This window comes from Tolumonas lignilytica (assembly GCF_000527035.1).
Lineage (GTDB): Bacteria > Pseudomonadota > Gammaproteobacteria > Enterobacterales > Aeromonadaceae > Tolumonas > Tolumonas lignilytica.
On record NZ_AZUK01000001.1, the window covers coordinates 288,358 to 346,028 of the forward strand.

General features: G+C 46.4%; 54 protein-coding genes, 3 tRNA genes, 1 pseudogene and 1 other annotated feature (2 of these 59 only partly in view). Of the genes and pseudogenes, 39 read left to right on the forward strand and 19 right to left on the reverse strand.

Annotation, left to right across the window (positions count from 1 at the left end):
- Positions 1-1,286, reverse strand: partial view of an aminopeptidase N gene (pepN, locus tag H027_RS0101310; RefSeq protein WP_420804651.1) — the 5' end (the start) only. The gene continues 1,333 nt to the left of window position 1, outside the view; only the first 1,286 of its 2,619 coding nucleotides appear in the window; the start codon lies at positions 1,284-1,286; its stop codon lies beyond the left edge, outside the window.
- Between the two features lie 180 nt (positions 1,287-1,466).
- On the opposite strand from pepN, the gene uvrY reads away from it, so the two are divergent.
- From uvrY to H027_RS0101355, 8 genes are all read left to right on the forward strand, one after another.
- Positions 1,467-2,114 (forward strand): UvrY/SirA/GacA family response regulator transcription factor, encoded by a 648-nt coding sequence (uvrY, locus tag H027_RS0101315; protein WP_024870733.1) that lies wholly within the window; start codon positions 1,467-1,469, stop codon positions 2,112-2,114.
- Between the two features lie 30 nt (positions 2,115-2,144).
- On the forward strand, positions 2,145-3,977 hold the full coding sequence (uvrC, locus tag H027_RS0101320) for an excinuclease ABC subunit UvrC (protein WP_024870734.1): 1,833 nt from the start codon (positions 2,145-2,147) through the stop codon (positions 3,975-3,977).
- Between the two features lie 21 nt (positions 3,978-3,998).
- Complete coding sequence (gene pgsA / locus H027_RS0101325) at positions 3,999-4,550, forward strand: CDP-diacylglycerol--glycerol-3-phosphate 3-phosphatidyltransferase (RefSeq protein ID WP_024870735.1); 552 nt, start codon at positions 3,999-4,001, stop codon at positions 4,548-4,550.
- 91 nt (positions 4,551-4,641) lie between these two features.
- A tRNA-Gly gene (locus tag H027_RS0101330) sits at positions 4,642-4,717 on the forward strand.
- A gap of 4 nt (positions 4,718-4,721) precedes the next feature.
- Positions 4,722-4,795 (forward strand) — tRNA-Cys (locus tag H027_RS0101335).
- A gap of 5 nt (positions 4,796-4,800) precedes the next feature.
- Positions 4,801-4,887: transfer RNA gene (locus H027_RS0101340), tRNA-Leu, on the forward strand.
- 435 nt (positions 4,888-5,322) lie between these two features.
- Positions 5,323-5,964 carry a LysE family translocator gene (locus H027_RS0101350; RefSeq protein ID WP_024870736.1) on the forward strand — a complete coding sequence of 214 codons (642 nt, stop codon included), beginning with the start codon at positions 5,323-5,325 and terminating at the stop codon, positions 5,962-5,964.
- A gap of 192 nt (positions 5,965-6,156) precedes the next feature.
- Positions 6,157-7,305, forward strand: a complete 1,149-nt coding sequence (locus H027_RS0101355) for a GGDEF domain-containing protein (protein ID WP_024870737.1) — start codon at positions 6,157-6,159, stop codon at positions 7,303-7,305.
- A gap of 292 nt (positions 7,306-7,597) precedes the next feature.
- Here the strand turns inward: H027_RS0101355 and H027_RS19345 are convergent, their stop codons facing one another.
- The gene (locus H027_RS19345; RefSeq protein WP_081741334.1) at positions 7,598-7,873 is read right to left on the reverse strand and encodes a nitrogenase-stabilizing/protective protein NifW; all 276 of its coding nucleotides are present in this window, start codon (positions 7,871-7,873) and stop codon (positions 7,598-7,600) included.
- Between the two features lie 89 nt (positions 7,874-7,962).
- Here H027_RS19345 and H027_RS0101360 point away from each other — a divergent pair, with 89 nt between their 5' ends.
- The 12 genes and pseudogenes from H027_RS0101360 to H027_RS0101415 all read left to right on the forward strand — a co-directional run bounded on the left by H027_RS0101360 (position 7,963) and on the right by H027_RS0101415 (position 18,500).
- Positions 7,963-8,211: a hypothetical protein gene (locus H027_RS0101360; protein ID WP_024870738.1), complete on the forward strand. Its 249-nt coding sequence runs from the start codon at positions 7,963-7,965 to the stop codon at positions 8,209-8,211.
- Positions 8,212-8,498: 287 nt separating this feature from the next.
- Positions 8,499-8,681: pseudogene (locus tag H027_RS19090) on the forward strand (IS3 family transposase); the annotation flags it as partial.
- A gap of 396 nt (positions 8,682-9,077) precedes the next feature.
- Entirely contained in the window at positions 9,078-9,377 is a 300-nt protein-coding gene (locus H027_RS17360) for a VOC family protein (RefSeq protein WP_202593429.1), read from the forward strand.
- Between the two features lie 167 nt (positions 9,378-9,544).
- Positions 9,545-10,018: a cupin domain-containing protein gene (locus H027_RS0101375; RefSeq protein WP_024870739.1), complete on the forward strand. Its 474-nt coding sequence runs from the start codon at positions 9,545-9,547 to the stop codon at positions 10,016-10,018.
- 241 nt (positions 10,019-10,259) lie between these two features.
- Positions 10,260-11,513, forward strand: a complete 1,254-nt coding sequence (locus tag H027_RS0101380) for an MgtC/SapB family protein (protein ID WP_024870740.1) — start codon at positions 10,260-10,262, stop codon at positions 11,511-11,513.
- A 132-nt stretch (positions 11,514-11,645) separates the two neighbouring features.
- On the forward strand, positions 11,646-12,167 hold the full coding sequence (dsbB, locus tag H027_RS0101385) for a disulfide bond formation protein DsbB (RefSeq protein ID WP_024870741.1): 522 nt from the start codon (positions 11,646-11,648) through the stop codon (positions 12,165-12,167).
- A 52-nt stretch (positions 12,168-12,219) separates the two neighbouring features.
- Positions 12,220-13,161 (forward strand): AAA family ATPase, encoded by a 942-nt coding sequence (locus tag H027_RS0101390; RefSeq protein ID WP_038149346.1) that lies wholly within the window; start codon positions 12,220-12,222, stop codon positions 13,159-13,161.
- Complete coding sequence (locus H027_RS17365) at positions 13,158-14,036, forward strand: DUF58 domain-containing protein (protein ID WP_024870743.1); 879 nt, start codon at positions 13,158-13,160, stop codon at positions 14,034-14,036. Before H027_RS0101390 ends, H027_RS17365 begins: the two co-directional genes overlap by 4 nt.
- Positions 14,037-14,501: a DUF4381 domain-containing protein gene (locus H027_RS0101400; protein WP_024870744.1), complete on the forward strand. Its 465-nt coding sequence runs from the start codon at positions 14,037-14,039 to the stop codon at positions 14,499-14,501.
- Positions 14,498-15,442 carry a VWA domain-containing protein gene (locus tag H027_RS0101405; protein WP_024870745.1) on the forward strand — a complete coding sequence of 315 codons (945 nt, stop codon included), beginning with the start codon at positions 14,498-14,500 and terminating at the stop codon, positions 15,440-15,442. The genes H027_RS0101400 and H027_RS0101405 overlap by 4 nt, the downstream gene beginning before the upstream one ends.
- Positions 15,435-16,883 (forward strand): VWA domain-containing protein, encoded by a 1,449-nt coding sequence (locus tag H027_RS0101410; protein WP_024870746.1) that lies wholly within the window; start codon positions 15,435-15,437, stop codon positions 16,881-16,883. The genes H027_RS0101405 and H027_RS0101410 overlap by 8 nt, the downstream gene beginning before the upstream one ends.
- A 9-nt stretch (positions 16,884-16,892) precedes the next feature.
- Complete coding sequence (locus tag H027_RS0101415) at positions 16,893-18,500, forward strand: BatD family protein (protein WP_081741336.1); 1,608 nt, start codon at positions 16,893-16,895, stop codon at positions 18,498-18,500.
- Between the two features lie 80 nt (positions 18,501-18,580).
- Here H027_RS0101415 and ihfA read toward each other — a convergent pair whose 3' ends face one another.
- The 12 genes from ihfA to H027_RS0101475 form a co-directional block, all read right to left on the reverse strand.
- Positions 18,581-18,898 (reverse strand): integration host factor subunit alpha, encoded by a 318-nt coding sequence (ihfA, locus tag H027_RS0101420; RefSeq protein WP_024870748.1) that lies wholly within the window; start codon positions 18,896-18,898, stop codon positions 18,581-18,583.
- A gap of 2 nt (positions 18,899-18,900) precedes the next feature.
- Positions 18,901-21,291, reverse strand: a complete 2,391-nt coding sequence (pheT, locus tag H027_RS0101425; protein WP_024870749.1) for a phenylalanine--tRNA ligase subunit beta — start codon at positions 21,289-21,291, stop codon at positions 18,901-18,903.
- 12 nt (positions 21,292-21,303) lie between these two features.
- Complete coding sequence (pheS, locus tag H027_RS0101430) at positions 21,304-22,287, reverse strand: phenylalanine--tRNA ligase subunit alpha (protein WP_024870750.1); 984 nt, start codon at positions 22,285-22,287, stop codon at positions 21,304-21,306.
- A gap of 270 nt (positions 22,288-22,557) precedes the next feature.
- Positions 22,558-22,914 carry a 50S ribosomal protein L20 gene (gene rplT, locus H027_RS0101435; protein ID WP_024870751.1) on the reverse strand — a complete coding sequence of 119 codons (357 nt, stop codon included), beginning with the start codon at positions 22,912-22,914 and terminating at the stop codon, positions 22,558-22,560.
- A gap of 15 nt (positions 22,915-22,929) precedes the next feature.
- On the reverse strand, positions 22,930-23,127 hold the full coding sequence (gene rpmI, locus H027_RS0101440) for a 50S ribosomal protein L35 (RefSeq protein ID WP_024870752.1): 198 nt from the start codon (positions 23,125-23,127) through the stop codon (positions 22,930-22,932).
- A gap of 92 nt (positions 23,128-23,219) precedes the next feature.
- On the reverse strand, positions 23,220-23,759 hold the full coding sequence (gene infC, locus H027_RS0101445; protein ID WP_081741337.1) for a translation initiation factor IF-3: 540 nt from the start codon (positions 23,757-23,759) through the stop codon (positions 23,220-23,222).
- 3 nt (positions 23,760-23,762) lie between these two features.
- On the reverse strand, positions 23,763-25,691 hold the full coding sequence (gene thrS / locus H027_RS0101450; RefSeq protein WP_024870754.1) for a threonine--tRNA ligase: 1,929 nt from the start codon (positions 25,689-25,691) through the stop codon (positions 23,763-23,765).
- Positions 25,692-25,886: 195 nt separating this feature from the next.
- Positions 25,887-26,174 (reverse strand): 50S ribosomal protein L25, encoded by a 288-nt coding sequence (rplY, locus tag H027_RS0101455; RefSeq protein ID WP_024870755.1) that lies wholly within the window; start codon positions 26,172-26,174, stop codon positions 25,887-25,889.
- A 112-nt stretch (positions 26,175-26,286) separates the two neighbouring features.
- Positions 26,287-26,610, reverse strand: coding sequence for a diacylglycerol kinase (locus tag H027_RS0101460; protein ID WP_051449011.1), 324 nt, complete (start codon positions 26,608-26,610; stop codon positions 26,287-26,289).
- A 55-nt stretch (positions 26,611-26,665) separates the two neighbouring features.
- Positions 26,666-27,448: an ATP-binding cassette domain-containing protein gene (locus tag H027_RS0101465; RefSeq protein WP_024870757.1), complete on the reverse strand. Its 783-nt coding sequence runs from the start codon at positions 27,446-27,448 to the stop codon at positions 26,666-26,668.
- On the reverse strand, positions 27,432-28,448 hold the full coding sequence (gene btuC / locus H027_RS0101470) for a vitamin B12 ABC transporter permease BtuC (RefSeq protein ID WP_024870758.1): 1,017 nt from the start codon (positions 28,446-28,448) through the stop codon (positions 27,432-27,434). Before btuC ends, H027_RS0101465 begins: the two co-directional genes overlap by 17 nt.
- A gap of 78 nt (positions 28,449-28,526) precedes the next feature.
- On the reverse strand, positions 28,527-28,799 hold the full coding sequence (locus H027_RS0101475; RefSeq protein WP_024870759.1) for a hypothetical protein: 273 nt from the start codon (positions 28,797-28,799) through the stop codon (positions 28,527-28,529).
- 263 nt (positions 28,800-29,062) lie between these two features.
- Positions 29,063-29,191: a sequence feature (His leader region), on the forward strand.
- Positions 29,192-29,207: 16 nt separating this feature from the next.
- Here H027_RS0101475 and hisG point away from each other — a divergent pair.
- The 9 genes from hisG to H027_RS0101520 all read left to right on the forward strand — a co-directional run bounded on the left by hisG (position 29,208) and on the right by H027_RS0101520 (position 37,700).
- Positions 29,208-30,104, forward strand: coding sequence for an ATP phosphoribosyltransferase (gene hisG, locus H027_RS0101480; protein ID WP_024870760.1), 897 nt, complete (start codon positions 29,208-29,210; stop codon positions 30,102-30,104).
- Between the two features lie 12 nt (positions 30,105-30,116).
- Entirely contained in the window at positions 30,117-31,418 is a 1,302-nt protein-coding gene (gene hisD / locus H027_RS0101485; RefSeq protein WP_024870761.1) for a histidinol dehydrogenase, read from the forward strand.
- Positions 31,418-32,476 carry a histidinol-phosphate transaminase gene (hisC, locus tag H027_RS0101490; protein ID WP_024870762.1) on the forward strand — a complete coding sequence of 353 codons (1,059 nt, stop codon included), beginning with the start codon at positions 31,418-31,420 and terminating at the stop codon, positions 32,474-32,476. Before hisD ends, hisC begins: the two co-directional genes overlap by 1 nt.
- 13 nt (positions 32,477-32,489) lie before the next feature.
- Entirely contained in the window at positions 32,490-33,563 is a 1,074-nt protein-coding gene (gene hisB, locus H027_RS0101495; RefSeq protein WP_024870763.1) for a bifunctional histidinol-phosphatase/imidazoleglycerol-phosphate dehydratase HisB, read from the forward strand.
- A 10-nt stretch (positions 33,564-33,573) separates the two neighbouring features.
- Positions 33,574-34,176 carry an imidazole glycerol phosphate synthase subunit HisH gene (hisH, locus tag H027_RS0101500; RefSeq protein ID WP_024870764.1) on the forward strand — a complete coding sequence of 201 codons (603 nt, stop codon included), beginning with the start codon at positions 33,574-33,576 and terminating at the stop codon, positions 34,174-34,176.
- The gene (gene hisA, locus H027_RS0101505) at positions 34,176-34,913 is read left to right on the forward strand and encodes a 1-(5-phosphoribosyl)-5-[(5-phosphoribosylamino)methylideneamino]imidazole-4-carboxamide isomerase (RefSeq protein WP_024870765.1); all 738 of its coding nucleotides are present in this window, start codon (positions 34,176-34,178) and stop codon (positions 34,911-34,913) included. The genes hisH and hisA overlap by 1 nt, the downstream gene beginning before the upstream one ends.
- A complete protein-coding gene (gene hisF / locus H027_RS0101510; RefSeq protein ID WP_024870766.1) occupies positions 34,895-35,668 on the forward strand; it encodes an imidazole glycerol phosphate synthase subunit HisF in 774 nt (257 codons plus the stop codon). Before hisA ends, hisF begins: the two co-directional genes overlap by 19 nt.
- 1 nt (position 35,669) lies before the next feature.
- Positions 35,670-36,281: a bifunctional phosphoribosyl-AMP cyclohydrolase/phosphoribosyl-ATP diphosphatase HisIE gene (gene hisIE, locus H027_RS0101515; RefSeq protein WP_024870767.1), complete on the forward strand. Its 612-nt coding sequence runs from the start codon at positions 35,670-35,672 to the stop codon at positions 36,279-36,281.
- Between the two features lie 174 nt (positions 36,282-36,455).
- A complete protein-coding gene (locus H027_RS0101520; RefSeq protein ID WP_024870768.1) occupies positions 36,456-37,700 on the forward strand; it encodes a diguanylate cyclase in 1,245 nt (414 codons plus the stop codon).
- Positions 37,701-37,703: 3 nt separating this feature from the next.
- On the opposite strand, the gene gpmA is transcribed toward H027_RS0101520, so the two are convergent.
- On the reverse strand, positions 37,704-38,456 hold the full coding sequence (gpmA, locus tag H027_RS0101525) for a 2,3-diphosphoglycerate-dependent phosphoglycerate mutase (protein WP_024870769.1): 753 nt from the start codon (positions 38,454-38,456) through the stop codon (positions 37,704-37,706).
- 186 nt (positions 38,457-38,642) lie between these two features.
- Positions 38,643-39,548, reverse strand: a complete 906-nt coding sequence (locus tag H027_RS0101530) for a DMT family transporter (protein WP_024870770.1) — start codon at positions 39,546-39,548, stop codon at positions 38,643-38,645.
- Between the two features lie 145 nt (positions 39,549-39,693).
- On the opposite strand from H027_RS0101530, the gene H027_RS0101535 reads away from it, so the two are divergent.
- From H027_RS0101535 to H027_RS0101560, 6 genes are all read left to right on the forward strand, one after another.
- Positions 39,694-40,614, forward strand: a complete 921-nt coding sequence (locus H027_RS0101535) for an AraC family transcriptional regulator (protein WP_024870771.1) — start codon at positions 39,694-39,696, stop codon at positions 40,612-40,614.
- Positions 40,615-40,703: 89 nt separating this feature from the next.
- Complete coding sequence (locus tag H027_RS0101540; RefSeq protein ID WP_024870772.1) at positions 40,704-41,207, forward strand: MarR family winged helix-turn-helix transcriptional regulator; 504 nt, start codon at positions 40,704-40,706, stop codon at positions 41,205-41,207.
- Between the two features lie 3 nt (positions 41,208-41,210).
- Positions 41,211-42,659, forward strand: coding sequence for an efflux transporter outer membrane subunit (locus H027_RS0101545; protein WP_024870773.1), 1,449 nt, complete (start codon positions 41,211-41,213; stop codon positions 42,657-42,659).
- Between the two features lie 15 nt (positions 42,660-42,674).
- Positions 42,675-43,865: an HlyD/EmrA/EmrK family protein gene (locus tag H027_RS0101550; RefSeq protein WP_024870774.1), complete on the forward strand. Its 1,191-nt coding sequence runs from the start codon at positions 42,675-42,677 to the stop codon at positions 43,863-43,865.
- Between the two features lie 12 nt (positions 43,866-43,877).
- Positions 43,878-45,395: a DHA2 family efflux MFS transporter permease subunit gene (locus tag H027_RS0101555; protein WP_024870775.1), complete on the forward strand. Its 1,518-nt coding sequence runs from the start codon at positions 43,878-43,880 to the stop codon at positions 45,393-45,395.
- A gap of 181 nt (positions 45,396-45,576) precedes the next feature.
- The gene (locus H027_RS0101560) at positions 45,577-46,863 is read left to right on the forward strand and encodes an Nramp family divalent metal transporter (protein WP_024870776.1); all 1,287 of its coding nucleotides are present in this window, start codon (positions 45,577-45,579) and stop codon (positions 46,861-46,863) included.
- Positions 46,864-46,899: 36 nt separating this feature from the next.
- On the opposite strand, the gene cadR is transcribed toward H027_RS0101560, so the two are convergent.
- On the reverse strand, positions 46,900-47,334 hold the full coding sequence (cadR, locus tag H027_RS0101565) for a Cd(II)/Pb(II)-responsive transcriptional regulator (RefSeq protein WP_024870777.1): 435 nt from the start codon (positions 47,332-47,334) through the stop codon (positions 46,900-46,902).
- A gap of 100 nt (positions 47,335-47,434) precedes the next feature.
- On the opposite strand from cadR, the gene H027_RS0101570 reads away from it, so the two are divergent.
- A complete protein-coding gene (locus H027_RS0101570; protein WP_024870778.1) occupies positions 47,435-49,570 on the forward strand; it encodes a heavy metal translocating P-type ATPase in 2,136 nt (711 codons plus the stop codon).
- A gap of 14 nt (positions 49,571-49,584) precedes the next feature.
- On the forward strand, positions 49,585-49,998 hold the full coding sequence (locus H027_RS0101575; protein WP_024870779.1) for a GNAT family N-acetyltransferase: 414 nt from the start codon (positions 49,585-49,587) through the stop codon (positions 49,996-49,998).
- Between the two features lie 51 nt (positions 49,999-50,049).
- Here the strand turns inward: H027_RS0101575 and fumA are convergent, their stop codons facing one another.
- On the reverse strand, positions 50,050-51,699 hold the full coding sequence (gene fumA / locus H027_RS0101580; RefSeq protein WP_024870780.1) for a class I fumarate hydratase FumA: 1,650 nt from the start codon (positions 51,697-51,699) through the stop codon (positions 50,050-50,052).
- Between the two features lie 116 nt (positions 51,700-51,815).
- Positions 51,816-53,336: an anion permease gene (locus H027_RS0101585; RefSeq protein WP_237657915.1), complete on the reverse strand. Its 1,521-nt coding sequence runs from the start codon at positions 53,334-53,336 to the stop codon at positions 51,816-51,818.
- A gap of 816 nt (positions 53,337-54,152) precedes the next feature.
- On the opposite strand from H027_RS0101585, the gene H027_RS0101590 reads away from it, so the two are divergent.
- Positions 54,153-56,930, forward strand: a complete 2,778-nt coding sequence (locus tag H027_RS0101590; protein ID WP_024870782.1) for a flavocytochrome c — start codon at positions 54,153-54,155, stop codon at positions 56,928-56,930.
- Positions 56,931-57,033: 103 nt separating this feature from the next.
- Positions 57,034-57,671, forward strand: partial view of an FAD:protein FMN transferase gene (locus H027_RS0101595; protein WP_338064796.1) — the 5' portion only. It continues 292 nt past the right edge of the window; the window shows 638 of its 930 coding nt (coding positions 1-638); its start codon is at positions 57,034-57,036; the stop codon falls past the right edge of the window.

Genomic DNA, 57,671 nt, shown 5'->3' on the forward strand with positions numbered 1-57,671 from the left:
TGCACAAAATCATCACAGGTCACTGCCTGACCATCATGGCGGGACACATAAAGCGCCATACCTTTCTGGAATAAGGTTTCGCCCAATATGGTATGCAGCATGCGGATCACTTCCGAGCCTTTTTCATATACCGTTAATGTATAGAAATTATTCATTTCCATGACAACATCCGGTCGGATCGGATGCGACATCGGACCAGAATCTTCCGCAAATTGAGGGCCACGAATAATTTTTACATTTCGTATGCGATTGATCGTTCTTGAACCTAAATCGGAAGAAAATTCCTGATCCCGGAATACTGTTAACCCTTCTTTTAGACTAAGTTGGAACCAGTCACGACAAGTAATACGATTTCCAGTCCAGTTGTGGAAATATTCATGACCGATCACCCGTTCAATATCAAAATAATCGGTATCGGTGGCTGATTCAGGATTGGCGAGCACAAATTTGGAATTGAAAACATTTAATCCTTTATTTTCCATAGCCCCCATGTTGAAAAAATCAACGGCGACAACCATGTAAATATCAAGGTCATATTCCAGTCCGAACCGTTGTTCGTCCCATGCCATCGATTTTTTCAAACTGTTCATTGCATGCTGACTACGGTTTAGATTGCCTTTATCAACAAACAACTCCAGCGAAACTGTACGTCCGCTTTTCGTGGTGAACGTATCCTTTAATACATCAAAATCACCGGCAACTAGCGCAAACAAATAGCAAGGTTTCGGATACGGATCACTCCACATAACCCAGTGAGAACCATCTAAATTATCGCCAGATGCAACGCGATTACCATTTGATAAGAGAATGGGATATGCCGCTTTATTGGCAGTGATCTTGGTGGTAAACCGGGCCAATACATCTGGCCGGTCCAAGTAATACGTAATACGTCTGAAGCCTTCTGCTTCGCATTGGGTGCAGAAAGCGGCTCCTGACTTATAGAGCCCTTCCAAAGCGCTGTTAGCTGCCGGGTTGATTTCAGTTTCAATTGTTAATTCAAACGAATCAGGCACATTATCAATATGCAGTTGATTATTTTCCAGCCGATATGTGGCTTCTTTTTTATCCACTCGAACTGAAAGCAAAATTAATTCTTCACCATCAAGCACCAGAGAATTCTTATGATTACCTTCTCTGCGAACCTGGCTGACTGCGATCACCTTAGTGTGGTTTTCATCCAGCAATATATCTAAATCAATCTGTGTGATGACAAAATCGGGCGTTTGATAGGCTAAACGATGTTTTTCTTTCGCTATAATGGTCATTGCATCACCTCTGGCAGAAATCTATTCCACGTCATGAAATCATTATTTACTTCAATAGCAAAGCAATTCCTCTTCACTTTTTCACAATCAGCCAGCATACTGAAGACGGCAGGAAGCATGTTTTATATACATATGTAAGTGTGTATCCGATGTTTACTTTTTTGTTAAGCATCCTTCTTAGTCATAAGCGGAGCAACTCGATTGATTAGTGTATTTCTGGTGGATGATCATGAGCTGGTACGCACAGGCATTCGCCGCATACTTGAAGATGTTCGGGGTCTGAAAGTAGTTGGTGAGGCAGTGAGTGGGGAACAAGCAGTTCAATGGTTGAGAGAAAACCGCGCTGATGTTGTCCTGATGGACATGAACATGCCTGGTATTGGTGGCCTAGAAGCAACAAAAAAAATATTACGCTTTAATCCCGACATAAAAATTATTGTATTAACTGTACAAACAGAAACTCCCTTCCCTCTTAAAGTTATGCAAGCGGGTGCCGTTGGTTATTTAACCAAATGTTCAGCACCGGACGAAATGATCCAGGCAATTCGCTCCGTCAATTCGGGACAACGTTACATATCTCCGGAAATTGCACAGCAAATAGCCTTGAGCCAAGTCTGCACACCGACGACGGACAATCCATTTAAAACCCTTTCTGATCGCGAAATGCAAATTACCATGATGATCACCAAGGGGAATAAAGTTCAGGACATTGCAGAACGTCTCAATTTAAGCCCTAAAACAGTCAACAGCTACCGATATCGTCTTTTTGAAAAGCTGAACATTAATGGTGATGTTGAGTTAACCAGAATGGCAATCCGTTATGGAATTTTGGACGCGGAAACCTTGTAAGCATCCAAAGGATCAGCATTGAAAGAGACTATATTATCTGAGTTTGATTATCGTAGATTTCTCAAAGTCGTGACCGAACAGCCTGGTGTCTACCGTATGTTAGACAACACAGGCTGTATTATTTATGTTGGGAAAGCCAAAAATCTTAAGAAGAGACTCTCTTCTTATTTTCGAACCAATGTAGATAGTGCTAAAACCAGAGCGTTAGTCAGCAACATTGCTGATATTCAGGTTACGGTGACGCTGACCGAAACAGAAGCACTCATTCTTGAACACAATCTGATTAAACAGCATCGTCCCAAATACAATATTCTTCTGCGCGACGATAAATCCTACCCATATATATTTTTATCATCACACACACATCCTCGACTCAGTTTGCACCGAGGCACCCGAAAACTTAAAGGTGAATATTTCGGCCCCTATCCCAGTGGTTACGCCGTCAAAGAAAGCCTGCATGCCATACAAAAAATCTTTCCGATCAGACAGTGCGAAGATTCTTTTTATGCAAACCGGTCCCGACCTTGTTTGCTTTATCAATTAAAGCGTTGTAGTGGTCCGTGCGTGCCGGGTTTGGTGAGCGATGAACAATATGCTGAGTACGTCAATCTGGCTCGCATGTTTCTGCAAGGAAAAGACCAACAAGTCATTACCTTGCTCGTGGATAAAATGGAAAAAGCCAGCAATGAACTGCGTTTTGAAGATGCCGCTAAATTACGAGATCAAATCTCAAACATGCGGAAAATTCAGGAGCAGCAGTCAGTCAGTGGCAACATATTTGACGACTTGGATATTATTGGAACTGCGATCAGAAATGGCGTAGCCAGTGTGCATGTTCTGTTTATTCGGCAAGGTAAGGTTTTAGGAAGCCGAAATTACTTTCCATCGATCCCCACCGATAGCGATCTATCTGAATTACTCTATGCTTTTGTACAACAATTCTACTTGGCTGACATCTCAGGAAAACAATTACCCAAAGAGATCATCCTTGATCATAAATTAGATGATGAAGATGGTTTATCTGACATGCTTAGCCAAATTGCGGGCGTTAAGGTAAGAATTACCAGCCGGACAAGAACAGAGCGCGCCAGATACAGCCAATTGGCAACGACCAACGCAGAAACCGCACTAACCAGTAAATTGGCACACAAAACGACGGTTGAACAACGATTCCGACAATTGCAGGAAGTATTAACACTTACTTCGCCGATAAAAAGAATGGAGTGTTTTGATATCTCCCATACGCAAGGCGAAGCCACTGTAGCCTCCTGTGTTGTATTTGATCGCGATGGCCCCAAAAACAGTGACTATAGGATCTTCAATATAGAGGGGATCACGCCAGGTGATGATTATGCCGCGATGAAACAAGCACTGTTCCGCCGATTTAACAAACAACAAGACCAGGAGAAGATCCCGGATATTTTGTTTATTGATGGCGGATTGGGTCAACTAAAACAAGCCGAAGCTGTCATTTCAGAGTTAGCACCCCTATTACAGAAACAACCGCTACTCATTGGTATAGCAAAAGGGGAATCAAGAAAGCCAGGGTTAGAAACACTCATTTTTGGGAAAACACATGCTGAGATACACCTACCGGCAGATATGCCTGCGTTACATCTAATCCAACATATTCGAGATGAATCTCATCGTTTTGCCATTACTGGGCATAGACAACGCCGGAACAAGAAAAGAACAGAAAGCTTACTCGAAACAGTGCCAGGGATCGGAGCTAAACGCCGCCAGACATTATTAAAATTTATGGGCGGATTGCAGGAAGTCATGAAAGCCACTCCCGATGAATTAGCTAAAGTTCCAGGCATAAGCCCTGCCTTAGCACGTGTTATTTATGATACCTTACATTAAAAATCGTCTGGATCGCTGAACATGTTAAACATTCCCAATATATTGACTTTATTCCGACTAGCCCTGATCCCCGTTTTTGTTGTCGTATTTTATTTTCCTGTCGAATGGAGTTACTTTGCCGCCGCTGTTTTTTTCGTGCTGGCGGCAATTACAGACTGGTTTGATGGTTATCTGGCCAGACGCCTGAACCAAAGCACACCGTTCGGTGCATTTTTAGATCCTGTAGCTGATAAAGTCATGGTCGCAACAGCTCTTGTTCTGATTGTCGAGCACTACAGCTCCGTATTTGTCACCATCCCCGCCGTCATTATGATAGGCCGTGAGATTTTGATATCGGCATTGCGTGAATGGATGGCCGAATTAGGAAAAAGAGCCTCGGTTGCGGTAGGTTTAGCAGGCAAATGGAAAACGACAATCCAAATGATGTCACTGACCGGGCTGATCTGGCAATACAACATATGGATGATCTGGGCGGCCTATGTCTTATTGTATATTGCTGTAATTTTGACCTTTTATTCAATGATGCAATATCTAAAAGCAGCAAAACCAGAGCTATTACGAACAATAAAGTAACGTATTGCGTAAAAAAACGCCGAACAATCTCATTAACAAGAAATGATATTGACTCTCCGTCAGATATATATAGAATTCAACGACATTGAAAGCGGGAATAGCTCAGTTGGTAGAGCATAACCTTGCCAAGGTTAGGGTCGCGAGTTCGAGTCTCGTTTCCCGCTCCAATTAGGCGCGTTAACAAAGCGGTTATGTAGCGGATTGCAAATCCGTCTAGCCCGGTTCGACTCCGGGACGCGCCTCCAGATTTGCCGATGTGGTGAAATTGGTAGACACAAGGGATTTAAAATCCCTCGCTGGTTACAGCGTGCCGGTTCGACTCCGGCCATCGGCACCATTATTTTTCAATGACTTACGAAGTTTTCATCCTCCATTTTTTCCTTATTTTCCTTCTTGGGGAACGGCTGGGGAACAAACGTGGGGAACAGAATTTTCCCGACCCCGCTATCTATTCATTATTTCTGAATTTTTATTCTAAAATTTAATACCTAATTCCTCTGTTGATTTGGTCATTTTTTATTTTTATTCTGCTCATACACCCATTCCTGAAGTTCCCAATAATTCTGAAATGTGACATTGCATGTTCAACATCTTGCGACCACTGTTTTGTTTTGATTTGCTCTATCGCATTAAACCGCGCGGGCATGTCTGATTTTTTCTTAATATTACTGTAACTCCTATGTGATAGTTTCTTTGAAAACCGCACTTGATTATGTTCTCTGATTGACTGATCTTAAAATTTGATATTTCTGCGCTAAACCCAGAGGTTCATATGTTTGGTATTCATGATTTAGCTTTATTTATTATTTCCGGCTTTCTTCTAAATTTAACCCCTGGTCCTGACTCCATTCTCATCATGTCGAGAAGTGCCTCTAACGGTTGGCGTGCGGGTTCTGTTGCAGCTTTCGGTGTTTGTACTGGTTGTTACGTACATGTGTTTGCTGCGGCGCTTGGTCTTTCCGCGATTCTGGCCAGTTCAGCAACTGCTTTCGCAATTGTTAAATTAATCGGGGCTGCTTATTTGGTTTACATGGGTTTGTCAGCTTTATTTCCCCGTTCAAAAGCTAAAGCGGAACAATCTTCAAACAAACGCAAAATACAATTGAGTCACAAGTCCATATTCATTCAAGGCTTTCTATCAAACGCCTTAAATCCGAAAGTAGCCTTATTTTTCTTGGCATTTGTTCCTCAGTTTATCGACCATAATGCACCAAACAAAGCGTTTGCATTCCTTGCTCTCGGCTCTATATTCATTTTCAATAGCCTTATTTACTGCAATCTGCTGGCTGTGTTCACTGCTTTTGCAAGTAGCCGTTTAAAAGTCAGCCAATCTATTAGCAATTTACTGAATAAAACTATCGGTGCTTTGTTTGTTTCATTCGGGCTGAAATTGGCTTTTATGACAAGAAGTTAACAAAAACTTAATGTGGGATGGTTTTCAACTGCCCCATAAGTAAAAGTGAAATTCCCTTGGAGAATTTGTGTATAAAAACATAGAAGACGCAATGATCGAGCACGCTCGTTACAGCGCCCAGGGAGATAGTGCATGTGTGGAGTTAGGCTTCTCTCACCATAAGCCTCTCATCGTTTCTAACATGAGTGCCTCATGAGCCTCCTCCCTCTTGACTTGCCGACTGTTATTCTGGTCTACAACACCTCTCTGGTTGCGGGCGCTTCAAGCATGCTTCATATCCGTCGCCAGTCGTGCAGACCACGTGGCTTGGGGTATCTGGCTGCAGCCTACCTGTTGTTGGCGATTGGCTCAGCCGTCGCCTGGGGAGGGGAGCACGCTGTTCTATCCATGTGGTTGTGGACGCACGGCAGTCTGTTGCTGGGTTTGATCGCCTATACGCTATTTTGGGCCGGCGTACGTCAGTTTAGTGGGCGAAGGCAAGTCCCTTGGCGCACCGTTTTACTGCTGCCAGCGAGCGTGGTTCTGCTGGGTGTTGTGACCGGTTTTCCCTTGCAGAACCTCTGGAGAGCGGGCGCTTTTCATGCCGCAGCGACATTGGCACTGGGAGCTTGCGCCTTCGAGATGCTGCGCGATTATCGTCAAGAACGATTGTCGTCACGCACGCTGTTGGCCGCCTTGCTGGCATTGAGCGCGGGGATTTATGCCCTGCGACTGGCCTATATCGTTGCGGGCACGGCGGGACCAACCGGGTTTGCCTGGTCTTTCTATGTGCTGGTTTTTTGTTACTTTGGAATTGCCTTCGCGGTCGCCACCATGTCAAATGAGCGCGCTGAAGTTCGGCTGGAACTCGCAGCGCTGACTGATCCGTTGACAGGCATTGGAAACCGACGTTGGCTGGAGCAGCGTCTGCCCGTTGAGTTGCCCGTCCAGAGCGCCATCGCGCAACTGGACCTTGATCGGTTCAAACACATCAATGATCGATTTGGTCATGCCGCGGGCGATCATGTGTTGGTCGCCTTTGCCCATTGTTTGCAAGAACAGCTACGCGGTTCGGATCTGCTGGCCAGAACCGGCGGAGAAGAGTTTGTGCTCTACCTTCCTGTCGTGACGCAGGCAGATGCACTGGCGATATGTCAACGGTTACGTGAAAAAGTAGCCGCATTGCGCATAGACCATGAGGGCGAGCTTGTTCCGGTGACCGTCAGCATCGGCATTGTCTGGGTAGACAGTGCTGGCACAAAGTCAGAGACGTGGCTCAAGAAAGCCGATGCGGCCATGTACGAAGCCAAACTCGCGGGCCGTAACCGGGTAGTTGTTGCCAGTCAAACAAAACCTCTATGAGCCCTAACCCACTGGTATGGCGGCCTCTGAGCAACTCATCGTTTGGTTCCACTGGTGATGACTCCCACTGCCCGCTCGTTAAATGAAAATATGTGAACAGTCCTCAAATTTCGCTGATTCAATATTGTTGGCAAGTAATTCCGCGCGGTTGTTTAAAGTAGGCGTAGTTGCAACGTTGAAACCCGTTCACTTTGTTCACTGGACGGCACTATGTACCTCCGTTTAGCCGATAGTTATGAGACCGTAAGCATAACCGGCTCGATTTCTGCCATTTCACGCTAAATAATTCACTCTAGCGGCGTTGGCAAGTTGTACATCCTCGACATGCTGAACGAGTAGTTTTATCTAGTCTTCCTCGCTGAATTTTACAGTAAGCATTTTTCAACACACGTCGACATGCAAACCAATCTGTTGGCTTTTCCAAGATCAAGTAGCCGTTGAAACGTTTTACTAATTCTATACGGTATTCATCTATGAATTTCGTGTCATACCCAATCTCAAAATAATCCAGTGCTTGCTCTATTGAAGTGAAGCTAGTTATGGTTTTTTGAATGTCGATCTGGCACATTTCAATTCATTATTTTGAGATAGAGAAACTCAAAAATAACACATGTCTGAGGCCATCAATGTGTTTTGCATCAAGCAAGAGAATGAGTAATGAATAAATCAACTGACTACTGGTTCCCAGCAAAGCGTTATGGATGGGGCTGGGGCATGCCAGTTACCTGGCAAGGTAAAGTAGTCTTTGTCGCGTTTTTTGTATTGCTAGCAATCGGAGCATTTACTCTGTTGCCACGATATGGCCAACTATGTTTTATCATCTACACCGTCTTTCTAACTATTATTTTGATGATAATTTGCTGGCTCAAAGGAGAACCGCCCAAATGGCGGTGGGGTAATAAATGATCTGACCCGACATTACTGGATACCTCATTAAACGAGTAAAATAACTCATAGAGGTGGATCATGACCAAAACTGCAACCGAACAGAAAAAGATCCAGACTCAATATTCTCAGATTTTTATGCTGATTCATAAAAGCAAATTTTACTTATCTGCTATGTGTAGTGTCCGGAATATTTCTCGGAGTGGCTTTTATCATTAGCTGAATGCAAGCAACAAACATTATATGCGGCAACAAGCGCAACAAGGTCTTCATTATAACCGTAAAATGATGTCCACAAGCCAAAATGACAAGGATTACGAGCAAAAGTAGCCCGTAAATTCAAAGCCACCACGTAAAGCAATCACAACTTACCGATTGCTGAAAACCTGTTGAAACAGAACTTTCATACCAGTCAGTCGAATCAAAAATGGGTCGGAGACATTACGTACCTATGGATAGATGCGGGCGGGCTTTATAAGGTTGTTGTTATAATAATGCCTGTTCTGAAAGCTTTCCCCACAGTCTGAAGGTAGAAGCAATCCATGGGGAAGGATTTAAAACCTGAGCACAGATGAGTTTGAACAACAGACGATAGCTTAACCGTGTGTCCAACATTGCCAGGCTAGATCAAAGTCCATATAACCCTTGACCACCCAACAGTACGAAAAGTCGGCGACGCTACCGTGTTTACAAATGACAAGCTCACTGTGGCATGGTCAAACACCCGTGTACTCATGGTTTCGGGCATGAACCAACTGCATCCCACGCAACTCGTCAGTAAGTGAAATGTATTGCCACAACTAGCATCGATTAAAGCACACAACCACCCCAAAAATGATAATAAGAATTATACTTAAATAGCCCACCTCTCCATTAAGGAGAAACACATGTCCGCTATTGCTCATGGTTTACAACAGATTAAAGTGGTTGCATTAGCTGTGTCCGATCTCAGTCGAGCTCAGCAATTCTATGGAGAAATCCTTGGCCTTCCACCTGCATATGAAGGAGATGTTCTTATTGGATATTCCATTGGTGAAACCATTCTCATGTTAAAAGAAAATTGGTACGGAACTCCGACAACAAACCCCAACCCTCGAATCACTCTCGCTACAGCTTACGCGCCTGATACTGCCGCATTTTTAAAAGCACAATGTCACCATCTCCGACCCTGTAGAAGAAGTCGATGAAGGCTATTACGTCGGTAGCTTTTTAGATAGTGAGGGGAATAAACTTTGGTTCTGCTCCCCTACTGAGAAATAAAACCACACCACAACATGGGTACATACGAATCCCAGCCCTCATGTATTCCCATGACGTGGGGATATATATTCCGATCACAGGAGATTTGACTGCAATGGCTAACCGTACACCTATTAATGCAAAACAAATTCCCGAACACTCGGCAAAATCTCTTTACCCAGAACCTTTCGCTTTGATGGTTAAAAATCGTACCAGAAGAAAATTAGGTGACTACTTTGGTCTCACTAATTTTGGCATCAACTTTACGACTCTTGCACCGGGCTCAATATCTGCGCTAAAGCATCATCATTCCAAACAAGATGAATTCATTTATATCATTTCAGGTACACCGGTTTTGGTTTATGGCGATGATGAATTCCTGCTTTCCCCGGGTGATTGTTTCGGTTTCAAAGCAAACAACGGCATTGCTCATCAATTGCTTAACAGATCGTCTACAGAAGTAACATATATCGAAGTTGGTGATAGAACCCCGGCTGACACTGTTGAATATCCTGATGATGACTTGGCTTTAGTTCAAAAAAACGATGGCGCATGGTCTGTGTTACATAAAGACGGTTCACCTTATTAAAACGTTTTCACTGCACTGAAGATTGAGCTTGAAGGATGTATCCCGATCGAAAGAAAGTGGGCAGATGGTGGTATAGACAGCATCAGATATTTATTTAATTTTGTTCTCAAAAATAGTTTAAGAAACTATAAATATATATATAACCTAGAAATTAAAGGCATCTATTATTAGTTTCATAAAACACCAATAAAATTAATGAACGGATAGCTTTTCTGTATTTGCTGTCGTTTGGAGATAACACATGACGTATTTTCCTTGGTTATCCCCTGATGGGGAACGTATGGTATTCGTCTTATTTCTTTCGTTCCTCATTGGCTTGGAACGAGAAGAACGTAAATCTCACGACAGTTATGCCTTCGGAGGCGTTCGTGCTTTTCCGTTAATAGGTCTAATTGGTTATGCCATGGCCGCACTATCTAATGGAGAGTTATTACCTCAGGTTCTGGGTTTTGCGGTAGTCGCCGGATTTCTTGTCATTTCATATTGGCACAAATTATCTAGAACCAGCGCATCGGGCGTGGCTTCAGAGATGTCGGGGTTGGTCACTTATCTCGTCGGTGTCTTGGTTTATCGGGAAATGTTTTGGATTGCGACCACACTGACGGTAGCCAGTCTCTTACTACTGGAACTTAAAGCTCGCCTAGAAGCATTGGCACAACGCATTGAAACCACAGACATTTTAAATTTTGCCAAGTTTCTTTTGTTATCTGCTGTGATTTTACCCTTGTTACCGGATACGCCGTTCAGCAAATTCCAAATAAATCCTTTCAAAATATGGTTAGTCGTCGTCGCTGTAAGTGCCGTGTCCTATGGCAGTTACGTGCTGCAACGCCTGACCAAAGGTCAGGGTGGCATTTTATTGTCAGCACTGCTTGGCGGTGCATACTCCTCCACCGTAACAACGGTCGTTCTTGCTCGCCGAGCCAAACAGGAAGAACAGGCCTATCTGTTTTCAGGCAGTATTCTTATTGCTTCTGGGGTCATGTACTTACGCTTGGCGATCCTACTTGCGCTATTTAATCGAGAATTAATGAGCCTGTTAGCGCCACCATTTATGATTTTGGCGGTGGTTGCAATCGTTACCGGGTGGTTATGGTCAAAGCTCGAAGACAAAACAGCATTGAAAGAACGAGATACTTTTGAAGCGAAGAATCCGTTGGAAATCAGTACAGCACTCTTATTTGCTGCACTTTTTGTCACCATGTTAATTGCAACACATCTGGCGATCACATATCTTGGTGAAAACGGCGTATACACACTGGCTTCGATAATGGGTGTGACAGATGTTGATCCCTTCATTATGGGTATGACGCAAGCAGACCCTTCGTTAACCCCCATACATGTTGCTGCATCCGGGATTTTGGTAGCGGCAGCCAGCAACAACGTTGCAAAAGGTATTTATGCCTATGCTTTATCATCACGCCGCGTTGGTATGCAAAGCCTGTTTTTTCTGCTGGCATTGGCCTTGTGTGGTTTAATACCGATGTTTCTATAAGTGATGTTATTAACCAACCGAGATTTTCGCCCATGCAGGCCGTCCAAATAAATATCTAATTACGACCTTTTTCTTCCCTTTTTTTCTTATCTGTATTTAAATTCCAACTATCTGAAATTTTGGAATATTCCGATGATAGAGTTTATTCGAAAAATTACCCAAAACCGCATAGCATGGGCTATCTTGTTTGGTTCAACCCTCTTTCTTGAAATTTGTGGCATGGTTTTTCAACATGTCATGGGGCTTCAACCCTGCGTCATGTGCATTTATCAACGCATCGCGATTTTGGGTATTATGAGTGGTGCCATAATTGGTTTTCTTAACCCCAAAAATCTGCTTGTTCGCTGGAGTGGCTTATTGATCTGGGCTTACTCATCCGTAGAAGGTTTGCGTCTTGCCTTACGTCATACTGATATCCAGCTTCACCCTTCGCCATTTAATACTTGCGATCTGTATGTTGCCTTTCCACAATGGTTGCCGCTGGATCAATGGATGCCTTGGTTTTTTAAAGCCACAGGTGATTGTTCTGAAATTCAATGGCAATTCTTGACCTGGGTCATGCCACAATGGCTAATTGTTGCTTTCGGGATTTATACAGTCACTAGTTTCATTGTGATTGCCAGTAATCTAATTAAAGGACGGTGCTGTGGATAATATATACAACGAACAACAGCCAACAATAACGGAAAACGCTTGTCTTGCAGGCATAGCAACAGTAAAACAATTTCTAAACCAGCAAATTATTGGTCAGCAACACCTGATCGATGGTTTGTTAATTGCGTTGCTGGCTGATGGACATATTCTTGTTGAAGGCCCCCCAGGATTAGCAAAAACGCGTTCCATCAAAATGCTGGCCAGTTGTGTAGAGAGTCACTTCCACCGAATCCAGTTCACACCTGATTTGCTGCCTGCAGATTTAACTGGGACTGAAATATACCGTCCACAAAACGGCACATTTGTATTTCAACCGGGTCCGCTCTTCAACGAAATAGTACTGGCGGACGAAATTAATCGTGCGGCCGCCAAGGTCCAGAGTGCTTTATTAGAAGCCATGGAAGAAAGACAGGTTACGATCGGCCGAAAAAGCTACCATCTGCCGCCATTGTTTATGGTCATGGCGACACAAAATCCATTAGAGCAAGAAGGCACATATCCTTTACCTGAAGCTCAGTTGGATCGGTTCATGCTGCATCTAGAAATCGACTACCCTACTGCAGCCGATGAGCTGAATATATTACGACTCAATCATGCTGAAAGCCGGGCAGAAGAAACACCTGATGCACCCAAACTCACCCAGCTTCAGATTTTTGCCTCCCGGCAATATGCGTTGCAAGTGATCGCATCAACGCCGATTGAAAACTACATCGTCAATTTGGTGACAGCGACTCGCCATCCACAAGCGTATGATCCAGATCTGGCCCGATGGATAGCTTATGGTGTTAGTCCGCGTTGCAGTATTGCTTTATTGCGATGCGCCCGTGTGCGTGCATGGCTGGCGGGAAGAAACTACGTCACGCCTGATGATATACAATATTGCATCTACCCTGTCATGCGGCATCGACTCATACTTACCGTTGAAGCTGAAGCAGACGGTATTACTACTAAAGATGTCATATCCTTGCTACTTCAAAAGGTTGTTGTGGCATGAAATTAAACGACGGCATTACGCTCACTCTGGACGATTTACTGGCTGTTTCCGTTAATGGGAGTCGTATTGCCGCTCGTCTTTCCGATGGCTGGCGCACGGGTGCACACCTTTCACGTAAAAAAGGACGCGGCATGGAATTCGCCGAGGCGCGTCCTTATATGATTGGTGATGATGTCAGGAATATGGATTGGAAAATAACCGCAAGAACCGGAAAGCCACATACTAAACTGTTTCGGGAAGAGCGCGATCGTTCAGTTTATATCTTATTAGATTTATCCCGAGAAATGTATTTCGGTTCAAAAGGACAACTAAAATCACGATTAGCATCCTTAGTTGCTGCTGCAGTGGCTTGGTATGCCCTAAAAAATGGTGACAAGGTTGGCGGTTTGATATTGAGCGGAGACCGTACGACCATACAATCCCCGATAAGTCATCGCAAAGGAGTTTTGTTATGGTTAAAAAAAATTATCGAAATATACACCGCAGGATTACACCACAAACCATCTCCTAGCGATTTGAATGAATCACTGAATACCCTTGGCAATATGTTACGGCCAGGAGCACGGCTTGTGGTCATTAGTGATTACTATCAATTATCCCCCAAAGCATTTTTAATGATCCGTTATCTCAGAAAGCGTCATGAAGTTAATCTTATCCAAGTTTATGATGCATTAGAGCGACATATAGAAGGCGACGGAATCTTAGGGGTAACCAATAATAAAGAATCAGGTCTCTTACTTGCTGATGATGAGTTCAGAAATGATTTCTCCCGCGTGGCTAGTTTTCGACAATTTGAACTGGAAAGAAAGCTCTGCAGTAATAGCAAGCAGTTACTCGCATTTGATGCATCTAAATCATTAACAGAACAACTATAAATGAAAGCGCCGATTGATAAATTACACGACATTTTACCCGGGCCTGATATTGATGCCTTCAATAAGAACAGCATCATTTTTATTGCTATTTTTATAGCGATAATTTTGATTTTTTTATTATACACCACTTATACAAAAATCCCGCAATACAAATTTCATTTACACGCAAATCGTGAGTTACGATATATCTTCAAAAATAAGCAAGACAAGTACATCCCTTGCATTAATATCTTTCTAAAGAAAAGTGCATCTCATTTTTGGGAACGTGAAAAATTTGCAAAATTACATACCAGAGAGTGGCTCCAATTTCTTGATAATCATTCATCTTGCAATTTTCTTCAATATGCAGAAAGTTGGGAAATTTGGTCGTATTCTGTAATTACGCCTTCAGATAAAGAAAAAAAGGCTATTTACAATGAATGTAAACGATGGATTAAAGCAATAAAAAATAGGAGACCATTGTGATCACTTTTGCTTGGCCATGGTTTGCCTGTATCTTACCTTTACCGCTTTTTGTCTGGTGGTTAATCAAACCGAAACAAAACCAGCATCTGATTATATATGCGCCAACACTCCCCTATTTTTCCAAAAAACTCACAGGAGATACACCCCGTCATTTTTGGACTCGCATATTATTAGTCCTCTGTTGGATATTACTGGTCATTAGTTTATCTCGCCCTCAATTACTAGATAATCCTATTGTACAGACATCTCCTTCTCGTGATTTGTTGTTGGCCATCGACTTATCAAAAAGTATGCAGATCAAAGATATGTCTTTGAATGGCCAGCCAGCTGAACGACTGGAGATGGTTAAATCTTACTTACAATCATTCATTAAACAGCGTCAAGGCGATCGCATCGGAATTATTCTTTTTGCAGATCATGCTTATCTGATGGTGCCATTTACTCAAGACTGGCAAGCGGCAAGGCAATTGCTCAGCGAAGTAAATTATGGCCTTGCAGGTCAATTCACAGCGATTGGGGAAGCGATCACTCTTGCCGTCAAACGCACGCTACACGAACCAATTAAAAACAAAATCTTAATTTTATTGAGTGATGGCCGGGATACAGTCAATACCCTTCAACCTCTTGATGCAGCCGCATTAGCTAAAGCCAGTGGGTTAAAGATCTATACAATAGGAATAGGATCAGACCCTAGCGAAACTCAAACTGAAAGCGATTTAGACGAAACCACTCTAGAATCAATAGCAACTATGACTGGAGGGCAATATTTCAGAGCACGCAGTGAGCAGGATTTATCAGAAATATATCAACAAATAAATCTTATTGAACCGCTATCACTAAAAACAGTAACCTATCAACCATATAAAGAATTACTGGTGTGGCCGCTCTCCTGCCTAGTAGGTCTCATGATGTTATTGCTTTGGATGTTAAAAAATGACTGATATTATTTTTCTGAGACCCTATGCATTTGCATTAACAATTCCATTATTCATATTGTTTTATTTCGTGTCGTCAAGAAAGAAAAAACAGCAAAGTTATATTTCATTGCATTTATTGTCATATCTAACCCAAAGCACACCTCGCGAATCGAAAATAAATATTCCCTTGTTATTATTTGTTTTTTGCATTTTATCAATTATAGCCCTTGCAGGTCCTGCACTACCGCAAAAAACAACATTAGTAAAAAGCAATACCTACAGTATTGTCTTGGTTGGCATGGATAAAACAATGTATGCGGATGATATTAAACCATCCAGACTGATACTAACAAAACAAAAAATAGATCATTTCCTGACAGTAAATCCTTCAACCAATACTGCTTTAATTGCTTTTTCCGGTTCTGCACATATTATTTCACCGTTTACTGATGATCATGGCACTCTTATTCATTTCATTGATGCGTTGAATCCATCAATTATGCCAGAATCCGGCTCGAATATAGTAGAAGCAATAAAACTTGCTGCATCAATGGTTTCCACTCTGAAGCAAAACACCCCCATAAAAATCATTCTCGTTACTGACCAACTGACCAGTTTACAGTCTGAAAAAATAGTCAGTTACATTAAACCTCTCGGTTGGCCAATAGATATCGTATCAGTTGGCACATTGACAGGCTCCGTAGCACTCTTACCCTCTGGTGGTTTATTACGAACCCCTTCAGGTCAACTTATCGTAGCTAAAACACCAATGGCTGTATTAGCTGATACTGCAAATAGGCTTGGTGGAAAATTAATTGACATTAAGAATCTAGATAAAATTGAAATAAATGATAGTTTTAGTGCAAAAAATAACGCGTCTAAAGACATCATTATATATAAAGAAATTAGTTATTATTTTTTGCTTCCACTCATCATATTAGCCCTATGTTTCCGCCAAGGTTATATATTGTGTCTTGTGTGTCTGCTTTATACTCCAAAACAAATTTATGCTAAAGATTTAGCAATGGATTTATATAAGCAAGGCCACTATCAGCAAGCGGGAGATGAGTTTCAAGACTATACATGGAAAGGAAACGCCATGTACCGCTCGGGAAATTTTGAAAAAGCCATTCAATTCTATGAAAAAGTAAATACTGCAACGGCATATTATAATAAAGGGAATGCGCTTGCCCATTTGGAAAAAATAAAAGAAGCCATCACAGCATACAATCATGCTCTCCAACTCAACCCTCAATTACAGGAGGCAAAAGATAATAAAAAGCTTCTTGAAGACTGGTTAAAGAATCAATCATCAGAAAACAAAACGGATGAAGCAATTACAGAGTTAGAGAAAAAAAATGGTAACCTTGAGAAAGCTCTTAATTTTTTAAGAGCACTGCCTGAAGAGCCTGGCAATCTGTTGCAAAAACGATTACAACTACAACAAAAGAACAAATCTAACTAGGTCATAGCCATGAAACTTATTCGTATGAACTTATATGGCTTGGCATTTTTTTGCGGCATTTCATTGTGTTCATCGCAAGTCTTAGCTGTTCAAATATCCAGCAAAATTGACAATCAACAGATCTCCTTAGGTCAAAGTTTCACTTATACTATTACCGCCGATGAAAACCTTAGCAATGACGCGTTAGATATTCGCCCCCTTTTTAAAGACTTTATCATTGGTAATCTGCAAATTACCCATCCCAGCACAACAGAAACTGTCTGGATAATCCCACTACAACCGGTTGCGGCAGGTGATGTCATCATTCCCGCATTACAAATTGCAGATACGCAATCTGAACCGCGTACACTTAATGTAATAGATGGAAACACACAAAGTCCATCTAACAACACTGTATCTACAGCGTCAGAGTCAGAGCTTATACCTCCGCCTCATTTGATAGAATCTCAAATCAGTACAAATACGGCCTATCCAAATGAGATAATTAATTATTCCGTCACACTGGTTAAACGGGCAGATCCTGAAAATAAGCCCCCTATTGTGCCTTCAGTCAAGGAATTAACAATCGTTCCTGTTGGCCAACCAACTGAAGACAAAGAAATATTTGCTGACCATTATCAGGAAACGTTAACCTATCAATATATTTTAATTCCGAAAACGACTGGCACCATAAACGTACCCGGCTTTGCTATTGCCTCTGATAACACACAAAAATCAGCCGATCAGATTATCGAAATCAAACCAATTCCCACATCATTTCAGGGAAAAGATAATGATTGGTTGCCCAGCGAAGGAATTACACTGGAAGAACGTTGGGAGCCACAAACCAGCTATGCAAAAATAGGACAACCCATAACTCGTATTATTACTTTAACAGGCATAAATAATACTCCTGAACAATTGCCCTCATTAGCTTTACCTGAATTGTCGAATGTTCGTGTTTATAGTGATGGGCAGAAAAGTGATCAACAATTACAAAATGGTATGTTAGTCAGTCAAAAAACCTTCAAGCAAGTTTTTGTGCCTGAGAAAAATACCGCATTTGTTGTACCTTCACTCACATTAAATTGGTGGAACACCATTAGTGATCGCGCCCAAGTTGCGACATTGGACGAACGGAAATTTCAGGCGTCAGTGATCAAGGAAACTAAATCAGTTACAGTCACCACCCCTGCAATATCAAAACATATAACAGCCTCTCGCGATTGGCATTTTATAATATCAAAAATACTTATCACACTCGGCTTTTCCATTGCCATGACAACGCCTGTCATTGCTGTCATTTGGTATAATCGGAAGAGAATACGGGCTCGACGTAAGTTGAATCTGTATTGGCAGGATCTGCAGCACGCCTGCATCAATAATGATGCTATGCAGACTTATCAAGCTCTGCTAGCTTGGGCTTCTTGCCGCTGGCAAATGATATTCACTAATGTTGAAATGCTGCCTTTCTACTCAATACTGAAAATAGAATTAGATTCATTGCAGTCAGCCTGTTTCAGCGAGGAAACAACAAGCTGGAATGGAAAAAAATTAGCGCAAGTTTTACGGCGAGTTAAAAAAATACAAATAAAATCAATACCATCAGAAGCCCGCACTGATGAGTTCAGCTATTGATATTTTCATCACCGATCTCGAAGCTCTGTGTATTCGGTGAACAGTCGGAAATAAAAAAGGCCAGTTACACTGGCCTTTTTTTATTCATCGTCAACTTCGTCGTCTTCAACAGGTCTCGCATGCTCAACCCGTGATTTTAACTTTTGACCTGGGCGGAAAGTAACCACCCGTCTGGCTGTGATAGGGATATCCTCACCAGTTTTTGGATTTCGACCCGGCCGTTCATTTTTTGTCCGGAGTTCGAAATTACCAAAGCCAGATATCTTCACCTGCTCGCCATTTTCAAGGGCCAAGCGGATATCTTCAAAAAACGTTTCAACCAATTCTTTGGCGTCACGTTTGCTTATTCCCAACTCAGTAAAGAGATGTTCTGCAATATCGGCTTTGGTCAAGGCCATAGCTAGTCCCTCAAAGTAGCATTGAACTCTACTCGGAGTGCTTCAACAACACGTTCCATTGTTTCGGCAATCTCCTTATCTTCCAGCGTACGTTCTACATTCTGCAGAACCATACTGAAGGCCAGACTTTTTTTCCCATCCGGCACACCAGTACCCTGGTATGTGTCAAATAAGTTTATGCCAACTACATGATTTCCGCCAACTTTTCTTGCAGTTCGAAGAATATCATCTGCAGAAATTGCTTGGTCGACCACAATTGCCAGATCGCGACGGTTACCAGGGAATTTTGATACTTCAGCAAAAACTGGGATATTTCTCTGCAGAATCGCAGCTAATTCCAGTTCAAATACAATGGCTTTGCTCTTCAGTCCCAGTTTTTTCTCCAGTGATGGATGAACCACACCGATGTAACCTACTGATTTACCATTGAATTCTATTGAAGCTGATTGTCCAGGATGCAAAGCTGGATGTTCACAACGCACAAAACGATAAGCCTCAGCATTCGCCGTCAGTTCCAATAATGCCTCGACATCGCCTTTCAGATCGAAGAAATCAACCGCACGGTTAGCAATTGTCCAACTTTCATCTGCCGCATTACCAGTAATAACCCCAGCCAGCATTGCTTCCTGACGAATACCATTTTCTGCACTAGCATCGCGAATAAAACGCAGGCCAGATTCAAACAGACGAACACGACTCTGTTGGCGATTTTGGTTGTAAACCACGGCGCCCAGCAGGCCCGGTAACAAAGACACACGCATCGCCGACATATCCGACGCAATCGGATTTGGCAGAACGATTGGATCCGCAGTTGGTTCTAGCAATGACAGAACTTTAGGATCAACAAAGCTGTAGGTAATGGCTTCTTGGAAACCACGATCAACCAACAGATCACGCAAGCGTTTCAGCGGTTGTTCGGCCTCTTTATGCTCAGACATGGTCAAATGCGCTTCTGGGGCAATATTCGGAATATTGTCATAACCGTAAATACGCGCAATTTCCTCAACCAAGTCTTCTTCAATAGCTATATCAAAGCGCCAGCTTGGAACAGTTGCCTGCCAACCGGTGTCTGTCGCAATGACAGCTAAACCCAGACGAGTCAGAATATCGGTGACTTCCGCATCATCGAACGCCATACCAACCAGACGGGTCAGTTTTTCACGACGCAGTGATACCGTTTTAATTACTGGTAGTGCATCTGTTGTTGTCTGATCAATAACAGGACCACAGCTACCACCACAGATCTCCAGCAACAACGCTGTAGCACGTTCCATGGCTTTATACTGTACCTGTGAGTCGACACCACGCTCAAAACGATGGGATGAATCAGTACGCAGACCATAGGCACGTGCACGGCCTGTGATAGACAACGGTTGGAAGAACGCACATTCCAGCATAATGTCAGTTGTCGTTTCAGCATCAACTCCGGTATCAGCTCCACCGAAAATACCCGCCATCGCGATCGGACCACGATTGTCCGCAATGATCAATGTATCGTCACGCAGAGATACTTCCGTTTGATCCAACAATGTCAGTTTTTCACCAGCGGTCGCACGACGAACCTGAATTGCTCCCTGCAACTTAGCCAGATCGAAGGCATGCATCGGCTGGCCCAGTTCCAACAGGACATAGTTTGTAACGTCAACAATCGGATCGATAGAGCGCAGCCCACAACGACGCAGACGCTCCTGCATCCATAATGGGGTTTCCGCTTTTACATTCAGACCACGCAGAACACGACCTAAATAGCGCGGGCAATCTGCGGTAGCTTGAACATTAATTGGATAGATATCGGTCAGAGTAGCTTCAACAGCTTTAATTTCCGGCTCTTTCAGCTCACACCGGTTTAATACTGCAATTTCCCGAGCCAGACCCAGCATACCCAAACAATCAGCACGGTTAGCCGTCAGGTCGACTTCGATACAAGAATCGTTCAGCGACAAGTATTCACGAACATCAGTACCTATTGGCGCATCAGAAGGCAGCTCAATAATACCGCTGTGATCAGAACCGATGCCTAATTCAGCGAATGAACACAACATACCGTGAGATGGCAAACCACGCAGCTTCGCTTTTTTGATAACAAAATCGCCGGGTAATACCGCACCAACGGTAGCAACCGCAACCCGTAACCCTTGACGGCAATTTGGTGCACCACAAACGATATCCAGCAGTTCGGATTCACCAACGTTGACTTTAGTGACACGAAGTTTGTCTGCATCTGGATGCTGAGCACATTCAACGACTTCGCCGATAACCACACCGTTAAATGTACCGGCTACAGGCTCAATGCTATCGACTTCAAGGCCAGCCATTGTGATCTGTGCGGCTAGCGCTTCTGCAGACAAGGAGGTAGGAACCAGCTCATCAATCCAGGCTTTATTGAATTTCATGTTGATTGATCCTTATTTGAACTGCTTGAGGAAACGAAGGTCATTTTCGAAGAACGCACGCAAATCGTTCACGCCGTAGCGCAACATCGTCAGGCGTTCCACCCCCATTCCGAAGGCAAAACCAGAATATTTTTCAGGATCAATCCCAACTGAACGCAGCACATTCGGATGCACCATGCCACAGCCCAGAACTTCCAGCCAGCGTCCATTTTTACCCATCACATCCACTTCAGCACTTGGTTCTGTGAACGGAAAGTAAGATGGACGGAAGCGGATCTGTAAATCTTCTTCAAAGAAGTTACGCAGGAAATCGTGCAGAATACCTTTCAGATTAGAGAAACTGATATTTTCATCAACCAGCAAACCTTCAACCTGATGGAACATCGGAGTATGTGTCTGATCATAGTCATTACGATACACTCGCCCAGGCGCGATGATTCGGATCGGCGGCTGCTGTTTTTCCATCGTACGGATCTGCACACCAGAGGTATGAGTACGTAACATCAGTGTAGGATTGAAGTAAAAGGTGTCGTGATCAGTACGTGCAGGGTGATGACCAGGAATATTCAATGCGTCAAAATTATGGAAATCATCCTCAATTTCAGGACCATATTCAGCACTGAAACCTAACTCACCGAAGATCCGTTCAATGCGTTCAATGGTGCGGGTAACTGGATGAATACCACCATTTTCAAAGCGACGACCAGGTAAAGAAACGTCTATGGTTTCTGCTGCCAGCTTCTTCGACAACTCAGCGGTTGTTAATGCTTCCCGACGTTCATTTAATGCATTTTGCGCTTTTTCTTTCGCCTGATTGATCAGTTGCCCTGCGGCTGGACGTTCTTCAGGAGATAAACCAGCCAAAGCCTTCATCTGTTCAGTAAAAACACCCTTTTTACCGAAATATTCAACACGTAATGCTTCTAAAGCATTATTGTCTGTTGCTTCGGCAATTTTCGCCAGAGCACTGGCGACCACTTCTTCTAGTTGCTGCATGTTTCCCTCATTACCCTTGTCCGTACAAGGTTTTGTTCTGCAGATTTTTGCTCTGTCGAGCGATAACCAATTATGCGTTGATCATAACCGCCTAGTATAAATCGGGAATTAGGTGATCAAAAGGCTGAATCACAGATTCAGGTGTTATGAAGACGATTAACAGGCAGTTCCTGAGTCAGGAAAAGATAAACAGGGCAAATATCAATAAATTGGCCAGAAATAGAGATAAAAAAAGGGAGGCAAATTGCCTCCCTCTTCGCACTTGTTCAATTAAACCAGAGCGGCTTTCGCTTTCTCTACCAGAGCGGTAAAGGTCGCTTTGTCATGAACTGCGATATCGGAAAGGATCTTACGATCGATTTCGATAGAAGCTTTCTTCAGACCGTTGATGAAACGGCTGTAAGACAGACCGTTTTGACGAGCTGCTGCATTGATACGTGCAATCCACAGTTGACGGAATTGACGTTTCTTCTGACGACGGTCACGGTAAGCATACTGACCAGCTTTAGTAACTGCTTGAACAGCTACGCGGTAAACACGGGAACGAGCACCGTAGTAACCTTTAGCCGCATTCAGAACTTTTTTGTGACGCGCACGAGCAGTCACACCACGTTTAACTCTTGGCATTTGTCAATCCTTCCCTTATGCGTATGGCAGCATTCTTGAAACTTGAGCCAAATCAGCTTTGGCAACCATGCCAGGCGCACGCAGGTGACGCTTACGCTTGGTAGTTTTCTTGGTCAGGATGTGACGTTTGTTGGCGTGTTTGCACTTAAAACCACCGGAACCGGTTTTTTTGAAGCGCTTAGCAGCACCACGGTCAGTTTTCATTTTTGGCATTACGAACTCCGCATTGTGTTTGCCAGTAATGTAATCAGGCGAAAAAAACCATCAGATATAAATCTGATGGCCTTTTTACTTGTTTGGCCTAATTACCGTTTTTTAGGGGCCAGCATCATGACGGCTTGGCGACCTTCCACTTTCGGGAAAGACTCCACTACAGCAAGCTCTTCCAGATCGTTTTTAACACGTTCCAGAACATTCATGCCGAGGTCTTGATGCGCCATTTCACGGCCGCGGAAACGCAGCGTTACTTTGGCTTTATCCCCTTCTTCAAGAAAGCGAATCAGGTTGCGTAGTTTTACCTGATAATCACCTTCATCAGTTCCAGGACGGAATTTAATTTCCTTGATCTGGACCTGTTTTTGCTTTTTCTTCTGTTCTTTAACAGATTTACTCTTTTCGTAGAGGAATTTGCCAAAGTCCATAATACGACAAACTGGTGGTTCAGCGGTAGGGCTGATTTCTACCAGATCGACGCCGGCTTTAATTGCAGCATCCAATGCCTCTTCAATAGAGACAATACCGAGCGCTTCACCATCGAGACCAACTAAGCGAATCTCCTTAACACGGATCTCACCGTTGATACGGGTACGTGGTGCTTGTTTTCCAGTTTTCTTTGCGCCGTTTATAGCTTATTCCTCCACAACATTTAATCCACGAGTGCTGATTTCTTTGCGTAACTTCTCGACTAAATCAGTTACTTTGAATTTACCTAAATCAACACCTTTACGGGTTCTTACTGCGATTTCGCCTGCTTCCATTTCTTTATCACCGCAGACAAGCATGTAAGGAACGCGTTTCAAAGTATGCTCGCGGATTTTAAAGCCAATCTTCTCATTTCTCAAGTCCGCTTTTGCGCGAATACCGGATTCATTCAAAGTATTAACTACTTGTTTCACATAATCAGCCTGATTATCGGTGATATTCATCACGACAGCCTGTAACGGGGCCAGCCACAAAGGGAAATATCCGGCCGATTCCTCTGTCAGAATACCGATGAAGCGTTCAATGGAGCCGAGAATTGCACGGTGGATCATCACCGGTACGTGGCGCTCATTATCTTCACCCACATAGGTTGCACCTAAGCGACCCGGTAATGCGAAGTCCAGCTGGATGGTGCCGCATTGCCATGCACGATCCAAACAGTCATGCAGGGTAAATTCGATCTTCGGACCGTAGAATGCACCCTCACCCGGCTGATATTCAAACTCGATGTCGTTGTGTTTTAATGCTTCGCTCAGGGCTTCTTCGGCGCGATCCCACATATCATCACTGCCGATACGTTTTTCCGGACGAGTAGACAGTTTTACTGCGATGTTCTGGAAACCAAAGGTGCTGTAGGTGTCATACACCATGCGGATACAGGAAGATACTTCATCTTGGATCTGGTTTTCGGCACAGAAAATATGCGCGTCATCCTGTGTAAAGCCACGAACACGCATCAGACCATGCAGAGAACCAGACGGTTCATTACGGTGGCAGCTACCGAACTCAGCCATACGCAGTGGCAGATCGCGGTAAGATTTCAGACCCTGATTAAAGATCTGTACATGACCCGGGCAGTTCATCGGCTTAATCGCATATTCGCGGTTTTCAGACGAAGTGGTAAACATGGCATCGGCATACTTATCCCAATGGCCTGAACGTTCCCACAATACGCGGTCCATCATGAACGGGCCTTTGACCTCTTCATAATCATATTCACGCAGTTTTTGACGGATGAAGGTTTCCAGCTCACGGAAAATAGTCCATCCATCGTTGTGCCAGAACACCATACCTGGTGCTTCTTCCTGCATATGGTACAGATCAAGCTGTTTACCAATTTTACGATGGTCACGTTTAGCCGCTTCTTCCAGACGTTGCAGATACGCGCTCAGCTGCTTCTTGTCAGCCCAGGCGGTACCGTAAATACGCTGCAGCATCTTGTTTTTAGCGTCACCACGCCAGTAGGCACCGGAGGTTTTCTGCAGTTTGAAATGATGGCAGAAACGCATATTAGGTACATGCGGACCACGACACATATCAATGTATTCTTCGTGGTGATATAAACCTGGCTGATCATCACGTGCAATGTTTTCATCCAGAATCGCGATTTTGTAAGTTTCACCGCGAGACTCAAAAACATCGCGAGCTTCCTGCCAGCTCACCTTTTTCTTCACGACATCGTAGTCTTTCTGCGCCAGCTCCAGCATACGGGCTTCCAGCGCCTGAATATCTTCTTCGGTCAGAGTTCGGTCAAGGTCGACGTCATAATAGAAGCCATTGTCGATGACCGGACCGATAGCCATCTTAGTCTCAGGCCATAATTGTTTGATCGCATGACCTAATAAATGCGCACAGGAATGGCGCAGAATCTCCAGACCTTCCTGATCTTTGGCGGTAATAATTGATAAGGTTGAATCTGATTCGATCAGCTCACAGGCATCGACCAGCTCACCATTAACGCGACCAGCGATACAGGCTTTCGCCAGACCAGCACCGATGCTTGCAGCAACGTCATAAACTGAAACGGCATGATCAAATGCGCGTTGACTACCATCGGGAAGTGTAATTACAGGCATGATGTATCCTTACAGTGGTGACACACACCAAGTGTCACTTGTTGATATTGAGGTTATGTTGAAAGGCAATGTCCGCTACATTCGGACATGTCGGGCAAAAGTCTAATGAAATGTGAATGCAGGTGCAAACAGAGATAACGTTTTACCCCTAAAAATAAAGGCAGCCGAAGCTGCCTTTATTTCATTATCCGGGCATTACGCGCGGATGAAGTCCAGATGAACTACTTTTGGCTTAACTGGGTGACGTTGAACTGCAGCTACTTTAGCTTTCACTTCTTTACCGTCAACAACCAGAGTCAACACTTCGCTGTAGAAAGCTTGTTCTTGCTGAGCAACGATCACTTTGTTGTGATCCAGAACCAGAGAAACAGCTTCCTGACCTGCACCGTACAGGATTGCAGGAACTTGTTCTGCACGACGCAGGCGGCGGCTCGCACCTTTCCCCAGGTCTGCACGAACTTCAGTTTGGAATGTAAAAGACATAATTATCTCACTTCTTAAATAATGAATGTATGGCATCAGATGCGACCGTCCGATACCTCTTAATAGCGGCGCGAATACTACCATTCATTCGAGGTAGCAACAAGCAAAACCATTACCACAATCGCAGCCAGTTTTGCCCGATGACGGCACACCAAACGATTGCATTGAGTGTCAGCGTTATAAATACGGCAGCAGAACCCATGTCTTTTGCTCGTCCTGAAAGAGGGTGCATTTCACCACCGAACCGATCTACGACCGCCTCCACCGCAGAATTCAGGATTTCCACAATCACCACCAACCATGCCAGTACTAATAAAAGAAGTTGTTGTGTAAGCCCTGTTCCAACAATAAATGCTGCCGGAGTTAATAACAGCATCAATATCATCTCTTGCCTGAAGGCAGCTTCATGCCTCCACGCAGCTTTGATACCTTGCATGCTGTAAATGCTAGCTTTATAAACACGATAAAAGCCTTTGTTCCCCGGTTTCACTTCAATCCCCTTTTGAATGGGTGGTATGACTAACTTGCCATGGAAGAAATAATGCCTGGCCTTCAGCCTGACAACGAATGGTTTTTAAACAGAAAACGTCCTCAATTAAACGCTCGTTAAATTGATCTACCGTATCAGAAAAAACGAGCTGGCCTTGTTGTAGACACCAAATCACATCACTATGGGCTACCGCCAGATTAAAATCATGAATCGATGTCAGGATTGTGAGCCCCTGACGTTTCAATTCATTTAACAGGGTTAATAAGATGATTTGATGATGCCAGTCTAAACCGGCCAATGGTTCATCCAGTAATAGAAAACTTGCATGTGGATTTAATTCAGGCCAAACCTGAAGTAATGTTTTGGCCAACAACACCCGTTGCTGTTCACCACCCGATAACTGGCTGAAATCACGGTTCAGATAATCGCTTAATTCCAGACGCGAACATACATGTTCAATCGCCGATTGTAACGAAGATTCACGAACGTTCAGAGGCATTGCACCTAAGGCAATTACCTGATTGCAGGTGATCGGCAGTAGCTGTGCTGAACGTTGTGGCAGCATGGCTCTTTTAACGGCGGCATACTGCATCGACCACTGCCGGATATCCTGATGATCCCAAAGTAGTTGCCCTGTGGATCTGACCAACCCTGCCATACCAAGTAATAAACTGGATTTACCACTTCCGTTTGGACCAATGATTGCAATGTGCTGACCAGCAGCAACAGATGCGGTAATTGGCCCAACTCGATTTGGAATACGAAAATCAATCAGCGAAAGCATAACGACGAACTAATAAATAAATAAAGATAGGCGCACCAATCGACGCCGTGACAACACCAACTGGTAATTCACCGGCACTGATAAAAGAACGCGATAATATATCCGCGATTAACAATAACAGACTTCCAGCCAACACAGAGGCAGGGATCGTGAAAGCCGGACCATCTTTCCCGGCTAATCGCACCAAATGAGGGACAACCAGACCAATAAAACCAATCACACCGGCCAGCGCAACACACATACCACTAATAAAACAGACAGCCCAGACTAACCGGCGTTGTGTTTTGCGAAGATCTAACCCCATTAGCTGAGCTTGATATGCTCCCAATTGCAACAGTGCCAGTTTGCGATGCTGACTAATCAGCCAAGCGCACACAATAATGAACGGGAGCCACCAATATGCCGGTTGGATCTGCCCATAGGCCAGACTGCCCATCATCCAGAACATGATTTCCCGTAGTGCCTGGTCATCAGAGAAATAGAGTAACCAGGTTGTCAGTGCATTAGTCGCAATGCCGATAGCAACGCCTAATAACAGTAATCGACTGCTGCCAAGTTGCCCGCGATAAGATAAACGCAGTAATAATAACGTGATCAATAAAGCCCCGATGAATGCGGCAACACTGATTCCCCAAGCAGGAATCGCGATACCAGAATGGTGTCCGATAAAGATGAAGAAAACAGCAAGAAAACTGGCGCCACTAGAAATACCAATCAACCCCGGCTCTGCAACGGGGTTATGCAGTAATATTTGCAAGACGGCACCGCATAATGCTAATCCGCCCCCGACCGCAATAGCGAGCAATGTCCGAGGCAAACGTAATTCGAGAATGACTTGTTGTTGTATCTGAGACAGTCCATGCCACCAGTCAGCAAAACCAATATGATAACTACCCGATGAGAGACTGATCATTGACGTCAGTGAGACACAGAGCAATAAGGTGAGCAGCCAAATTTGACGCCGCCTGCGTTGTTGATGCTGGATAGATTGCAAAGACACAGAGTGGATCCAATTCAACTGTTGTTTATGGCCGGATTGTATCACTCTGCCATCTGATGATTCCAATAAAGCACGACATCAGATAAATATATCAATATGTTCCGGGTGTTTTTCATTCTCTGAGTCAGTCGAAGCAGCCTCGGCAACCTCATTTTCCTCTTCCAATATCCCTTGTTCTTTCGCTTCAAAATGATGAGGTTGTTGCTGCTGAGGATGATGCTGCTCAGTATCAATTTTATCTGCTTTAGATTGCGGCTCTACCTTAGGCACATCATGATGGATGATGTCATTAAGATTCACCGGCGGTGTCGGCCTCGGCAATATAGGGAAGAGCATGTCTTGATTGGGCATATCGGGTCGCCTCGCTTTAGCTCCCTCAGTATTTAATTATCGACCAGCAGGTATAAAAAATAAGCAGAAATAGAAAAAATACCCAGTTCGATCCCTTTTGATTTTCACAAATGAATAATGATGCATTTATTCCATTTTAAAATTCAAAAATGCTTTTCCTGTATTCTGTACTTGCTTTTTTCGTCAGGCACGGTATTTTGTTACCCATTGGGACAATAAAGAAGCAAATTAGCAATCATGACCTTACTGAAGACTGTGCATCACCATCACCGCCATCATCCGGAATAGTCTTTCAGGAGGATTGCTGCTGGAAGACACCGACGTGACTTCCCAGTGGTTCCCAAGCCAATCACTAAACCCTCGGAAGCCACTACTTCCGAGGGTTTTTTCATTTACAAGGATATAACTATGGATAGCAAACGTCTGCGCATCGCGATGCAGAAATCAGGTCGCCTGAGTCAGGATTCACAAGAACTGCTGAAAAGCTGTGGTTTCAAAATCAATCTGCGTGAAGACCGCCTGATTGCGCATGTAGAAAATATGCCAATCGATATTCTGCGCGTTCGTGATGACGACATCCCCGGCTTGGTGATGGACAAGGTAGTCGACCTCGGGATTGTAGGTGAAAACGTTCTGGAAGAAACCATGCTGGAACGCCAATCATTGAATCTGGCAACAGCATTCAAGAAGCTGAAAGATCTGGATTACGGTGGATGCCGCCTGTCACTGGCCATTCCTCGTGAAGAAGAATGGACGGGTGTTGCTGCGCTGCAAGGCAAAAAAATTGCGACGACCTACCCTCACTTGTTAAAACGCTTTCTTGCGGAAAAAGGTGTCACCTTCAAACCGGTATTACTGACTGGTTCAGTTGAAGTTGCTCCGCGTGCTGGTCTGGCTGATGCCATCTGTGATCTGGTCTCTTCAGGTGCAACACTGGAAGCCAACGGCCTGAAAGAAGTTCAGGTTATCTATCGCTCTAAAGCGACCTTAATCCAGGCTGATACCGAACTGTATCCGGAAAAACAGAAGCTGGTTGATCGTCTGCTGCCACGTCTGGAAGGTATGCTGCAGGCTCGCGAAAGCAAATACATCATGTTGCACGCCCCTAAAAATAAACTGGCTGAAATCACGGCGTTGCTGCCAGGCGCTGAGAATCCGACTGTAATGCCGCTGGCCAGCGACAGCACTCACGTTGCAATGCATGTTGTGGCTACCGAAACCCTGTTCTGGGAAACCATGGAAAAACTGAAAGCGCTGGGTGCCAGCTCTATTCTGGTGCTGCCAATCGAAAAAATGATGATGTAACGGGAGCAGAACATGCAGATCGTTCAGTGGGCAAGTCTGAATGCGGAACAGCGTCGTGAAACGCTGACCCGCCCGGCAATGAGTAACTCTGCGGAAATCACCAGTATTGTCAGTAATATCGTGAGCCGCATTCGCAGTGAAGGTGATAATGCGCTGCGTGAATTCACGGCCAAATTCGATAAAGTCAGCGAAGGTAATTTACGTTTATCAGCAGATGCGATCAAAGTAGCCTGTGAACGTACCAGCCCAGAGCTGAAAACCGCTATTCAGCATGCCTATAGCAATGTGGCGACCTTTCATCAGGCACAAAAGCCCGCACCTCTGGCATTAGATACACAGGCTGGTGTGCGTTGCGAACTGCATTACCAACCGATCAACCGCGTTGGTTTGTATGTGCCAGGCGGCAGTGCGCCATTAGTTTCAACCGTGCTGATGCTGGCGATTCCGGCCAAAATTGCCGAATGCCGTAAAGTCATTCTTTGCTCACCACCACCCATCGCTGATGAAATCATCTACGCTGCAACACTGTGCGGTGTCAGTGAAATCTACACCATGGGTGGCGCACAGGCGATTGCAGCGATGGCCTACGGGACTGAGTCAGTATCCAAAGTGGATAAAATCTTCGGCCCTGGCAATGCATGGGTGACCGAAGCCAAACGTCAGGTCAGTATGGATTTTCGCGGTGCGGCGATTGATATGCCAGCCGGCCCCTCTGAAGTGCTGGTCATTGCTGATGAGACTGCCAACGCGGGATTTGTCGCAGCCGATTTGCTGTCTCAGGCAGAGCACGGTCCGGACTCACAAGTTGTATTGGTCACACCTTCTATCAAATTGGCCAACCAGGTCGATGCTGAGCTGGAAAAACAACTGGCAGAACTGAGCCGTGCCGACATTGCCCGCAAAGCTCTGGAAAGTAGCCGCTCTATCATCTGTACCGATTTGGCAGAGGCTTGCGTCATTTCCAATGAATATGCGCCTGAGCACTTGATCGTACAGACCGTTGAGCCACGCGCGTTACTGAACAAGCTGGAAAATGCCGGTTCCATCTTCTTAGGTAACTGGACACCGGAATCCGTCGGTGATTACGCCAGTGGCACCAACCACACGTTGCCAACTTACGGTTATGCCAAAACGGCTTCCAGTCTGGGTCTGGCTGATTACCAGCGCCGTTATACCGTGCAGGAACTGAGCGCTGATGGTCTGAAAGGCTTGGCAACTACCGTGACAACAATGGCAGATGCCGAAGGTCTGACTGCGCACAAACGTGCCGTCACTATTCGTATGGAAAGCATTAACAGCCAGGAGGCGAAATAATGAGTCTGACTAAACTGGCTTGCCAGCGCGTACAGGATTTGACCCCTTATCTTTCTGCTCGTCGTATCGGTGGTAAAGGGCATGTTTTTCTGAATGCAAATGAAGCGCCGAAAAGCGAACAATATACACTGGATTGCAGCCGTCTAAACCGCTATCCGGAATGTCAGCCGCCGGAAGTAATCGAATCTTATGCTGCTTATGCTGGCGTACAACCGGAGCAGGTACTGGTCAGCCGTGGTTCTGACGAAGCGATCGAATTGCTAGTACGCACCTTCTGTGAACCGGGCAAGGAAGAGATCCTGATCTGCCCGCCAACCTACGGCATGTATTCCATCAGCGCAGAAACCTGTGGTGTCGGTATCAGGACCGTTCCACCATTAGCGGATTTCCAACCAAATGTTCCAGCCATTCTGGAGCAACTGGATGGCGTGAAGGTTATTTTCTTCTGCTCACCGAATAACCCGACTGGCACGGTGTTGGATCGGAAAAAACTGATCACCGTACTGAATGCCACACAGAATAAAGCGATTGTCGTGGTGGACGAAGCCTACATCGAATTCTGCCCGCAATTCAGCATGGTTGACCTGATCAGTGATTATCCGAATCTGGTGGTGACCCGTACGTTGTCGAAAGGTTTTGCATTGGCAGGACTGCGCTGTGGCTTCACGATTGCGAACCCGGAAGTGATCAGTCTGCTTTTGAAAGTGATCGCCCCCTACCCGATTGCAGAACCCGTAGCGCAGATTGCCGCACAGGCATTAAGCCCTGCCGGTCTGGAAAAGATGCGCACCCGCATTGCATGGCTGAACAAACTTAAACAGAAATTCAAAGCCGACATTGCCAGTTTGTCATGCGTAAAAGATATTTACGATGATAACGGTAACTTTGTGCTGATCCGCTTTACCGATAGCGCCAAAGTATTTGCTGCTATGGTGGAGCAAGGCATTATTCTGCGTGATTTTGCGAACAAGCCGATGCTGGATAATTCCGTGCGTGTCACGATTGGTGACGAAGCAGAAATGCAGGCAGTGTTAACTGTGCTGCAATCACTGGCCTGACAGGGAGAACGCCGTGAGCCAAAAGCAAAAATTTCTCTTCATTGACCGCGACGGTACTTTGATTGAAGAACCTGTGATTGATAAGCAGGTTGATAGTCTTGATAAACTGCGCTTCGAGCCAATGGTTATTCCGGCGCTGCGTGATCTGCAGGCGGCTGGTTTTGTGCTGGTGATGGTAACCAACCAGGATGGTCTGGGTACCGACAGTCTGCCATTGGAAAACTTCCAACCGCCGCAAGATCTGATGATGCATATCTTTGAATCACAGGGTGTGAACTGGGAAGCAGTGCTGATCTGCCCGCACTTCCCACACGATGATTGCACTTGCCGCAAACCGAAACTCGGTATCGTCAAAGATTATCTGCATTCCGGCCGAATTGACCACGCCAATTCCTATGTGATCGGCGATCGCATCACCGACGTGCAATTAGCTGAAAACATGGGTATTCACGGTATCCGTTACAACCCAGAGACCTGCAACTGGAATCACATCCGTGACATGCTGCTAAATCAGGGCCGGAAAGCTCATGTGATCAGAAACACCAAAGAAACTCAGATCAGTGTGGATGTCGATCTGGATAAATCCGGTGGCAATCAAATCGCGACCGGCATTGGTTTCTTCGACCACATGCTGGATCAAATCGCGACTCATGCCGGTTTCAGCCTACAGCTGACTGTGAAAGGCGATCTGCATATCGATGATCACCACACCGTCGAAGATACAGCACTGGCACTAGGCGAAGCCCTGAAAAAAGCGCTGGGTAACAAACGCGGTATCGGCCGTTTCGGCTTCCTGCTGCCGATGGATGAATGTCTGGCGCAAGTTGCTATCGATTTATCCGGCCGTCCGTTCCTCGTGTTTGATGCCAAATTTGGTCGTGAACAGGTGGGTGAATTCAACACTGAAATGGTCGAACATTTCTTCCGCTCACTGACTGATGCCATGGCGATCACGCTAAATCTGTCTGTGACGGAAGGTAATACGCATCACCAGGTCGAAGCGTTGTTCAAAGGTTTTGGTCGCGCATTACGTCAGGCAATCAATGTAGAAGGCACTGAACTGCCCTCTTCCAAAGGTGTTCTGTAAGGGGTTCAGCATGAAACTGACTATTATTGACACCGGTTGTGCCAACCTGTCTTCGGTCAAAATGGCAATCCAGCGTTTAGGTGTGGAGCCGGTTGTCAGCTGCGAAGCGGCTGACATCAAATCAACAGATAAACTGATCCTGCCGGGTGTGGGTACGGCCAAAGCCGCAATGCGTAATCTGCAGGAACGTAAGCTGGTTGATCTGATCCGTGAAGCCAAACAGCCTCTGCTGGGTTTCTGTCTCGGCATGCAGATGCTGGCGCAAGCCTCCGAAGAGAGCATGGATGGCGAAGCTGATATTCAGTGCCTCGGCATCATTCCCGGTAAAGTAAAACTGATGCAAGTCGGCGATCTGCGTTTGCCACATATGGGCTGGAACCAGATTGAACATGACGGCACCCACCCGCTGTTTAAAGGCATTCCTTCCGGTAGCTATTTCTACTTCGTGCATTCATATGCACTGGAAGTCACCGAAGCGACACTGGCGCGTTGTGATTATGGCCAGCCATTCAGCGCTGTGGTAGGTAAAGACAATTTCTTTGGTGCGCAATTCCACCCGGAACGTTCCGGCAAACTGGGTGCGCAACTGATCCGTAATTTCCTGGAGATGTAATGATTATTCCGGCTATTGATTTAATCGACGGTAAAGTAGTTCGCCTCTATCAGGGAGACTACGGTCAGAAAACCGAATATTCCGCTGATCCGCAAGGTCGTTTCGATGACTACGTGGCGCAAGGTGCTACTCAGTTGCATCTGGTTGATCTGGATGGCGCCAAAGACAGCACCAAACGCCAACTGACAGTGATCCGCAAGCTACTGGCCAATACCAAAGCACCGGTACAGATTGGTGGTGGTGTGCGTACCGAGCAGGATGTTAAAGATCTGCTGGATGCGGGCGCGAACCGTGTCGTTATCGGCTCTACCGCCGTTAAAGATCCGGCAACGGTGGCTGGTTGGGTGGAAAAATACGGTGCCGATAAAATCGTGCTGGCGCTGGATGTGAACATCGATGCTCAAGGTCAACGCAAAATTGCAGTTGCTGGCTGGCAGGAAGACAGTGGTGTCACCATCGAAGCCCTGTTGGCGCATTATCTGCCGGTGGGTCTGAAACATGTGCTGTGCACCGATATTTCCCGCGACGGCACGCTGCAAGGCAGTAACGTTTCTCTGTATCGTGATCTGGCCGCTCAATTCCCGCAAATCAGCTGGCAGGCTTCCGGTGGTATCGGTGGGATTTCCGATATCGAAGCTCTGAAAGGTTCCGGTGTGGGCGGCGTGATCCTCGGTCGTTCACTGCTGGAAGGCAAATTCACCGTGAAGGAGGCTATCGCATGCTGGCTCGACGTATAATCCCTTGTTTAGACGTTAAAGACGGTGTCGTGGTAAAAGGCGTTCAGTTTCGCAATCACGAAGTGATGGGCGACATCGTGCCGCTTGCCAAACGTTATGCCGATGAAGGCGCTGACGAGCTGGTGTTTTATGATATCACCGCGTCCTCTGATGCCCGTGTGGTGGATAAAAGCTGGGTCAGCCGTGTGGCTGAAGTGATTGATATTCCCTTCTGTGTTGCAGGCGGGATCAAATCGGTAGAAGATGCCAAACGTATACTGGAGTTTGGTGCCGATAAAGTTTCTATCAACTCCCCGGCATTGGCAAACCCTGAACTGATCACTGAACTGGCCGATCGTTTTGGTGTGCAATGTATTGTCGTCGGTATCGATTCCTATTTTGATGCCACAACCGGTCAATATCAGGTGAAACAATACACAGGGGATGAAACCCGCACCCGTATCACTCAATGGACAACACCTGACTGGGTGGTGGAAGTACAAAAACGCGGCGCTGGTGAAATCGTACTGAACATGATGAATCAGGATGGCGTACGTCAGGGTTATGACTTAACTCAGCTCAAGTTAATCCGTGACTTATGTAAAGTGCCGTTGATCGCTTCTGGTGGTGCTGGTGAGATGGTGCATTTCCGTGATGCTTTCCAGATCGCCGATGTTGATGGCGCACTGGCTGCTTCCGTATTTCACAAAGGCATCATTCCGATCCCTGAATTAAAAGCTTATCTGCGTAGCGAAGGAGTGCAGATCCGTGACTGAGATGAAAATTGTTGACCCGAATCGTCTGGATTGGGAAAAAACAGAAGGCATGATCCCGGCGATTGTGCAGCATGTTTATACGGGTGAAGTGCTAATGCAAGGCTACATGACCCGCGAAGCACTGGAAAAAACCATTGAGACTGGCCATGTGACTTTCTTCAGCCGCAGCAAAGGCCGCCTCTGGACCAAAGGTGAAACCTCGGGTCATGTGCTGCAGCTGCGAGCTATCACCACTGATTGTGATAATGACAGCCTGTTGGTTGCTGCCGATCCGATTGGCCCTACCTGCCACCGTGGTTGCCCATCCTGCTTTGACGAACACCCTACTCTGCCACTGGCTTTTCTGGCTGAACTGGAGCAAATCCTCGCGGGTCGCAAAAATGCCGATCCGGAATCCAGCTACACAGCCCGTTTGTATGCCAAAGGCACCAAACGTATTGCGCAGAAAGTTGGCGAAGAAGGTGTTGAAGTCGCACTGGCGGCAATGGCCAAAGATCGCAATGAACTGATCAACGAATCAGCCGATCTGCTGTATCACCTGACCGTGTTGCTGCAAAACGAAGGTCTGCAATTGGCTGACGTCGTGAACTGCCTGAAAGAACGTCATAAATAATATTAAAAACGGAACAGACATTCGTGCTGTTCCGTTTCTCTCCAAAATTACCGCAACAAACAGTTAACAAACAAACACTCCGCACAGAATCGGAACTCTGCCATCAACAGTCCCGCCCGCTAGGTTTATACTCAAATCAATCACTGATGCATCCTGACTTTATGTATTGGGTCTATGAATAAAATACTTTTGATTGAAGACAGCCAGATGATATCTCGCGCACTCAGTTCAAATATCAGTAAAGAACTGGATGTGGAAGTAGATAGTGCCTATACCCTGGCAGAAGCTAAAGCTCGCCTTGCAACAACGCATGACTATTTTGCTGCCTTAGTCGACCTGACATTACCTGATGCCCCCGATGGCGAGGCTTTGGATGAAGTATTGCAATGGCATATTCCAGCCATTGTCATGACCGCCAGTTTCAGTGAAGAAAAACGCGACGAATTACTGGAACGAGGGCTGGTTGACTACATCATCAAAGATTCCAAAACATCATTTAACTATGTTGTCAGCCTGCTACGCCGCCTCTATCTGAATCAGTTTATCTCTGTGCTGGTCGTCGAGGATTCATTCACCGGAATGCAATTCGTTACCAAACAATTGAAACGCTGGTTACTGACCGTGCATGAAGCCGCCGATGGCGTAGAAGCACTCACGATACTTAATCAACATCCTGAGATCAAAATGGTGCTGGCGGATTATCACATGCCCGTGATGAATGGCATGGAGCTGGTTAAAGCCTTACGTGAAAAACGCGATAAAGAAGACTTGGCCATCATTGGTATTTCTGCAATCAACGAGAAATCATTATCTGCGCGTTTCATTAAATATGGCGCGAATGATTTTCTGACTAAACCATTCGCTCCGGAAGAATTACAGTGCCGTATCAACCATAATCTGGAAACACTGGAGCTGCTCTCTAAACTGCGCGAAATGACCTATCGCGATTATCTGACTCAACTCTTTAATCGCCGCTATTTGTTTGAAAAGGTGGAAAAACAGTTCCGTTCTGCCAAATCTGCAGGCCAACCGATCTCGCTCTGTGTCATGGATATTGATCACTTCAAACGGATCAATGATTCGTACGGACATCATGCCGGAGACCAGGTTTTGCAAATGGTCTCTGCTCTCTTCATGGAGCATTTTCCAGACTGCATTACCTTCCGTTTAGGCGGGGAAGAATTTGGTTTGATCACGTTTAACATTCCATTTGAAATTGCATTATCCCGCATTGAACAATTCAGAATAGATTTAAAAGATACGCCCATGAATTTAGGGCATCCGGTCTATATTAATGCCAGTTTTGGCGTAACCGATGAGCTAACCGACCGGCTGGATGAAATGCTGCAGGCAGCAGATCGGTTACTTTATCTGGCAAAACAACAAGGCCGGGATCGGATCTGTACTAATACGGAATAAGCATCATCCGGCCTTTCCCTGATTGGCAACAGCGTGTGCTTTCGCGGCTATCTCTTCAGGGTTACCCAAATAGTAATGTCTAATCGGGTTCATGTTGTCATCGAACTCGTAGACGAGCGGTACTCCCGTCGGAATATTCAGTTCTAGAATATCTTTCTCACTAATACCATCGAGGTGTTTGACGAGTGCGCGTAAAGAATTGCCATGAGCCGCAATAATGACGCGCTCACCCGATGCCACCCGGGGCTGAATGACATTCGTCCAGTATGGCAGTACCCGTTCAATGGTGATTGCCAGACTTTCTGTCAGCGGTAATTGCTCTTTGCTTAATTTGCTGTAACGCGGATCGTGCCCGGGAAAACGTTCATCCTGTTCCGTCAATACCGGAGGCGTTACCGCAAAGCCCCGACGCCACAGCAACACCTGTTCATCACCATATTGCTGTGCAGTTTCGGCCTTGTTTAACCCTTGTAACGCTCCGTAATGGCGTTCATTCAGATGCCAATCTTTTTCAACCGGAATCCATTCCAGCCCCATCTCTTCCTGTATATACCAAAGCGTCGCAATAGCCCGTTTAAGTACGGAAGTATAAGCATGGTCGAATGTATAACCTTCGGCCTTGAGCAATTTACCAGCCTGATGGGCCTCTTCGATCCCTTTTGCCGAAAGCTCTACATCAGTCCAGCCCGTAAACCGGTTTTCCTGATTCCAGACACTTTCACCATGACGAATTAACACTAATTTTTTAACCGCCATATCATTGCCTCACTGTATCGCTATTCATTAATGATAATTATTATCACCATGTAATGAGTGACGCAATCTCGTTTGATCTATTAATCCATAAACTGATACCTATGGATGCAAATTAGGCTTCTCCTCATCCGTACGAGCGATGCTGATGAGGAGATTGAACATAATATTTGCGATAAAGAATATTCTTTATGCGTCGGCAATGGCTTTATTTTTTCTCCAGTTTCCGGATTTCGGATAAAACACCAGCACATTGCCGGCCATGACCAGAAACAGACCGAACAAACCACTCGCCGTCCATTGATAACCTTCAAACCAGACCGAGATATTCAGTGCCACAACAGGAAACAGCACGGTGCTGTATGCCGCCTTTTCCGGGCCGATACGCCCAACCAGCATCAGATAGGCTGTAAAACCGATGACGGAACCAAAGAATGCCAGATAAACCAATGCACCCCAGTAACGCATTGAAGGATCAAAATTAAAACTTAATCCAGACACTAAACTCCCCACCAACAATACGGTAGCACCCACCAGCATAGCCCAGCCGTTCGTTTGAATTGGTGTAGCCCCCAGAGCCTGCAAACGAGCCGAGATCATGTTGCCGGAGGAGAAAAACAGCGTACCCAATAAGGCCAAACCCAACCCTTTTAATACCTCGAATGAGGCGGCATGACTGGTAATTTCCGGCCAGAACAGGAAAACAAGCCCGACCAGCCCCATGATGCCACCTTGCCAGACTTTAGGCTGGATTTGACGCCCCATCAAAAAACGTCCACACAAGGCATTCCAAAGTGTGGAGGTAGAAAATATGACCGCAATCAGGCCACTGGGTATCCAATAACTTGCATTATAAAAACAGAGAAAATTACAACAGAACAACAAGACGCCTTGTAACAGGATCAGGTGCAACACCTTTCCTTTGGGAAAGGTCAGTTTGCCCCGTATTGTCTGATACGCCAGCAACAAAAAGGCGGCCAGCAAAAAGCGTCCGGCAATGGAAAATGGGATGGCAGTGACACCCAACTGCCATTTCAATGCGATCCACGTTGTACCCCAGATCAAGACAGTAGAGAGATAAAGCAGGCTATTCATCATAAACTCCTTCAAACAACGAATAGCACCATGATGGCCTGTATCTCATAAAAGCCATTGTCTGTTCTTGCGATTATTTTGACAGGAGCCTTTTGTTTCACCGAATTGACGATACACTGCGATCTCTGACTGAAGGAATGGTGGTATGCCTGATTCACAGTTACACGTTGTTAGTGCGCTGACGGAAGCTAATGCAACTTTAAAATGTCAATCGCTGCTCGGTGATGGCTTCGTCGCGGCATGCTGGCATCGTAAGCAGTTGAACGATACGGCATATTCACATCCAGGACACCATACCCTCTCTTATTATCTCTCCGGTGGAGATCGTGTCCGGCGACGAGATCAACCAAACAACTGGGGGGCGCCGGGAAAGTTATGCCTGTTACCTGCAGAGCATGAATCGTATTGGGAAATTCGTGGAGAAATAAAATTTCTGCATCTTTATATCCCACCAGAACTCTTTTCAAAGCAGATCGTTCAAATATTGGATGCAGAACCCCGCCTGTTTTCGCTGGCCGATCGCACCTATATGGACGATGAAAAACTGGCACGCGCCTGTCAGCAACTGGTTCAGATGGATTGGAACAACCCGCTGCAGCGTTTGTCGGCCAATGCGTTAAGCCATGACATTTTATTCTATCTGCTCAAAACTCAAACTTGTCGTATACCAATGCCCGTCGTTAAGGGCGGATTATCCAACTGGCAACGCCGTTTTATCCGTGATTGGATCGAAATACACCTTGCCGATAACATCTCATTGTCAGATATGGCTGATCAGCTGCATCTTTCGGCTTATCATTTTGCGCACATGTTCCGTATCAGTTTTGGCCTCCCACCCCATCAGTGGATCATGCATCGCCGGTTGCAATATGCACGGGAACAATTACAACACACTGATCATGATTTGATGACCGTATCATTAAATAGCGGTTTTGCGACCAGCAGCCATCTTTCCAAAATCATGAAACAGCAACTATCCATCGCCCCCGGCCAATACAGAAGCTGGTCTAAATCGCTGATTTATAGCGAATTATCCTGTCATTTAACCTCTCGCTCCAAATATTAATTTTTCATGCGCTTGCAAGGTTCAGCATAGAGGCGCATAATTAGTTGCATAGGCAATTAATGCCTCATCAATTAATGAAAGGTAAACTAATGTCTAAGCAAGCATCTCCTAAAATGGAACCTTTAGCAGAAAGCCTGGGTTTCTTGATTGGACACACCAATCTATTAAAAGATCGTTTATTAGATAAACATCTGGAACCGGAAGACATCACCGCCGGACAGGCAAAAGCGTTATTTAACATCTATCGTTTTAATAAAACCCGCCCTTGTGATATCGGAAAATCATTAGGTGTCGATAACAGCGCCATCACCCGCATGCTGGATCGACTCGAAAAGAAAGGGCTAATTCAACGGACGCCAGCACCGGAAGATCGTCGTGCGTTGATCATCGGCTTAACCGATAAAGGATATGAAACCATCGAACGGGCTCTGCCGCTGGCAGGCAATGCCATTGCAGAGTTAGCCCATACGTTGACCGATGAAGAACAGTCTCAACTCAAACATTGTCTGAGAAAAATTTTAGTTGCCTCTGGATGTGCTTTCGCTCAGGAGCATTATTCAGTGCCTGATTCATCCGCTGATCAGCAGGAATAAAAAATGCGCAGATATTTCATCTTATCTTCATTAACCATCGGGGTTTTATTATCCGGTTGCGCAGCGCCAGATAGTATTCATCCTAAAAATACCTTATTTGGTAATAACATTTTGGCTCATAGCCAAAGTCTGAACGCAGATAGCTTGTCTTCCGCCAACTGGCCTCAGGAAGCTTGGTGGCAGCATTTTGGCGATCAGAATCTGAACACCCTGATCAACGAAGCACTGAAAAACAGCCCGGATATGCAACTGGCTACTGCCAGATTGAGTCAGGCCGATGCGCAGGTCGCGGCAGCCGACAGTTTGTTTGATCCGACCCTCAACGCCAATGCGAGTATGAGTCGCTCCCGCCTGTCTCGGATAGAAGATTATTCCGGTCAGGGCAATCGTTTCGGCACCAGCCGTAATCTAGGTTTAAATTTTAACTACAGTTTTGATCTGTGGGGTGGAAAACGTGCGGCCTGGGAAGCCAGTGTCAATAACCTGAAAGCGGCTGAAGTCGATCAACAGGCGGCCCGCATTGCCCTTTCCAGTGGGATCACGCAAACCTATGTTCAATTAGCCAATGCCTATGCGTTAGAAGATCTGGCGAAGAAAGACCTGGATCGTAACCAGCATATGGTTGAAATCACAACCAACCTATATAAAAACGGGCTGACCTCGGAAGATCGTCTGTATGCGGCACAAAGCAGTGCTGCCAGCGCAAAACAAACACTGAAACAACGGACTTTAGCCGTCGCCCAGTTAAAAAATGCCTTAGCCGCGCTGGTGGGAACCGGCCCGGATAAAGCAGCCAGTATTGGCCGACCTAATGTCTCGGTACAGGCTGATTTCCATTTGCCAAGTGACTTACCGGCAGCCTTAATCAGCCACAGACCCGACATCACGGCTGCGCGTTGGCGTGTTGAGGCGGCCAGTAAACAAATTGATGTCGCCAAAACCCGCTTCTATCCCAATTTCAATCTGAGTGCGATGGCAGGTTTCAAATCTGTCTTAGGCGATGCGGTATTTGCAGACGTCAGCCGTTCATGGAATGTGACACCGGCTATTTCCTTGCCGATCTTTACTGCGGATCTGAAAGCGAATCTGCTGTCAAAAACGGCGGATTACGATACGGCAGTAGCACAATACAACCAGACCCTGATCCGTGCGCTGAATGAGGTTAGCGACAATGTGTTGGCGCTGAAATCTGTAGAGCAGCAATTGGTGGATGCCAAGGACAGTATGGATCTGGCCGAGAAAAGTTATCAAATCACGGAGAAACGTTATCAGGCCGGTATGGGCAGCCAACTGGAAGTCTTGATGGCGGAACAACAGGTTCTCCAGGCGGAATCTGTCTTTACTTCGCTGAAAAATCATCAGCAGGAAACACAGGTTCAGCTGATTCAGTCATTGGGGGGCGGATTTTCAATCCCAGCGTCAGCCCCTACTCAACATATCCAGAATAATTAGTTTTTGAGGTTTTCTATGAGCCATACTCAATCTGAAAAAAAGGTCTCAACACATTCCGGCCAGCGTAAAAAAAGCCTGATGATCTTCGCAGCTGCATTAATCGTTGCCGGTGTGGGCTCTGCTTACTGGTATTTCAATTACGGAGTAGGTACTGAGTCTACTGATGATGCCTATGTCAACGGCAATCTGGTTCAAATCACTCCTGAAATTGCTGGCACAGTAACCAGCATCACCGCCGATGACGGCGACTATGTGCAACAAGGCCAGGAATTGGTGCACTTTGACAGCAGCGATGCCGATATCGCGTTCGACAATGCAGAAGCCAATCTGGCGCACGTCGTCCGTCAGGTTCGTACGCTGTTTAATAATGTTGAACAAGCCAAAGCCGTTGTTGCCGAACAGAAAATTGCACTACGTAAGGCAGAGGCGGATCTTGCTCGTCGTAAAAATATGGTAAAAGCCGGCGGCCTGTCTCAGGAAGAATTAAGCCACGCACAAGACATGGCCAATTCTGCCGAGAAATCATTGGCGGTCGCAGAACAGCAGTTGAAATCACAAGAATCACTGATCAACAACACCACCGTCAGCACGCATCCTCTGGTTAAAACGGCCATTGGTCAGTTACGTCAGGCGTATCTGTCCAAACAGCGTACCAGTCTGGTCGCGCCAGTCTCTGGCTACATCGCGCGCCGTAATGTTCAGGTAGGCCAGCGTGTCACCCCGGGTTCTGCACTCATGGCGGTCGTGCCTTTGGATCAAGTATGGGTTGACGCCAATTTCAAAGAAACACAACTGACCACCATGCGCATTGACCAGCCAGCGATCGTGACTGCCGATCTCTATGGCGATAAGGTTAAATATCACGCCAAAGTGGAAAGCTTAGGGATTGGGACTGGCAGTGCGTTCTCATTGTTGCCCGCACAAAATGCAACCGGCAACTGGATCAAGGTTGTGCAGCGTCTCCCTGTCCGCATTCAGTTGGATGCAAATGACCTGAAAGCACACCCGCTTCGTGTCGGTTTGTCGATGGTGGTCGATGTTGATACGCATGATACCAGCGGTCAATTGCTGGCTCAGGCAGCACCGTCTAAACCTCGCTACCAGACGGATGTTTACACCCGTCAGATGGATGGTGCAGACACTATTATCAACCAAATCATTGCAGCTAACGATGTTCCGTCATCCACGCTCTATGTGAAGCAGTAGCAGGTCTTTGGTATGAGTCAACAGCAAGGGTTCCAGCCGGCGAATCTCGGGCTCTGTACGTTTGCAATTGCACTGGGTGTATTCATGCAGGTGCTCGACACCACCATTGCAAACGTATCGTTGCCAACGATTGCCGGCAATATGGGGGTCAGTCTCAACCAAGGCACTTGGGTGATTACCTCTTTTACAGTCAGTAATGCGATCGGCTTACCGGTTACCGCTTGGTTAAGCCGCCGCATCGGTGAAGTACACTTATATGTCGGCGCGTTGATCTTCTTCCTGACGACCTCCTTTCTTTGCGGGATATCTCAGTCGATGGGCGAATTGGTCATCTTCCGGACATTGCAAGGGTTGGCCGCCGCACCGCTTTTCCCGATGAGTCAGGTTTTGCTGATGTCTATCTTCCCGGCAGCCAAACGCAGTATGGCACTGGCTTTGTTAGGCATGGTGGCGGTCGTTGGCCCCATCGTCGGGCCCATCTTGGGTGGCTGGCTGACTTATGACTACAGTTGGCCCTGGATCTTCTTTATCAACATTCCGATTGGTATTTTTGCCGTGATGGTAGTGTTGTCTCAGTTAAAGGATCGGCCACATAAACCAGCAAATGCACCACTGGATTACATTGGTTTTAGCGCACTGATATTAGGTGTCGGCGCTTTGCAAATTGTATTGGATAAAGGTAACGACCTTGATTGGTTCAACGATCCCTGGATCATTGCCGGTACAGCCTTTGCCGCCATCATGCTGGTCTTCCTCGTGATCTGGGAACTGACAGATGATCACCCGATTATCAATCTGCGACTGTTTTCGAATCGTAATTTCCGGATCGGTACCATATTGCTGACATTGGGTTATGCCGGGTTCTTTAGTATTAACCTGATCCTACCGCAGTGGTTACAAAGTCAGATGGGATACACCTCGGTTTGGGCTGGTCTCGCAGCCGCGCCCATGGGTGTCATACCTCTGTTTTTGACCCCGGTTTTAGGCCGTCTGGGCCCCAAACTCGATATGCGGAAATTGGCTGCGCTTTCGTTTCTGGTGATCAGCCTGAGCTGTTTCTTCCGCTCAAACTTTACCACCGATGTTGATTTCCACACGGTTGCACTCATTCAGCTCTTTATGGGAATTGGTATTTCGCTGTTCTTCATGCCAATGACCACGATCCTGCTCTCGGATCTGACAGGTGCAGCCATTGCGGATGCGGCGTCGTTATCGACCTTTATTCGAACTTTAGGTGCCAGTTTTGCCTCTTCCATTACCACTTGGTTCTGGACACACAATGCGAGCCTGCACCATTCGATACTGGCCGAGCCGATTAATTTGTATAACCCGCTGGCGGCGGCGTTCCAGGGTCGTAACTCAGGCACGGCATTGATGAGTATCAACAACACCATCAATCATCAGTCGTATATGCTTTCTACGCTGGATCTGTTTGATATTCTGATGTGGTTGTTTGTGGCACTGATCCCTTTTGTTTTCCTGACTTCACGTCCAAGGGCAACTCAAGGGGGTGGCGGAGCCGCACATTAACATTCAACCTTCTAGGCGGGGTTCTCCCGCCTTTTTTCTGCCTCTTGATCGTCCCTGACTTCCCTCCATCCCTTGCGATTGATAGCCATCGCCTATGACATTAATTATTCCCACCAATGAGAATAAATCTCATTTAAGCGTATACTATTAGTATATCCACGATTGTGACAGGATGTTTCTTATGCTCAGTGCCATGTCAGATGACCGAGTAAGACTTCAGGCGCAGAAGGCGTTTGTTACCCCTAAAAAACAGATCAGCCTGAAGAATATTCTTCCCTTTATTGGCCCAGCCATGATTGCTGCGGTGGCTTATATCGATCCCGGTAATTTTGCGACCAATATTGAAGCGGGTTCCCGCTATGGATATTCCCTGCTGTGGGTGATCTTATTTGCGAACATAATGGCGATGTTGATCCAGACATTGTCTGTCCGGCTAGGATTGGCAACAGGGAAAAATCTGCCGCAGTTGATCCGACAGCACTATTCGCCCAAAGTCGTCTGGTTTTATTGGGTACAGGCTGAAATTGTGGCCATTGCGACCGATCTGGCGGAGTTTCTGGGCGCATCGCTGGCCTTCAATTTGTTGTTCGGCATGTCGTTATTTGAAGGTGCTTTATTAACCGGCGTCATCACTTATGCCGTGCTTTATTTGCAGCGCTATGGTTTCAGAACGCTGGAGCTGGTTATCGCGGCAATGATCATGGCGGTCTCGCTGGGTTTTGCTTTCCAATTAGTCAGCACCCAGCCCGATAGCCACGCCGTGCTGCAAGGTCTGGTGATACCGCAATTTCCTGACTCTTACGCTGTTTATCTGGCGGCAGGCATGTTAGGTGCCACGGTGATGCCGCATGTGATTTATCTGCATTCTGCTTTGGCGCAAAACCGGATCATCACTGGGAACGATGCTCATCGTATCACGGCCATGCGCTATTACCGGTTGGATGTGTTTATTGGCATGAGCTTAGCCGGGCTGATCAATATGGCGATTCTGTTGCTGGCAGCCGCAGTGTTTTTCTCACGGGGAGAACACAACATTGCCTCGATTTCTGATAGCTATAAATTGCTGACGATTGTACCGGGCGAAACATTACCACAAATCATTTTTGGTGTGACGTTACTGATCAGTGGCCTCTCCTCTTCCATTGTCGGCACGCTTTCTGGCCAGGTGATCATGCAGGGGTTTGTGCAGTTTACCATTCCCCTCTGGTTACGCCGGGCAATAACCATGGTGCCTGCACTGGTCATCATCATGCTGGGATTGTCTGAGCAAAAAGTATTGGTCTTCAGCCAGGTAATTTTAAGTTTTGGTATCCCGTTTGCTTTGATCCCTTTGGTCTATTTCACGGCGAAAAAGTCGCTAATGGGGAATCTGGTCAATCAGAAATGGGTCACGTTTTGTGGCGTGTTATCGGCTGTCGTGATCATTATCCTGAATATTTATGTGATCAGTTACAGTCTGCTGGTTTAACACTGACAGAGATACCTCCCGCCGGGGTATCTCTGCTTATTTACTCAGATGACTGTGGTGCTCCGTTTTTTCCGGCAATGCCAACGCTGACAAGCCTTGTACGATCCCGCATTCAGCAATTCCTTGCTGTTGCTGGCAACTCTCCCGCAGTGTTCTTAATTGACCCACTAACAGATTAAGTTCGGCAATACGATCTTCAATATGGTGGATATGCTCATCCAGTATCAGATTGACCGATTCGCAGCTTTCGGCATGAGCATCGACCAATGAGATCAACTGTCGGATCTCATCATGCGACATATCAAATGCCCGGCAATTGCGGATGAAACGTAAACGCTCCAGATGGAGTGCCTGATATTCCCGATAGTTGCTTTCTGTGCGCAGCGCCAACGGCAGCAACCCGATTTTCTCGTAAAACCGAATCGTCTCTACCGAACAATGGGTCAGTTTCGCTAATTCGCCAATTTTCATTATTCTCTCTTTTTGCCGCTTGACTCTATAGTTACTATAGGGTGTTAACTGATAAAAGCTATCATTTATCGGTTTCATCGTGTTGTCGGAGACGTTGGATATGGGACAACCAGAGATTAAGAAAATCAGTAAAATTTCCACCCCGGCGGCGGGTCATCCGTTTACGCCAGGTAAACGCAATGCGGTACGTCGCCCTTCCGTCGAATCTGCTTCAGAACAGGCCTCGCCGGCATTGAATGTCAGCGGCATTAGCTGTGGCTGTGGATCTTGCGATGATGAACCACAAACCAGTGAACCTTCGCCAGTTAAGGTTGAAGCGATAAGTTGCGGTTGCAGCACCTGCGGTGAAACAGAGACGGCCCCTTCAGACACGGAACAGAATTTCATATCAGCCGCTAACCAGAAACTGCTCGTGGCTGGTCTGTTTGCTGTTGCCGCAGAAGCCATCAGTTGGTTTGGCTTTTCCGAATGGCTGGCCGCCCTATTTGCACTGATTGCCGTCGGATTCAGTGGTGCCACCACCTATAAAAAAGGCTGGCAATCGTTACGACGTTTTGACCCCAACATGCATGCCTTGATGAGTATTGCCGTCACCGGCGCTTGCCTGCTGGGCCAATGGCCAGAAGCCGCCATGGTGATGGTGCTGTTTAATATTGCTGAATATCTAGAAGGAAAATCGCTGGCGCGTGCTCGAAATGCCATTCGGGAACTGATGTCACTGACCCCCGGACAGGCCTTGGTACAGCAAGCCGATGGCACCTGGCATGCTCGTGATACGCATACCGTGAAAATTGATGAGATTGTCAGAGTGAAACCCGGTGTCCGAATTCCTTTAGACGGCATCGTTATCCGGGGAAGTTCCAGCATTGATCAAGCCCCTATTACCGGTGAGAGTTTGCCGGTGGAAAAAAAGGAAGGCGATGTCGTCTATGCAGGCACCATCAATCAGCAAGGCTCTTTCGATTACCGGGTCACCACGACAACCCAACACACCCTGCTCGCCCGGATCATCCAATCGGTCGAACAGGCACAAGGCAAACGCGCCCCGATTCAACGCTTGGTTGATCGTTTCGCTCGGATCTACACGCCGATCATACTGGGGATCGCCATTTTAGTGGCGTGCATCCCTCCGTTGTTTTTTGCCGCACCTTGGTTTCCTTGGATCTATAAAGCGCTGGTGCTATTGGTCATCGGTTGCCCTTGTGCATTAGTGTTATCGACGCCTGTGGCGATTGTCACCGCATTATCTGTGGCTGCCCGTAACGGCATTCTGATTAAGGGTGGACACTACCTTGAGCTGGGCCGACGCCTTGAGGTATTGGCACTGGATAAAACGGGAACGCTTACCCGCGGTAAACCCGAACTAACTGATGTGATCCCTCTGGCTGATGAACATCGTGACAACTGCCTGCACTTGGCGGCGGCACTGGCGGCACATTCCGATCACCCGGTGTCTCAGGCCATTGCTAAAGGGGCTGCATCAGCGACAGATTTCCACGTTGAAAATATAACTGCATTAAGTGGTTCAGGCATTCAGGGGATGGTGAATGAACATCACCTGCGTATCATTAACCCCAAAGCACTGGCCGCTACCATCGGACAGCCGCTCGCGTTCTCCGAACAAATCACACAACTGGAACAGCAAGGTAAAACCGTGGTGGTGCTGGTGAAAAATGAGCTGCCACTGGCACTGTTTGCGGTCGCTGATACGCTGAAAACCAGTAGCCAGCAAGCGGTTGAGGAATTGCATCGCCTGCGGATCCAGACCGTGATGCTAACCGGCGATAACGCATATACCGCGGCACAAATAGCATCACAAGCCCATATTGACCAGGTTTTCAGTAACCAGTTACCCGAAGACAAACTGAAGCACATTGCACAACTTAGCCAGCAGAAAACGGTGGGAATGGTTGGCGACGGAATTAATGACGCTCCGGCTCTGGCGCGGGCTCATATCGGGTTCGCAATGGGTGGCATGGGCAGTGACACCGCGATTGAAACGGCTGATATCGCCCTGATGGACGATGACTTGCGTAAAATTCCGCTGTTTGTACGACTCTCACTGGCAACCTGGCGCAATATGCTGCAGAACATCACGGCTGCACTGGGGATCAAAATGCTATTTCTGATAGCCACATTACTGGGTTTGGGTACATTGTGGATGGCTGTTTTTGCCGATGTTGGCACCAGCCTGTTGGTCGTGGCCAATGCCATGCGACTATTGCGCTTTAAGTAGAGGGATTAGAGAACATGACCATTCGTTATGCCGTTAATGAACATATTACGTCAACCCAGTTTATCGATTTACTGAAAGAAACCACCTTGGGTGGACGTCGCCCGGTTGATGATGCCGAACGCATTCAGGGTATGTTGGATCACGCCAATCTCATGGTCACAGCCTGGCAGGATGACAGACTGGTCGGTATTGCCCGCTCAGTCACTGATTTTCATTTTTGCTGTTATCTGTCTGATCTGGCGGTATCGGAAAAAGTACAGGCCACCGGGATCGGCAAGGAACTGATACGCCAGACTTTTCTGCAATTAAAACCCGGCTGTAAACTGAACTTACTGGCTGCACCACAGGCGGTTAATTACTATCCTAAAATCGGTCTGACACGGCATGACAGCGCCTGGATATTGGATGATATCAGCGCACTGAAATAAAAAAACCAGTGATCAACCGATCACTGGCCTTTCTCTATCTACCACAAACAATCACTTCTTGCTGCAAGTGCCACATTGTTGGCTCTGGATCTGCTGGAAGAAATCGTTGCCTTTATCATCGACCAGAATGAATGCCGGGAAGTTTTCCACTTCAATTTTGTAGATCGCTTCCATACCCAATTCAGGGTATTCCACACATTCCAGACTCTTGATGCTCTGTTGCGCCAGCACAGCAGCCGGGCCGCCAATGCTACCCAGATAGAAACCACCGTGTTTATGACAGGCATCGGTTACCTGCTGACTGCGGTTGCCTTTCGCCAACATGATCATGCTGCCGCCATGCGATTGCAGCAGATCAACATAAGAATCCATGCGCCCTGCCGTCGTTGGGCCTAGAGAACCTGAAGCATAACCTTCCGGCGTTTTGGCCGGGCCTGCGTAATAGATCGGGTGATCTTTCACGTATTGCGGTAAACCTTCACCGTTATCGATACGCTCTTTCAGCTTCGCATGAGCAATATCGCGCGCCACGATGATGGTACCTGACAACGACAGACGTGTTGAAACCGGATATTGAGACAACTGCGCCAAAATCTCCTTCATCGGGCGGTTCAGATTCACCTGCACGGCTTCACCTTCCCCCTGTTGACGCAGTTCTTCCGGGATGAACTGACCAGGATTTGTTTCCAGTTTCTCGATCCAGATACCATCGCGGTTAATTTTCGCTTTGATGTTACGATCCGCCGAGCAGGAAACGCCCATCGCCAGCGGGCAGGATGCGCCGTGGCGTGGCAAACGGATCACGCGGATATCATGCGCGAAATATTTACCGCCAAATTGAGCACCCAGCCCCAGATTCTGTGCTTCTTTCAGCAACTCTTGTTCCAACTGAACATCACGGAACGCCTGACCATGTTCATTCCCTTCCGTTGGCAGACCATCATAATAACGGGCAGAAGCCAGTTTCACAGTTTTCAGTGCGTTGTCGGCGGATGTGCCGCCAATAACGAAGGCAATATGATATGGCGGGCACGCAGCGGTACCCAATGAGCGCATCTTGTCCACCAGGAATTTTTTCAGTTTTTCCGGTGTCAGCAGTGCTTTAGTTTCCTGATAGAGATAAGTTTTGTTGGCGGAACCACCCCCTTTGGCAATACACAGGAATTTGTATTCGCCCCCATCCACGCTATACAGGTCGATCTGCGCCGGCAGGTTAGTACCGGTGTTAATTTCCTTATACATATCCAGCGCCACTGTCTGAGAATAGCGCAGATTTTGTTCGGTATAGGTATTGTAAACACCACGCGTCAACGCAGCTTCGTCGCCACCACCGGTCCAGACACGCTGACCTTTTTTCCCCATAATGATAGCCGTGCCGGTGTCCTGACAGGTTGGCAGCACACCTTTGGCGGCGATTTCTGAGTTACGCAGGAATTGCAGTGCTACGTATTTGTCGTTTTCACTGGCTTCCGGATCGTCCAGAATCGCGGCAACTTGCTGCTTATGGGAAGTCCGCAGTAGAAAAGAGGCATCGTAGAAAGCCTGTTGCGCCAGTAGCGTCAAACCTTCCGGCGCGACTTTCAGGATCTCCTGACCTTCAAATTCGCTGACTGAAACGTAATCGCGAGTCAGCAGATAGTATTCGGTATCGTCTTTAGCGAGGGGAAATGGATCTTGATAATGAAAAGGCTTATTCGACATTGCTGTATTCTCTCATCATTTTTATGGCACTTTAGCAAAAATTTTCTTCTCTGCGAGAAGTTGCTGGCGTTAATTGCAAAATGATAGCAGCCGCCTGGAAGGGCGGCTGTTCATAATCAGAACATCATCACCATCCATGGATAGCCGATGACTAACAAGGCTACCAGGAAGATGGCACCAAAAATGGTTCCCAGTCGCCAGTAATCCGCTGTTGGCAGATAACCGCTACCATAGTAAATCGGGCTCGGACCAGTGCCATATGGGGTAATAACACCCATAACCCCCAGAGAGGTGACCATCAACAGACAGAACACCTGCATGTTGATCCCCGGAATGGTCGCACCAATCGTCAGTACCGCAGGCAGCAGCGCCGTGGTGTGTGCGGTGGTGCTGGCAAACAGATAATGCAGCAGGTAGAACGCCAACAACAACACAATAGTAGCCATAGTGGGCGAAATACCATTCATCAATGTACCGCCCTCTTTGCCCAACCAGGCAATGAAACCGGTCGCAGAAAGGCCGTCAGCCAGAGCTACCAGCGTCGCAAACCAGAAAAAGGTGTTCCACGCCGCTTTATTGCCCGTAATATCATTCCATTCCAGCACACCCGTCCATAACATCAGACCGATGATCAGTAATGCGGCCATTGCTGGTTCAATGAAGTTTGCAGCAAAAATCCACATGATCAACGCCGCACACACAAACACCAGCAGCAGCAATTCGTTACGGCTCAACCGACCCAGCTTAGCCAGTTCGGCACTCGCCCAGCGAGGTACTTCATCATTAAATTTCACTTCTGGCGGATAGAAAATATAAGCCAGCAGCGGCATAGTCAGGATCAACAGAATACCCAATGGCAGGAAGGCTACAAACCAGTTTCCCCAGGTAATATTGATGCCCACAGTGCTCTTGACCAGTGCCAGTGCCAGCAGATTCGGCGCCAAAGCAGACAGGAACATCGAACTGGTGATACAGGTTGCCGTAATGGCCACCCACATCAGGTAAGAACCGATCTTGCGGGCACTTGGATCATGAGGTTTTGAGCCATACAACGGTGGCAGGTTGGCAATAATCGGGAAGATCGTGCCACCACTGCGTGCCGTGTTAGAGGGTGTAAACGGAGCCAGCAGCAAATCAGCAAAGGTGATCGCATAACCCAGCGTCAGGCTGCGACGGCCAAGATATTTCACCAGAATCAGCGCCAGACGGCGGCCGAAACGGGTCTTATCATAGCCAGCCGCAAACATGAAGGCGCCAAAAATCAGCCACACGGTTGAATTGCCAAATCCACTGACAGCCCATTTGAATGACTGTGCCGCCAGTTTGAATTTAGGCGCCGCCATTTGTTCAGGGCTGAACAACACCCATTGGCTCGTCAGCGCAATAGCAACAACCCCGGTCAAACCAATCACCGCCCCCGGCAACGGTTCGAAGATCAGGCCAACAATGACGCCGACAAAAATGGCAAAGTAATACCAGGCGTAAGGATGTAACCCTGTTGGCACTGGCACCACCAACAACAGCGCAGTGACCACGAACGGTAACAACAAAAACAGGAGGCGGTTTTTCTTGCCGCCTGCTACCTTGTCGGCCTTATCGCCTGATTTGGCATCAATTGGAACGCTTATTTCTTTCATAGTGTTTATCTACTGTAGTTGAGAATTTCGGTTTTCCGGTATGCCATAGTTGTTACCTTGAAAAACTATGACGTCCTGCAATTAATTCCGCTTAATTTAATTACTTTAGTTTTTTTAATTAATTTAGTTTCAAAAGGGTGACATTTAAAATTTATTGACCTAGACAAATACAGATTAATAAACAAGATCATTTCTCGCTTATATATTCAGTATAATCACTTCAAAAAACACAGACTGTTGATCTTGATCAAAAATAAACAACAATAAATAAAACACAACAATTAAATAAATAATTATGTGAAACAACACCTGATTTTAATTAATAAAAAAGACACCCCATATCATGGGTGTTTCAGCACAAATAATTATTAACTTTGATTTATCACCAGATTACCAGATTTCTAACAAACACAAAAATACAGGCGAGCAACAAGATAAATACCATAAAAATCAATAAAATAAAAACACAACAAAGAAACTTTGTTAAAATTGTTAATAGATTTGTCATTTAATGTTGCCTTTTATTTTTAAACCATCGCATTTAAATAAATATGAATTACCAAACACGAAAAAAAGTTATTTAACTAAAGTAAGCAACTCTCAAATCAAAAAATAAAATACTATAAATCCCATACGTTGACTGAATTCAACCAAGACCAATCAATCTCGATTGGCAACAAAAGTTAACCAGTTTTTAAAATTAGTTTTTATTGCAATAAGAATTACCCCTATACCATTCTGAAATTATAAAAATATTCAACGGGAACCAGTTTCTTAAATCTATCTATTAAGTTTTTTAGTTTGGAGATGATATTTATGTACTCTAAAAACGACATTCTGAGTCCATTCACTCTTCCCAATGGCATTCAACTGAAAAACCGCATTCTGATGGCCCCCATGACCACGTGTACCGGTTATTTCGACGGCAGTGTGACCAACGAGTTGGTTGAATACTACCGCGAACGTGCTGGCAGCATTGGTACGGTGATCGTTGAGTGTGGTTTTGTTGATGACCGAGGGCTCGCATTTCCTGGTGCAATCGGCATCGACGACGACAATAAAATTGAAGGCTTGGCGAAAATTGCCGAAGCGATCCAATCCAAAGGCTCTAAAGCCATTCTGCAAATCTATCACGGCGGCCGCATGGTCGAACCGTCACTGATTGGTGGCCGTACACCAGTTGGTCCGAGTGCCATTGCAGCACCGCGTGATGGCGCGGCCACACCAGAAGCCCTGACAGCCGAAGAAGTGGAAGGCATGGTCACCAAATTTGGTGAAGCCGTCCGACGTGCCATCAAAGCCGGTTTTGACGGTGTCGAAATTCACGGCGCTAACACCTATTTGATCCAGCAATTCTTCTCGCCCAACTCCAATCAACGTGACGACCAATGGGGTGGCAGCCGGGAAAATCGCGCCCGCTTCCCATTAGCGGTGCTGGAAATCACCCGGAAAATGGTGCGCCAATATGCGACACCGGCATTCATCATTGGTTATCGTTTCTCTCCAGAAGAGATGGAAGTGCCTGGTATTCGCTTTGATGACACCCTGTTCCTGCTGGAAAAACTGGCCGAGTTAGGCCTGCATTACCTGCATTTCTCCATGGGCTATACCTTACGTCCGTCCATCGTTGATAAAAATGATGCCACGCCGCTGATTCATAAGTATGTGCAGATGCGTTCTGAGACACTGGCACAAATTCCTGTTATAGGGGTCGGTGGTATTATCAATAAATCAGACGCTGAACTTGCCATCGAAAACGGCTATGACCTTATTGCCGTTGGGAAAGCCTGCATCGCCTACCCTGACTGGACGGATCGCATCGCCCGGGGTGAAACGCTGGAATTATTCATCGACAGCACACAGCGTGAGGAATTAACCATTCCTGAACCGCTCTGGCGTTTCTCACTGGTTGACGCCATGATCCGTGACCTGAGCAGCATGCCGACCGGCAAATTCAAAAGCGGCGTATTTCAGGAAAAAGTTCAGGCTGATGATCATGAACTGATGATTCATGTCAATCTGGAAACAGACCGGATTGCCGATATTCATCTGGAATCTCACGCGGATCTCGACGTTACTTTTGTTTCCAGCTTTGAAACGATCCGTTCCCGCATTCTCGATGCCAACACACCGCTGGTTGACGCCGTTTCTGGTGCCACCACACAGAGTGAAGCGGTGAAAAAAGCGGTGACGAAGGCGATGGCCAAATCCTGCAAAGCCTTGGCACTTGAAGAAGGCGGTAGCCTAGAACCACCTCACTATGATGTGGTTGTACTCGGTAGTGGTGGTGCAGGTCTGGCGGCAGCCATTCAGGCCAGCGACCGCGATGCCAGTGTGCTGATTGTTGAAAAAATGCCGAGCCTTGGCGGCAATACGCTCAAGGCCTCTGTCGGTATGAACGCCGCAGGTACCCGCTTCCAGAAAATGCAAGGGATCAATGACTGTAAAGAAAAGTTCTACCATGAAAGCCTGAAAGGCGGAAAAGGGATGAACAACCCGGCATTACTGCGCAGCTTCGTTGATAATGCAGCCGAAGCCATCGAATGGCTGGCGGATCGTAACATTGTGCTGAACGATATCACCATCACGGGGGGAATGAGTATTGACCGTACTCACCGTCCGGCGGATCGTTCTGCTGTTGGCGGCTTCCTGATCAGTGGGCTGGTGCGCAACATCAACCAACGTGAAATTGATGTCATGCTGGATACGGATGTCATCGAAATTCTGATGGAAAATGGGGCCGTCAGCGGTTTGCAGGTCAAGAATGATGACGGTGAAGTGCTCACCATTCATACGAAAAGCCTTGTCGTGGCCACCGGTGGTTTCAGCGCCAATCATGACATGGTTGTAAAATACCGTCCGGAACTTAAAGGCTTTGTGACAACCAATCACAAAGGGGCTACGGGTTCAGGCATTGCGTTGCTGGAAAAGATCGGAGCCGGTACTGTCGACATGGGTGAAATCCAGATCCACCCAACCGTTGAACAAACCACCTCTTATCTGATCTCGGAAGCGATCCGCGGTGGTGGTGCAATTCTGGTCAATCAGAAAGGCGAACGTTTCTTTAATGAACTGGAAACCCGTGACAAAGTTTCCGCCGCCATCATTGGCTTACCGGAACACTATGCCTATATCGTCTTTGACGAGCAGGTTCGTCTGAATAATAAAGCAGCAGATGAATACATTGGCCGGGGCTTTGTCGTCAGTGCCGACAGTCCACGTCAGTTGGCTGAAAAACTGGGTCTCGACATGCACACCTTCCTGGCCACACTGGAACGTTACAATGTCTTTGTGGAAAAACAGCACGACGAAGATTTTGGCCGTCAGACGGCACTGCGTCATCCAATTCATGAAGGTCCGTTCTACGCAATCCAGATTGCACCGGGTGTCCATCACACCATGGGTGGTGTCACCATCAACACCAACACGGAAGTGTTGGATGTGAATCAGCAGGTGATTCCGGGAATTTTCGCGGCAGGTGAAGTGACCGGCGGTCTCCACGGCGGTAACCGGATTGGCGGGAATGCGGTGGCGGATATCATCATCTTCGGTACGATGGCCGGACGAAACGCCGCCACCTGGGCGCGTAACTAATGACGAAAGCCAGTGGGCGATGCTCACTGGCTTTTAATCATACTGCTGTCGGAGTATCGCTTTGTCATCGGAAAAACACGTTTATTCCTACTCTGTCGTACTAATGGGGTCCCCCATCGTCTTGAAGCTTTTTGAAAATAATCAATCTGCTGCTCAAACCGTGTTCCGCCTGATCAAACAACAGGAAGATTTACTGACGGTCAACCGTGAACATTCTCAGCTTATGGCGGTCAATCATGCTGCTGGACAACATCCCGTTGTGGTCAGTCGTCCGGTTTTTGATCTGATCAGTAAAGCAAAAGAAGTCAGCCTGCTGGAAGGCAGTTGCTTTAATGTCGCCATTGGCCCCTTGGTTAAACGCTGGAAAATCGGATTTCAGGGGGACACGGTGCCATCGCCGGAAGCGCTTCGCGCATTGCTGCCACTGACCGATCCTGCTCACGTTGTGCTCGACGCTCAAGCCTGTTCGGTGTTCCTCACCCAGCTAGGAATGGAACTTGATCTCGGGGCGATCGCCAAAGGATACATTGCGGATCGGGTGCGGGAACAATTACGCCAGATGGGTATTGAACAGGCGCTGATTAATCTGGGCGGCAATGTGCTGACATTGGGTACGCCCGCGTATGACGATCAGCACACCTGGGGGATCGGGTTACAAAAACCGTTCTCGCCCAACGGCACCATGCTTGGCGTGATCGCGGTTACAGGCAAATCGGTAGTCACGTCAGGTATCTATGAACG

Coding starts and splice junctions, on each gene's coding strand:
- pgsA (WP_024870735.1), top strand. CDS start 3,999: ATGTTAAACATTCCCAATATATTGACTTTATTCCGACTAGCCCTGATC.
- H027_RS0101350 (WP_024870736.1), top strand. CDS start 5,323: ATGTTTGGTATTCATGATTTAGCTTTATTTATTATTTCCGGCTTTCTT.
- H027_RS0101355 (WP_024870737.1), top strand. CDS start 6,157: ATGAGCCTCCTCCCTCTTGACTTGCCGACTGTTATTCTGGTCTACAAC.
- H027_RS19345 (WP_081741334.1), bottom strand. CDS start 7,873: ATGTGCCAGATCGACATTCAAAAAACCATAACTAGCTTCACTTCAATA.
- H027_RS0101360 (WP_024870738.1), top strand. CDS start 7,963: ATGAATAAATCAACTGACTACTGGTTCCCAGCAAAGCGTTATGGATGG.
- H027_RS17360 (WP_202593429.1), top strand. CDS start 9,078: ATGTCCGCTATTGCTCATGGTTTACAACAGATTAAAGTGGTTGCATTA.
- H027_RS0101375 (WP_024870739.1), top strand. CDS start 9,545: ATGGCTAACCGTACACCTATTAATGCAAAACAAATTCCCGAACACTCG.
- H027_RS0101380 (WP_024870740.1), top strand. CDS start 10,260: ATGACGTATTTTCCTTGGTTATCCCCTGATGGGGAACGTATGGTATTC.
- dsbB (WP_024870741.1), top strand. CDS start 11,646: ATGATAGAGTTTATTCGAAAAATTACCCAAAACCGCATAGCATGGGCT.
- H027_RS17365 (WP_024870743.1), top strand. CDS start 13,158: ATGAAATTAAACGACGGCATTACGCTCACTCTGGACGATTTACTGGCT.
- H027_RS0101400 (WP_024870744.1), top strand. CDS start 14,037: ATGAAAGCGCCGATTGATAAATTACACGACATTTTACCCGGGCCTGAT.
- H027_RS0101410 (WP_024870746.1), top strand. CDS start 15,435: ATGACTGATATTATTTTTCTGAGACCCTATGCATTTGCATTAACAATT.
- H027_RS0101415 (WP_081741336.1), top strand. CDS start 16,893: ATGAAACTTATTCGTATGAACTTATATGGCTTGGCATTTTTTTGCGGC.
- ihfA (WP_024870748.1), bottom strand. CDS start 18,898: ATGGCCTTGACCAAAGCCGATATTGCAGAACATCTCTTTACTGAGTTG.
- pheT (WP_024870749.1), bottom strand. CDS start 21,291: ATGAAATTCAATAAAGCCTGGATTGATGAGCTGGTTCCTACCTCCTTG.
- pheS (WP_024870750.1), bottom strand. CDS start 22,287: ATGCAGCAACTAGAAGAAGTGGTCGCCAGTGCTCTGGCGAAAATTGCC.
- rplT (WP_024870751.1), bottom strand. CDS start 22,914: ATGCCAAGAGTTAAACGTGGTGTGACTGCTCGTGCGCGTCACAAAAAA.
- rpmI (WP_024870752.1), bottom strand. CDS start 23,127: ATGCCAAAAATGAAAACTGACCGTGGTGCTGCTAAGCGCTTCAAAAAA.
- thrS (WP_024870754.1), bottom strand. CDS start 25,691: ATGCCTGTAATTACACTTCCCGATGGTAGTCAACGCGCATTTGATCAT.
- rplY (WP_024870755.1), bottom strand. CDS start 26,174: ATGTCTTTTACATTCCAAACTGAAGTTCGTGCAGACCTGGGGAAAGGT.
- H027_RS0101460 (WP_051449011.1), bottom strand. CDS start 26,610: ATGCAAGGTATCAAAGCTGCGTGGAGGCATGAAGCTGCCTTCAGGCAA.
- H027_RS0101465 (WP_024870757.1), bottom strand. CDS start 27,448: ATGCTTTCGCTGATTGATTTTCGTATTCCAAATCGAGTTGGGCCAATT.
- H027_RS0101475 (WP_024870759.1), bottom strand. CDS start 28,799: ATGCCCAATCAAGACATGCTCTTCCCTATATTGCCGAGGCCGACACCG.
- hisG (WP_024870760.1), top strand. CDS start 29,208: ATGGATAGCAAACGTCTGCGCATCGCGATGCAGAAATCAGGTCGCCTG.
- hisD (WP_024870761.1), top strand. CDS start 30,117: ATGCAGATCGTTCAGTGGGCAAGTCTGAATGCGGAACAGCGTCGTGAA.
- hisC (WP_024870762.1), top strand. CDS start 31,418: ATGAGTCTGACTAAACTGGCTTGCCAGCGCGTACAGGATTTGACCCCT.
- hisH (WP_024870764.1), top strand. CDS start 33,574: ATGAAACTGACTATTATTGACACCGGTTGTGCCAACCTGTCTTCGGTC.
- hisA (WP_024870765.1), top strand. CDS start 34,176: ATGATTATTCCGGCTATTGATTTAATCGACGGTAAAGTAGTTCGCCTC.
- hisF (WP_024870766.1), top strand. CDS start 34,895: ATGCTGGCTCGACGTATAATCCCTTGTTTAGACGTTAAAGACGGTGTC.
- hisIE (WP_024870767.1), top strand. CDS start 35,670: ATGAAAATTGTTGACCCGAATCGTCTGGATTGGGAAAAAACAGAAGGC.
- H027_RS0101520 (WP_024870768.1), top strand. CDS start 36,456: ATGAATAAAATACTTTTGATTGAAGACAGCCAGATGATATCTCGCGCA.
- gpmA (WP_024870769.1), bottom strand. CDS start 38,456: ATGGCGGTTAAAAAATTAGTGTTAATTCGTCATGGTGAAAGTGTCTGG.
- H027_RS0101530 (WP_024870770.1), bottom strand. CDS start 39,548: ATGAATAGCCTGCTTTATCTCTCTACTGTCTTGATCTGGGGTACAACG.
- H027_RS0101535 (WP_024870771.1), top strand. CDS start 39,694: ATGCCTGATTCACAGTTACACGTTGTTAGTGCGCTGACGGAAGCTAAT.
- H027_RS0101540 (WP_024870772.1), top strand. CDS start 40,704: ATGTCTAAGCAAGCATCTCCTAAAATGGAACCTTTAGCAGAAAGCCTG.
- H027_RS0101545 (WP_024870773.1), top strand. CDS start 41,211: ATGCGCAGATATTTCATCTTATCTTCATTAACCATCGGGGTTTTATTA.
- H027_RS0101550 (WP_024870774.1), top strand. CDS start 42,675: ATGAGCCATACTCAATCTGAAAAAAAGGTCTCAACACATTCCGGCCAG.
- H027_RS0101555 (WP_024870775.1), top strand. CDS start 43,878: ATGAGTCAACAGCAAGGGTTCCAGCCGGCGAATCTCGGGCTCTGTACG.
- H027_RS0101560 (WP_024870776.1), top strand. CDS start 45,577: ATGCTCAGTGCCATGTCAGATGACCGAGTAAGACTTCAGGCGCAGAAG.
- cadR (WP_024870777.1), bottom strand. CDS start 47,334: ATGAAAATTGGCGAATTAGCGAAACTGACCCATTGTTCGGTAGAGACG.
- H027_RS0101570 (WP_024870778.1), top strand. CDS start 47,435: ATGGGACAACCAGAGATTAAGAAAATCAGTAAAATTTCCACCCCGGCG.
- H027_RS0101575 (WP_024870779.1), top strand. CDS start 49,585: ATGACCATTCGTTATGCCGTTAATGAACATATTACGTCAACCCAGTTT.
- fumA (WP_024870780.1), bottom strand. CDS start 51,699: ATGTCGAATAAGCCTTTTCATTATCAAGATCCATTTCCCCTCGCTAAA.
- H027_RS0101585 (WP_237657915.1), bottom strand. CDS start 53,336: ATGAAAGAAATAAGCGTTCCAATTGATGCCAAATCAGGCGATAAGGCC.
- H027_RS0101590 (WP_024870782.1), top strand. CDS start 54,153: ATGTACTCTAAAAACGACATTCTGAGTCCATTCACTCTTCCCAATGGC.